Genomic DNA, 44245 nt, shown 5'->3' on the forward strand with positions numbered 1-44245 from the left:
CGCCCGGTTACATTCCGAACCCGGAAGCTAAGCCTTTCAGCGCCGATGGTACTGCAGGGGGGACCCTGTGGGAGAGTAGGACACCGCCGAACAATCTTTATGGACCCTCGGTCCTGGCCTAAGCGCTGGGACCGGGGGTCTTTTTTCGTTGTTCTTCGGTGCGCGTCCTCTCCGTCATGGCGAGAGACTCGCACTACAGCAGTACGATCCGACAGGAGTCACGTCGATGCCCAACTCGCCTGAAGACCGGCCCGAGCGTCCCGAACGCCGGGACTCGCGCCCGAACGGCGGCGGCGACCGCGGGGGTTACCGCAGCAGCGGTCCGCGGCGGGACGGTGACCGTCCCACCGGCGGCTTCCGTCGCGACGATCGACGTGACGACCGTCCGCGGGGCCCGCGTCGCGAAGACGACCGTGGCGGCTACCGCCCGCGCGACGACCGCCGCGACAGTGGTGGCCGTCCTCCGGCCGGCGGCGGCTACCGCCCCCGTGACGACCGTCCCAGGGACGACCGCCCGCGCCAGGACCGCCCCCGCGACGACCGCTCCGGCGGTGGCGGCGGTGGCTTCCGCCCGCGTGACGACCGGCCTCGTTTTGACCGCCCGCGCGAGGACCGTCCCGGCGGTGGTGGCGGTTTCCGTCGTGACGACCGTCCGCGTGACGACCGGCGCGACGACCGTCCCCGTGGCCCGCGCCGTGAGGACGACCGCGGCGGCTACCGCCCCCGCGACGACCGTCCCAGGGACGACCGGCCCCGTCAGGACCGGCCCGGCGGCGGTGGCGGTGGCTTCCGCCCGCGCGATGACCGGCCTCGTTTTGACCGCCCGCGCGAGGACCGTCCCGGCGGTGGCGGTGGTTTCCGTCGTGACGACCGTCCGCGTGACGACCGTCCGCGTGACGACCGGCGCGATGACCGTCCCCGTGGCCCGCGCCGTGAGGACGACCGTGGCGGCTACCGCCCCCGCGACGACCGTCCCAGGGACGACCGCCCGCGCCAGGACCGCCCCCGCGACGACCGCTCCGGCGGTGGCGGCGGTGGCTTCCGCCCGCGTGACGACCGGCCTCGTTTTGACCGCCCGCGCGAGGACCGTCCCCGTGACGACAGGCCCCGTGACGACCGCCCCCGCTTCGACAGGCCGCGTGACGACCGGCGCGACGACCGGTCCGGCGGTGGCTTCCGTCCCCGTGAGGACCGGCCGCGCTACGACCGCCCGCGTGACGACCGCCCCGGTGGCGGCGGTGGCGGGTTCCGCAGGGACGACAGGCCCCGTGACGACCGTCCCCGTTTCGACGGCCCGCGTGACGACCGCCCGCGCGGTCCGCGCCGCGACGACGACCGTCCCCGTTTCGACCGGCCCCGCGACGACCGCCGCGATGACCGCCGTGACGACCGTCCGCGTGGCCCGCGCCGGGACGACGACCGGGACCGTGGCGGCCAGGGGCGTCGCCCCGTGGTCGAGGGCCGCGGCCGGTTCGAGAACCGGGGCAGGGACGACCGCCGTGAGGAGCGGGAGCCCGTCCGCAGGCTGCCGATCCCTGACGAGGTCACCGGCCACGAGATCGACCCGAGCGTGCGCCAGGAGCTGATGAGCCTGCCGAAGACGCTCGCGGAGGACGTGGCGCGCAACCTCGTCATGGTGGCCCGGCTGCTGGACGAGGAGCCCGAGCAGGCGTACGCGTACTCGCGCGTCGCGCTGCGTCTTGCGTCCCGCGTCGCGGCCGTCAGGGAAGCGGCGGGCTTCGCGTCGTACGCCAGTGAGCGGTACGCCGAGGCGCTGGCCGAATTCCGGGCGACCCGGCGGATGACCGGCACCGTCGACCTGTGGCCGGTGATGGCGGACTGCGAGCGCGGTCTCGGCCGTCCGGAGCGCGCGCTGGAGATGGCGGGCGCCCCCGAGGTGCACAAGCTGGACAAGGCCGGCCAGGTCGAGATGCGCCTGGTCGCGGCCGGGGCCCGGCAGGACATGGGCCAGGACGAGGCCGCGGTGGTCACCCTCCAGAGCTCCGAGCTGGCGTCCAACGCCGTGCACCCGTGGACCGCCCGCCTGCGGTACGCCTACGCGGACGCGCTGCTGCGCGTCGGCCGTGAGCGCGAGGGCCGCGACTGGTTCGCGAAGGCGCTCGAAGCCGACCACAACGGCACCACCGACGCCTCCGACCGCCTCGCCCAGCTCGACGGCGTGGAATTCGTCGACGCCATCGACGAGGACGACGCGGCCGAGTCCGAGTCCGAGCCCCAGCGGCCGGACACGACGGACGAGGCGGCGGACGACGAGGACGACGCCGACGACACGGACGACGACGTTTCGGACGACGACGTCTCCGACGAGGACGTCTCCGACGAGGACGACGACGAGACCTCCGAGACCTCCGAGGAGCCCGCCGGCGGTACCGACGAGTCCGCGCCGGACGAGGACGACTCGGACGACGAGGACGACGACGAAGGCGCCCACGACGCAGAGGGCTCCGACGACGCCGAGAAGGCCGGGCAGAAGGCCGAGGCGGCCGACGGCGCCGCCCCGTCCTCCTTCCTCGACTCGCCGTTCCGCGAGCCCGCCGCCCACGGCGAGCCGAAGAGCGACGACGAGGACTGACACCCGCACGCGTCCCACGTGAAAGGGCGGCACCCGCACACCGCGGGTGCCGCCCTCTCGTATGCCCGGCTACGACCCGCCCGCGCCTCGACTCCGCCCCGCCTCCGCCCCGCCTCCGCCACGACCCGGACGAGGCGCCGGATCAGCCGAGTCCGACGCTGCGCATCACCAGTCCGCTCGCCGGTTTCGGGCCGAAGGACGTGGACTTGCGAGGCATGGTCACGCCCTGGCGGGCGAGGTCGCGGACGACGTCCTCGTGCACCGGGTGCATGAGGACGGCCGTGCCGTGCAGCCGTTCCGCGAGGCCGACGGCGGCGGCCGTGTCGTGGATGTAGCGGATGTCCTCGGGGGAGTCGGGGACTTTCCAGACGTCGTCGAGCAGCAGGCTGTGCAGGACGGCGGCGTCCAGGCGGCGCCATTGCGCGGGGCGGTCGGCCGGTACGCCGCGCTCGATGGCCGCCGGGTCGGGGCGGTCCAGCAGGTGGAAGCCGCCGTCGCCCGCGAGCAGGAAGGCGTTGCCGTCGTCCGCGGCCTGCGCCAGCGCGTCGAGCGCGCCGGCCAGCGAAGGACCGGGCAGCGGCCGTACGCGGAAGGTGGTGCGGGCGGCCTCCAGCGCGTCGGCCAGCGGCAGCCGGGGCAGGACGCGGTGGATGGCGCGTACCCGCAGCGGGTAGCGGGCGGTGTCGACCAGCAGGACGAGGCCGTAGTCCCAGGGGGTGCCGGGGCGGTGGGCCGCCTGGAGCAGCCGGTAGGTCGCCCAGCGGTGGTGGCCGTCGGCGATCAGGGCCTGGTGGGACGCGAGATCGGCCTCGACAGCCGCGTGGTCGGCGGGGTCGGGGAGCGCCCACAGCCGGTGCCGTACCCCGTCCTCGGTGACCGTGGCCAGCAGCGGCTCGGCGTCGGCGGCGGTGCGGTCGATGACGGCGGCCGTCGCGTCGCCCTGGCGGTAGGACAGCAGCAGCGGCTCCAGATTGGCGCCGGTCGCGCGCATCAGGGCCGCGCGGTCGGCGACCGGGCCGGGCATGACGTCCTCGTGCGGCAGGACGACGCCGTCCTCCGGCGGTGTGAGCCGCAGTGCGCCGATCACCCCGCGCTGGAGGTGGTCGCCGTCGCGCTGTTCGTAGACGTAGAGGGCGGGCAGCGGGTCGGCGGCGAGGACGCCCTCATCGAGCCAGGCGGTGAGGGTCCTGGCGGCCTTGCCGTGCCGGGCGGCCGGTGTCTCGGCCTCGGGGAGGATGAGCCGGACGACGTTGTGCGGGTCGGCCGTCTCCAACCGCCGCTGGCCGTCGGGGCGTACGACGACGTCGTACGGCGGTGAGGTCACCGCGGCCAGGCTGCCGACGCGCTGTCGTACGTAGCGGAGCCCGCGGAAGGGCTTCAGACGCAGGCCGTGCTCGCCGTTGAGTCCGGAGTTGGTCATCAGCGCATGCTATGTCCGGGGCGGCCATGAGGGATGATCGGGGTCATCGACGACACCCCGAGGAGCGAGCCCGTCATGACCCACCGGACCAGTCCGAACGGCACCGAAGGACCGCTGGACACGGCGTACGACACGGCGCTCCTCGACCTCGACGGGGTCGTGTACGCGGGCGGTGACGCCATCGCGCACGCGGTCGAGTCGCTGGCCGCGGCGAGCGGGCATGGGATGCGTCTCGCTTATGTGACGAACAACGCCTCGCGTACGCCGCAGGCCGTCGCGGAGCACCTCACAGACCTCGGGGTGCCCGCGGAGGCCGACGAGGTGATCACCTCGGCGCAGGCGGTGGCGCGGCTGATCGCCGATCAGGTGCCCGAGGGGGCGAAGGTGCTCGCGGTGGGCGGCGAGGGGCTGTTCGCGGCGCTGCGCGAGCGCGGGCTGCGGCCGGTGGAGTCGGCGGACGACGAGCCGGTGGCGGCCGTGCAGGGGTACGGGCCCGACCTGCGGTGGTCGCAGCTCGGGGAGATGGCGTACGCGGTGAACCGGGGCGTGCCGTGGTTCGCGTCCAACACGGATCTGACGATTCCGAGCGCGCGCGGGATCGCGCCGGGGAACGGCGCGGCGGTGGAGGTCGTACGGATCGCGACCGGCGGTGAGCCGCAGGTCGCGGGGAAGCCGCTGCCGCCGATGCACCGCGAGACGGTGATCAGGACGGGGGCGAAGCGGCCCCTGGTGGTGGGGGACCGGCTCGACACGGACATCGAGGGCGCGTACGCAGGCGAGGTGGATTCGCTGCTCGTGCTGACCGGGGTGACGGACGCGGCCCACCTGCTCGCCGCCGAGCCGCGCCACCGTCCCACGTATGTCGCCGCCGACCTGCGCGGGCTGCTGGCCGCGCAGCCGGAGGTCACGGCGGCCGACGGCGGCTTCCGCTGCGGGGGTTGGACCGCCTCCGCCGCCTCGGACGCGCTCGTGCTCGACGGTGACGGCGACGCGCTCGACGGACTGCGCGCGCTGTGCGCCGCGGCCTGGACGTCGGCGGGCGACGGCACGTGCGGCCTGGACGCGGACAAGGCACTGGCGCGGCTGGGTCTTTGAGCGTGGCTGGGCCTTTGAGCCCGGCTGGGATTTTGAGGCGGGCCGGTGCTCGGAGGCGGGCCGGCGCTCTGAGCCCGGTCAGGGCTCTGAGGCGGGCTCCATGATGCGGGCCCGGCCCGGCACTTGAGCCCGGCTGACCCGCGCGGGCGCGTCTGACCGCGCCGCACCCGCCCGCCTGACGCGGTGCGCCATGCGGTGCGCGCCATGCGGTGCGCGCCCCGTGGCGCGCGGCCGGGTCAGGCGTCCGCGTCCGCCGTGGCCTCGCTCTTCGCGCCCGCCTCGGCTTCGGCTCCCGCCTCGGCCTCGGCCTCGGCTTCGGCTTGCGCGACGGCCGCCGCCAGCAGGTCGTCCTCGGTGACGCCGTGCCGCCAGTAGCCGGTGAATTTGATCGCCTTGCGGTCGATGCCGCGGTCGTTGACCAGGTGGCGGCGGAGCGCGCGTGCCGAGGCGGCCTCGCCCGCGATCCAGGCGTAGGGGGTGCCGGAGGGCAGGTCCCCGGCGTCGCGGACGGCGGCCAGCAGCGCGGCGGTGCGGTCGGCGCCGGGGTGTTCCCGTACCAGCCAGGTGATGTCGGCGTCGGCGTCGGTGGTCAGCGGGATGCGGTCGTCGGGGTGGGCGACCTCGATCCAGACCTTGACGGGCATGCCCGCGGGCAGCCACTCCAGGATGCTCGCCACGGCGGGCAGCGCGGTCTCGTCGGCGGTCAGCAGCACCCAGTCGGTACCGGCGGGCGGCTGGAAGTCGACGCCGCCGTTGTCCTCGCCTGCCGGGGCGAGGATGCTCACCGGGTCGCCGGGCTTGACCTGTTGGGCCCAGCGGGAGGCGGGGCCGAGGTCGCCGTGCAGGGCGAAGTCGATGTCGATTTCCAGCGGGTCGCGGCGGACCGCGCGGATCGTGTACGTCCGCATGATGCCGCGGACGTCGGGGTCGAGGGCGCGCCAGTCGGCGTACCAGTCGGCGCCGAGCGGTTCCGGCAGCACCGGGCGGGTCTGGCCCCGCTGCGGCAGGAAGAGCTTGAAGCGCTGGTCCCGGCCGCCGCTCACGACGCCGGCCAGGTCGTCGCCGCCGAGCACGATCCGTACCAGCGTGGGCGACAGCCGCTCGGTGCGCAGGACGCGGGGGTGGAAGAAGAGGTAGGGCGCGGTGGACACGGCGTCAGCTCACCTTCTTCGCACCGGCGATGGCCTTGGTCAGCGCCTCGATCTGGGCGGCGCACTTGTCGTACGAGAAGATCGGCTCGCTCGGCCAGCCGATGACCTGTCCGGCCTTGACGGCGGCCAGTTGCGCCCAGGTGGGCTTGGCCGCCAGGTCCTTGGGCTGGAGGGTCGCGGTGCGGTTGTCGAGCATGATGATGTCGGGCTTGTACTTGTCGGCGTTCTCCCAGCTCAGCGTCTCGAAGAAGCCGCCTTCGACCTTGTCGGGGACGATGAAGTCGACGCCGAGGCTCTTGTAGTAGCTGAGGTCGGACGCGGAGGGCGGGGTCGAGACGTAGAAGGAGTCGGCGCTGCCGGAGGCGGCCATCACCTTGATGCCGCCGGACGCCTTGGCGGCGGCGCGCAGATCGGCGGACGCCTTCTCGAAGCGGGCCTTGGCGGCGGCGTTGGTGGTCGAGTTCATGTCCGCGCCCAGGGAGGCGGCGAGTTCGGCGTACCGCTGGAGCGGGGTGGTGATCGGGACGCCCTTGAGGCTGATGCCGACGCTGGGCGCGATGCCGAGGATCTTCTTGGCGCTCTCGTCCGGCACGTACCAGAGGGTCGGCGCCTCGTACATGTGGCTGATCAGCAGTTGGGGGGAGAGGGCCGCGTACTTCTCGATGTTGAACTCGCCCCAGGTGTTGCCGACCACGGTGAGCTTGCTGACGTCGAGGTCGCCCGCCTGGGCGTCGGCGCCGCCGCCCTTGACCGTGGTCGGGCCGAAGACGCCGACGCACTCGACGCCGTAGTCGTGCAGCGCGGCGGCGGCGCCGACGTAGGCGACCAGCTTGGCGGGGGTCTTGTCGAGCTTCACCGTGGTCTTGCGGTCGTCGGTGAAGGACCAGGGGCCCGCGGGGGTCTTGGCGCCGGAGTCCGCCGTGCCGCCGGAGTCGGCGCCCGAGTCCTTGGAGTCCTTGTCGGAGGAGCCGCCGCAAGCCGCGAGCAGGGCGCCGATACCGACGGAGCCGCCCACGGCGAGCACGCCGCGCCGCGACATTCCGGACATGGGTGAGAAACGAGGGGGATTCATCAAGACAGCCGCTCTGCTCGGAGTTGAGGTGGCCAGGTTAGGCTAACCTAATCACCGTGTTGGTCGATCGTCACTCCCCACCCGCTCCGGTCACCGGACAGCAGGTCGCCGGCCCACCGGCCGTCGAACGCCGCGGCAGCGTCGCGCGGGCGAACGCGAAACGCGCCGCCGGACTGCTCGCCGCCGTCGGCCTGCTGGTCGTCGTGGCCCTCGCGAGCATCGCCATCGGCGCCAAGGACATACCCGTCGACCAGGTCTGGCACGGGCTGTTCCACTACGCGGGCACCGACAACGACGTGGTGATCCGCAAACTGCGGCTGCCGCGTACGGTCCTCGGACTCCTCGTCGGCGCCGCGCTCGGCGTCGCGGGCGCGGCCATGCAGGCCCTCACCCGCAACCCGCTCGCCGACCCCGGACTGCTCGGCGTCAACGCGGGCGCCGCGGCGGCCGTCGTCTCCGCGATCAGCTTCTTCGGCGTGACCAGCATGAGCGGTTACGTGTGGTTCGCCCTCGGCGGCGCGGCCGTGGTCTCGGCGCTGGTCTACGTCATCGGTGGCAGCCGGTCCGCGACCCCGGTCCGCCTCGCCCTCGCGGGCACCGCCGTCACCGCCGTGCTCCAGGGCTGGACCACCGCCGTCGAACTCAGCGACAACGCGGCCCTGGACCGGATGCGCTTCTGGCAGGTCGGCTCGCTCGCCGCCGCCGACATGGCGACCGTCCGCTACGTGACCCCGTTCCTCCTGGCCGGCGCCGTACTCGCGTTCATCAGCGGCCGGCCGCTCAACGCCGTCGCGCTCGGCGACGACACCGCCCGCGGCCTCGGGGCCAAACTGACCCGCACCCGCGTGCTGGTGATGATCTCCATCACGCTGCTGTGCGGTGCGGCCACCGCCGCCTGCGGGCCCATCGTCTTCATCGGCCTGATGGTGCCGCACGTCGTACGCGGCATCACCGGACCCGACATGCGCTGGATCCTGCCCTACGCGGCCGTGCTGTCACCGGTGCTGCTGCTCGGCGCTGACGTGGTCGGACGGCTCATCACCCGCCCGGCCGAACTCCAGGTCGGCATCGTCACCGCGGTCCTCGGCGGACCGGTCTTCATCGCCCTCGTACGCCGCCGAAGGATGGCCGAACTGTGAGAGAACCCGTACTGCGCACCCGCGGCGGACTGTCCGTCCGGTTCGACCGGCGCGCGGCCGCCGTCTCCTGCGTCCTGCTGCTCGCGGCCCTCGCCGTCTCCGTCGTCCTGATCGGCACGGGCGACTACGCCATCGCCCCGCTCGACGTCGTCCGCACCCTGACCGGACACGGCACCGCCGCCCAGGAGTTCATCGTCCGCGACCTGCGGCTGCCGCGGGTGATCGTGGCGCTGCTCGTCGGCGCCGCGCTCGGCATGGCGGGCGCCGCCTTCCAGACCGTCTCCCGCAACCCGCTCGGCAGCCCCGACGTCATCGGCTTCGGCCAGGGCTCCGCCGCGGGCGCGCTGATCGTCATCGTGCTGCTCAAGGGCAGCGCCTACCAGGTCTCCATCGGCGCGGTCGCGGGCGGACTGCTCACCGGCATCGCCGTCTACGTGCTGGCCTGGAAGCGCGGGGTGCACGGCTACCGGCTGGTGCTGATCGGCATCGGCGCCTCGGCCGTACTGTCGGCCGTCAACAGCTATCTGCTGGTCAAGGCCGACTTCGTGGACGCCGCCCGCGCGATCGTCTGGATCACCGGCTCCCTCGACGGCCGCGACTGGAACCAGGTCTGGCCGCTGCTCGTCGCCTGCGGCGTCCTCATGCCCCTGCTGCTGTCCCAGGGACGCGCGCTGCGGATCAGCGAGATGGGCGACGACGCGGCGGCGGCGCTGGGCGTCCGCGTGGAACGCACCCGGCTGATCGTCGTACTCGGCGCCGTCCTGCTCACCGCGTCCGCCACCGCGGCGGCGGGCCCCATCGCCTTCATCGCGCTGACCGCGCCCCAACTGGCCCGGCGCCTGACCCGTTCGCCGGGTGTCTCGCTGCTGTCGTCCGCGCTGTTGGGCGCCGCGCTGCTCGTCGCCGCCGACCTGGCCGCCCAACGCGCCTTCGGCTCAGGCCAAGTGCCGGTCGGTGTCGCCACCGGCGTGCTCGGCGGCGGCTATCTGCTGTGGCTGCTGATCGCGGAGCGGAGGGCCGGACGGATATGAGGACGCGTACGGAACGCGAGGAGCGTACGGAGAACGCGCGGAGCGCGGTCGACCCGGAACGTACGCAGGGCGCGGCCGGCCCCGAGCGTACGGCGCTCACAGCGCGGCTGAGACCGCGCCGCGGCGGCCGACGGAAGCAGCCGCGGCCACCGGCAGACACCACCCGCCAGACCCCTTCGGCAGAACACGGAGCGTCCCGCATGACCCGCCTCGCCGCCGAGTCCGTCACTCTCGCGTACGACCAGCGGGTCATCGCGAAGGAGCTGTCGGTCGCCATACCCGACCAGTCCTTCACCGTCATCGTCGGACCGAACGCCTGCGGCAAGTCGACATTGCTGCGCGCGCTGTCGCGGCTGCTGAAGCCGGCCGCGGGCCAGGTCCTGCTGGACGGCCAGGCCATCGGCACGCTGCCCGCGAAGGCGGTCGCCAGGACGCTGGGGCTGCTCCCGCAGAGCTCGGTGGCGCCCGACGGGATCACCGTGTCGGGGCTGGTGTCGCGCGGCCGGTACCCGCACCAGGGGCTGCTGCGGCAGTGGTCGCCCGAGGACGAGCGAATCGTCGACGAATCGATGGCGGCGACCGGCGTCACCGCCCTGGCTGATCGCTATGTCGACGAACTGTCCGGCGGACAGCGCCAACGCGTCTGGATCGCCATGGCCCTCGCCCAGCAGACCCCGCTGCTGCTGCTCGACGAGCCGACCACCTTCCTCGACATCCAGCACCAGCTCGACGTGCTCGACCTCTGCGCGGAACTCCACGAACAGCGCGGCCGTACGCTCGTCGCCGTCCTGCACGACCTCAACCAGGCCGCGCGCTACGCCACTCACCTGATCGCCATGCGCGACGGCCGGATCGAGGCGCAGGGGCCGCCCGCCGAGATCATCACCGCGGAGCTGGTGGAGCGGGTCTTCGGGGTGCGCTGCCGGATCATCGAGGACCCGGAGAGCGGTACGCCGCTGGTGGTGCCCGCCGCGCGGCGGGCCGGTGCGGTGGCGGCCGGCGCGACCCTCACCGACGCCGAGCCGGGCCAGGACTCGGAACCGGCTCCCGGCGTCAAGTCCGGTACGGGTTCCGACCCCGTCGATTCCGTGCCCGGTTCCGGGTCTGGTTCCGTGCCGGGGGCCGGGTCTGATGCCGTGCCAGGCTCGGGGCCGGGTTCGGTGTCGGATTCCGGGTCAGGTGCCGCGCGTGGCTCCGCGTCGGAAGCCGGTTCCGTATCCGGATCCGGTGACTCCGCGCCCGGCCCGCTTACAGCAGAGACCGCAGACGCAGGACGTCCCGCAGGCCGGCCTGGAGCTTGACCCGGCCGCTGCCCCACGCCTTGGCGAAGTTCAACTCGCCGCCGACCAGGGCGACCAGGTCGTCGCCCGACATGGTCAGCCTGATCTGCGCCTTGTCGGCGGGCGTGCCCGGCACGGTCGTCACGTCCTCGATCCGGCCGCCGGACAGCCGCCCCACGAAGGTCACGTCCAGATCGGTGATCCGGCAGCTCAGGGAGCGGTCCATGGCGGCGGCTGAGCGCACGCCGCCCTCGGCGTCGGCGAGGTTCGCCGCCAGTCGGTCGAGCGCGCTGCGGCACTCCTCGATCGTCGCCATCGGTGCGGTGTCCTTCTGGATCGTGCCGGATCGTGCGCGGTCCGCGCGCACGTCCGGACGACGCTACCGCAGCACCGCGGGGCACCGTGCTCGGGCCGCGGTCGCGATACGCGGTAGCGTCGTGACCGGATACGTCAACGGCGAGGCGAGGAGTGTGAGCGATGCGGGACGCGCTGCGTACCTGTCTACAGATCGCGGGCGGCCTGACCGAGGCCACCCGGCGGCGCACGATCGACGCGGCGAGGGAGCTGCTCGACCAGACGGGAATAGACGTCGACGCCGTCCAGCGCAGGATCGGCTCCGCCATTCCGGCCGAAGTCCAGACCCTCGCCGACGAGCTGATGGCCTCGGGCCGGGCCAACCGTGACCTGCTCCTCGGACTCATCCGGGACGAAGTCGACAAGACGATGAGCCGGGTCGGCCGCCTCGCCGACGAAGTGACGAAGGTCGGTGTCGTCCTCGAAACGCTCGAACGGCGCATCGGGAACCTGGAGTCCACCGACGAGGACGCGGCCGACAGCGGTGCCGGGCAGGCCCGGCCCTCGGAGGCGGCTCCCCGGCGCGGCGCCGCCCCGCCGGTCCAGCACGTCAAGGTCGAGCCGGACGCGGCGCCCGCCGCCGCGCCCGCGAAGAAGGCGGCCCCGGCCGCGGCGACCGCTCCCAAGGGCACGGCGTCGACCGCGGTCCGCAAGGCGGCGGCGAAGAAGGCGCCTTCGGCGCGGAAGACGGCGGCCAAGAAGTCGGCGACTCCTTCTCCGGCCGCTCCGGCTTCCCCGGCCTCCCCGGCGGCGAAGAAGGCCGCCCCGACCCGGAAGACCGCCACCGCGGGTACGGGCCCGGCCGCCACGAAGACCGCGTCCGCCAAGAAGGCCGCGGCCAAGAAGACCGCGCCCGCGAAGAAGTCCGCCACCCGCAAGACCACTCCGGCCAGGCCCACTCCGGCCCAGGCGGCCCCTCCGGCGCCTGCGGCCCCCGCGACGCCGGAACAGCCGGAAGGCACCGCCCCGGCGAAGAAGGCGACGGCGAAGAAGGCGACACCCGAGAAGACGGTGGCCAAGAAGACGGCAGCCAAGAAGGCCCCCGCGGCGAAGAAGGCGTCCGCCGTCAAGAAGACCGCCGCGGTGAAGAAGTCGGCGACGGCCAGGACGGCCACGACGAAGAAGGCCGCGGCCAAGAAGGCGCCCGCCGCGAAGAAGGCCACGCCCGCGAAGAAGTCCGCACCGGGGCCTGAGGCGGGTAACGGCGGTGAGTGACCTCAATTTCGGGCCGTCCGGTGCCGCACCGGCACCGGACGGCGACGAGGCGCCGGACGCTGCACCGGCGCAGGACGCCGACGCGGCCGGACCGGCGGACGGGGCCGTTCACGCCCTCCCGGAGGCGGCCGGTCCCGTACCGCTCGGCGTGGTGCTGCGGGAGACGGGGAATGCCGACGTGGACGCGGCGGTTGCCCGGCTGTCGGACGCCGACGAACTGCCGACCGCGGGACACATAGAGGTGTACGAGGACGCGCACCGCGGATTGCGGGACGCACTCGCCGCGCTGGACGAGAACAGGAGCTGAACCGTACGTGGTGGCACGACGCCGACTCGACGCCGAGCTGGTGCGCCGGAGTCTCGCGCGCTCGCGGGAGCACGCAAGCCAGTTGATCGCCGCCGGGCGGGTGACCGTCGGCGGCGCGACCGCCACGAAGGCGGCCACGCAGGTGGAGACCAGCGCCGCCGTGGTGGTGGCGCGGGACGCCGACGAACCCGACTACGTGTCGCGCGGCGGCCACAAGCTGGCCGGCGCGCTCGCCGCGTTCCAGCCGCGCGGGCTGACCGTCGAGGGCCGCAGGGCGCTCGACGCGGGCGCGTCCACCGGCGGCTTCACCGATGTGCTGCTGCGGGCGGGCGCCGCCGAGGTCGTCGCGGTCGACGTCGGCTACGGCCAGCTGGCCTGGTCGTTGCAGAGCGACGACCGCGTCACCGTCAAGGACCGTACGAACGTCCGCGAGTTGACGCTCGACCACATCGACGGCACCCCCGTCGACCTGATCGTCGGCGACCTGTCGTTCATTCCGCTCGGTCTGGTGCTGCCCGCGCTCGTACGGTGCGCCGCGCCCGACGCCGATCTCGTACTGATGGTGAAGCCGCAGTTCGAGGTGGGTAGGGAACGACTGGGCAGCGGTGGCGTCGTCCGCAGCACCCAGCTGCGGGCCGAGAGCGTACGCAAGGTCGCCGCTCAGGGGGCGGAGCTGGGGCTCGGGGTGCTGGGCGTCACGGCCAGTCCGCTGCCCGGACCGTCCGGGAATGTGGAATATTTTCTGTGGCTGCGGGCCGGTGCGCCTCCTCTGGACCCGGCCGATGTCGACCGTGCTGTGGCGGAGGGGCCCCGTTGACCACCAAGACCGAATCCGGAACCGGATCCGAAGCCGGACGCGACGCGCAGTGCGGACCGGGCGGCGCCCGTACCGTCTTCCTGCTCGCCCACACCGGCCGCCCGGCCGCCATCCGCAGTGCGGAACGCGTGGTCAAGGGGCTGCTGAGGTGCGGGATCGGCGTACGGCTGCTCGCCGAGGAGGCCGCGGACCTGCCGCTGCCCGCCGAGGTCGAGCACGTCACGGAGCCGGGGCCCGAGTCCGTCGAGGGCTGCGAGCTGATCGTCGTACTCGGCGGCGACGGCACACTGCTGCGCGGCGCCGAATTCGCCCGCGCCTCCGGGGTCCCGCTGCTCGGCGTGAACCTCGGCCGGGTCGGCTTCCTCGCCGAGGCCGAGCGGGACGACCTCGACAAGGTCGTCGACCGCGTCGTCACCCGCGAGTACGAGGTCGAGGAGCGGATGACCCTCGACGTCCTGGTCCGCAACGACGGGCACATCGTGCACACCGACTGGGCGCTCAACGAGGCCTCGGTCGAGAAGGCGTCCCGCGAACGCCTCCTGGAGGTCGTCACCGAGGTCGACGGCCGCCCGGTCTCCCGCTTCGGCGGCGACGGCGTCGTCTGCGCCACCCCCACCGGCTCCACCGCCTACGCCTTCTCGGCCGGCGGGCCCGTCGTCTGGCCCGAGGTCGAAGCGCTCCTGATGGTGCCCATCAGCGCCCACGCCCTCTTCGCCAAGCCCCTGGTGACCTCGCCCCGCTCCGTCCTCGCCGTCGAGGTCCAGCCCAAGACGCCGCACGGCGTCCTGTGGTGCGACGGCCGCCGCACCGTCGAGCTTCTCGCCGGTGCCCGCGTCGAAGTCCGCCGGGGCGCCGTGCCCGTGCGGCTGGCCCGGCTCCACCACGCCTCCTTCACGGACCGTCTCGTCGCCAAATTCGCCCTCCCCGTCGCCGGATGGCGCGGCGCCCCCCAATAACCCGCCTGACGGCGGACCGTTCGCTACGCGCAGGCGGGCGCCCGTCGCGGGCGTGAGGACAGGGTGCTGCCCTTGCGCAGGGCCTGGTTCTTAGGGGCGCGGGGAACCGCGCGACCAGCCCCCACCGGGCCGTCGGCCCGAGAACAGCCGGTCTGCCCCGCTGGGGCCGGTGGTGCCCCGCCGGAGCGCTTCGGCGGGCCGCGCAGCCCCAGCCGCCCCTGAAAAGACCGGTGTGCCGCCCCGGCGAAGAAAGGCCCGGGGCCGCGCCCCGGAAGACGCTTGCCCACTCCGAGAGGGTGACACGTTCGGGGCCGAGCCACGGAGATGCGCACCGCCCCCCGCAGGGGACCGTCGCGCGGCGGGGCGCAAACCTCGTATGGTCGTACCCGTGTTGGAGGAAATGCGAATCCGGTCGCTCGGGGTCATCGAGGACGCCGTGGTGGAACTCTCACCCGGCTTCACCGCGGTGACCGGCGAGACCGGTGCGGGCAAGACCATGGTCGTGACCAGCCTCGGCCTGCTCCTGGGCGGCCGGGCCGATCCTGCGCTGGTACGCATCGGCGCGAAGGCGGCGTCCGTCGAGGGCCGGATAACGATGGCCCCCGGCAACCGGGCCTCCGTACGGGCGGAGGAAGCGGGCGCGGAGCTGGACGACGGCGCGCTGCTGATCAGCCGTACCGTCTCGGCGGAAGGCCGCTCACGGGCGTTCGTGGGCGGCCGTACCGTCCCGGTCGGGCTGCTCGGCGAGCTGGCGGACGACCTGGTGGCCGTGCATGGCCAGACCGACCAGCAGGGCCTGCTGCGCCCGGCGCGGCAGCGCGAGGCCCTGGACCGGTACGCGGGCGACGCCGTCGCGGCGCCGCTGGCGAAGTACGGGTCGGCCTACCGCAGGCTGCGGGAGGTCGCGGCGGAGCTGGACGAGCTGACGACGCGGGCCAGGGAGCGCGCGCAGGAAGCGGACCTGCTGCGGTTCGGCATCGAGGAAGTGGCGGCGGCCGAGCCGGTCGCGGGCGAGGACACCGAACTGGCCGCCGAGGCGGCCCGCCTCGGCCACGCCGAGGCGCTGGCGAGCGCGGCGGCCATCGCGCACGCGGCGCTCGCGGGGAACCCGGAGGACCCGGAGGGCGTGGACGCGGGCACCCTCGTCGCGGGGGCGCAGCGCGCGGTGGACGCGGTCAGCGCGCACGACCCGGAGCTGGCGGGCCTGGCGGCCCGGCTCGGCGAGATCGGCATCCTGCTCGGTGACGTCTCGGGCGAGCTGGCGGGATACGCCGACAATCTGGACGCCGACCCGCTGCGGCTCGCGGCCGTCGAGGAGCGCAGGTCCGTACTGGCGCATCTGACGCGCAAGTACGGCGTCGACATCGACGGCGTGCTGGCCTGGGCCGAGGAGAGCGCCGCGCGGCTCGGCGAACTCGAGGGCGACGACGAGCGGATCGAAGGACTCACCGCGGAGCGGGACGCGCTCCGCGCGGAGCTGGGCGCGCTCGCCCAGGACCTGACCGACGCGCGGGGCGAGGCGGCGGACCGTTTCGCCGCCGCCGTCACCGCGGAACTCGCCGAGCTGGCGATGCCGCACGCCCGTGTCGGCGTCGCGATCCGGCAGACCGAGACGGCCGAGCCGGACGCCGGGATCGAGGTGGGCGGCCGGGCCGTGGCCTTCGGCCCGACCGGCGCCGACGAGGTGGAGCTGCAACTGGCCCCGCACCCCGGCTCCCCGGCCCGGCCGATCGCCAAGGGCGCCTCGGGCGGTGAGCTGTCGCGCGTCATGCTCGCCGTCGAGGTGGTCTTCGCCGGGTCCGACCCGGTGCCGACGTACCTCTTCGACGAGGTGGACGCCGGAGTCGGCGGCAAGGCGGCCGTCGAGGTCGGCCGCCGCCTGGCGCGCCTGGCCCGCACCGCGCAGGTCGTGGTCGTCACCCACCTCCCGCAGGTCGCGGCCTTCGCCGACCGGCAGCTCCTGGTCGAGAAGACCAACGACGGGTCCGTCACCCGCAGCGGCGTCACCATCCTGGAGGGCGAGGCCCGGGTGAAGGAGCTCTCCCGCATGCTCGCCGGTCTCGAGGACTCCGAACTGGGCCGCGCCCACGCCGAGGAACTCCTCGCCGCGGCCAAGGCGGCCCGCTGACCCCCCGACACCCCGGCCCGCTGCCGCCAGCCGCGTCGCCGAGCCGCTGACCGCCCCGGTCGAACGTGCCCAAGGTCTCGCGGCGGTCCGGCGCAGGCCGGGGCTGCCGGGAGCGCCAGCCGTGTCGCCGAGCCCCGGCCGCTCCGCTCGGACGTGGACGGGGTCTCGCGGCGGTCCGAGGAGCGGGCCCGGACGCCGAGGTCCGGCTGCGCCGCCGGTCCTGGCGTGAGGTCGCGTGGCCGTCCGGAGGCAGGCCGGTGCCGCCGGGGGTGTCAGCCGTGGCGCTGAGGCCCGGCCGTCCCGGTCGGAGCTGCCCGAGGAGTGTGTCTGGGACCGCAGGTCCGGATGGCGACGTGCGGGTGCGCCGCCCGGGCGGGCGGGGGGCGCGTGGCCGCCAGTCGTTGAGGCGGCGGGCGGCGGGCGGCGGGAGGGTGAGGGTCGGTCGGGGGGGCGGCCTGTCGAAGGAGGCCGGGTGCGGCGAGGGCGGTACGGCACCTCGGCTGCGGAGGGCCCTTGGCGGTCCGGGACAGGGGCGGGGCCGGACGCGGCGCGTCGGTCGAGCGGGCCTGCGGGCCCCTGGTGGTCCGGGTCCGGAGGACATCGGCGCGGTCGGATAATGTGCCGCGCGCGGCGGGAGCGCGCGGAGACGGCTTTCCGGGGGCGTGGCGGGGAAGGCTGTGCGGGCCGGGTAATTGCGCAGCCGGGCGCGGCGGTTGGCCGCGAGCGGACGACGGCGACGACGTGGAGGCAGCGGGATGAGCAGGCGTGGCTGGAAGGGGCGGTCGGGACGGCTGTCCGTCGGCATGGCGGCGGCCGGTGCGACCCGCGCGGCCTACGCGGAGCTGCGCAGGCGGCCCCCGGTCGAGGCCCGGATGTGGCAGCGCAGCAACTACGCGGGGCGCGGTGTGGAGCTGTACGGCGGCCTGGCCGCCGCGGCCGGGGCCGCGACCGCCCTGGGCACCGCGCGCGGCCTGACCGTACGCTCCCGGATCGCGGCCGTCGGCGCCGCACTGGCCGCGGGCGCCTGCGGGGCCTACGACGACCAGGCCGGCTCGCCCGACGAACGCGGCTTCGGCGCGCATCTGAAGGCGCTGCGCGAGGGCCGGTTCACCTCGGGCGCCGTGAAACTCCTCGGCATCGGCGCGGCCGGGCTCGCCGCGGGCACCCTGCTCAAGGTGCGGCCCTTCGACCAACTGCTCGCGGGCGTCGTCATCGCGGGCACCGCGCACGCGGTGAACCTGGTGGACATCTCGCCCGGCCGCGCCGCGAAGGCGGTCATCGCCGTCGGCGTGCCCGGCCTGCTGCGCCGCGGCCCCGCGGGAGTGCTGGCCGCGGCCCCCGTGGGCGCCGCGGCGGCCGTACTCGGCGACGACCTCAGCGAGCGGACGATGCTCGGCGACGGCGGCGCCCACGCGCTCGGCGCGGCGCTGGGCGCGGCGATCGTCGTCGCCAACGGCAGGACCGGGCTGCTGCTGCACGCGGCGGCGCTCATCGCGATGACCGCCGCGGGCGACCGGATCTCCTCCCACGAGCGGTTGTGGAACGCGCCCGGAGTGCGGCACGTTGACTCCTGGGGCCGCGTGGCACACCCGTATGGGTGATCCCAAGGGCGGGTGAGCGGGCCTGAGCGCGACCGTGACCGGTGACCCGCGGGTGCGGCCTGGCATCCTGGAGGGGTTGCCCGTACCCGCCAACACCCGCCGTCCCGTGCCGAGTCAGGAGCAGTGCCCCGCGTGAGCAGCATGTCCACCCCCTTCCAGGGGCAGCTCCACGCCGTGCACGTCATGGGCACGACGTCGGGAGCGCACGTCAGCTCGCTGGCGGGCGGCCTCGTGGCGCGGGGTGTCGCGGTCACCGTCTGCGGGCCCCCCGCCGCCGAGGCCGACTACGCCTTCTCCGGCACCGGCGCCCGCTTCGTACCCCTCGACATCGGCCGCAGGGCCGCCGCCGCCACCGACGCGCCCGCCGTCGCCGCCCTGCGCGCCGTCTTCTCCGGCGCCGGAATCGTCCACGCGCACGGCCTGCGCGCCGGACTGCTGGCCGCGATCGCGCTCGGCGGCCGCAGCACCCCACTGGTCCTCACCTGGCACGGCGGCGCCCCCGCGGAACACGACGGCGCGGGCCGCGCCGCGCTGCTGCGCTGGCTGGAGCGCCGGGCGGTACGCGGCGCCACCGTCGTCCTCGGCGTCTGCGCCGAACTCGTCGACCGGGCCCGCCACCTCGGCGCCAAGGACGTCAGGCTGGCACCGGCCGCCGTACCGCGCCCGGTCGCCCCGCCGCCGCGCCTGCCCGGCGACGGCGAGCGGCACACCCACAAGACCCGCGCCGAATTCGGCGCGATCGACCGCCCGCTGCTGCTGGCCGTCGGCCGCCTCGAAGCCCACAAGGGCTACGACTTGCTGCTGGACGCAGCCGCCCACTGGACGGGTCTCGAACCGCCGCCGCTGGTCGCCGTCGCGGGCGAGGGCAGTAGGCGCGCGGCCCTGGAGAAGCGGATCGAGGCGGAACAGCTCCCGGTGGTCCTGCTCGGCCGCCGCGACGACGTGCCGGAACTGCTCGCCGCCGCCGACCTCGTCGTGCTGCCCAGCCGCTGGGAGGCCCGCCCGCTGATCGCCCAGGAAGCCCTGCACGCGGGCGTTCCCCTGATCGCCACCGCCGTCGGCGGCACCCCCGAACTCGTCGGCGACGCGGCCGTCCTCGTCCCCTACGGCGACGCGGCGGCCCTCGCCCGCGCCGTCGTCACCCTGCTCGCCGACCCCGGCCGCCGTACCGCCCTGTCCGTGGCGGGCCGCGCCCAGGCCGCCACCTGGCCCACCGAGGACGACACGGTGGCCCAGGTGCTCAGCGTCTACGACGAGCTGACGCAGGTCTGACGGACCGGGGTACGGGACCCGCTACGCGCGGAACGCCCCGGTGGCGGTGAGCCGCAGCGCCGTGTCGATCAGCGGCACATGGCTGAACGCCTGCGGGAAGTTGCCGACCTGGCGCTTGCGGCGCGGGTCCCACTCCTCGGCGAGCAGACCCAGGTCGTTGCGGAGCGCCAGCAGCTTCTCGAAGAGCTTGCGCGCCTCCTCGACCCGGCCGATCATCGCGAGGTCGTCGGCGAGCCAGAACGAGCAGGCGAGGAACGCCCCTTCGTCGCCGGGCAGGCCGTCCAGATTCTCCTCGCCGTCGGCGCCGCTGGAGACGGGGTAGCGCAGGACGAAGCCGTCCTCGGTCGACAGCTCCCGCTGAATCGCCTCGATGGTGCCGATGACCCGCTTGTCGTCCGGCGGCAGGAAGCCCATCTGCGGGATGAGCAGCAGCGAGGCGTCCAGCTCCTTGGAACCGTAGGACTGCGTGAAGGTGTTGCGCTCCCGGTCGAAGCCCTTCTCGCACACGTCGTAGTGGATGTCCTCGCGCAGCTCCTTGAGCCGCTCCAGCGGGCCGTCGACCTCGCCGGACTCGATGAGCTTGACGGTGCGGTCGACCGCGACCCAGGCCATCACCTTGGAGTGCACGAAGTGGCGGCGCGGGCCCCGGACTTCCCAGATGCCCTCGTCCGGCTCGTTCCAGTGCTTCTCCAGGTAGCGGATCAGCTTGAGCTGGAGGACGCTCGCGTAGTCGTTGCGGGCCAGGCCCGTCATGTGGCCCAGGTGCAGGGCCTCGGTGACCTCGCCGTACACGTCGAGCTGGAGCTGGTGGGCCGCGCCGTTGCCGATCCGCACGGGGGAGGAGCCCTCGTAACCGGGCAGCCAGTGCAGCTCGTTCTCGCCCAGCTCGCGCTCGCCCGCGATGCCGTACATGATCTGGAGGTTCTCGGGGTCGCCCGCCACCGCGCGCAGCAGCCACTCGCGCCAGGCGCGGGCCTCGTCGCGGTAGCCGGTGCGCAGCAGCGAGGACAGGGTGATCGCGGCGTCGCGCAGCCAGGTGAAGCGGTAGTCCCAGTTGCGGACCCCGCCGATGTCCTCGGGCAGCGAGGTGGTCGGCGCGGCGACGATCGCGCCGGTCGGCCCGTACGTCAGCGCCTTGAGCGTGATCAGCGAGCGCACCACCGCGTCCCGGTACGGGCCGGTGTACGTACACTGCTCGACCCACTCGCGCCAGAAGTCCTCGGTGGCGGTCAGCGACGCCTCGGGCTCCGGCAGCGAGGGCTGCGGCTTGTGCGACGGCTCCCAACTGATGGTGAACGCGATGCGGTCGCCGGGAGCGACGGTGAACTCGGAGTACGTCGTCAGATCCTGGCCGTAGGTGTCGACATCGGTGTCCAGCCACACGGAGTCGGGCCCGGCCACCGCGACCGTACGGTCGCCGACCTTGTGCACCCACGGCGTGATCTGCCCGTAGGAGAAACGCATCCGCAGGGCGGAGCGCATCGGGACGCGGCCGTGCACGCCCTCCACGATCCGGATGACCTGCGGTGCGCCGTCACGCGGCGGCATGAAGTCGATCACACGGACCGTGCCGCGCTCGGTGTCCCACTCGGACTCCAGCACCAGCGAGTCGCCCCGGTACCTGCGGCGCGTCGCGGCCGGCGGCTGGTCGTCCTTGCCGTGCGCGGGGCCGAGCCGCCAGAAGCCGTGCTGCTCGGTACCGAGCAGTCCGGCGAAGACGGCGGGCGAGTCGAACCGGGGGAGGCACAGCCAGTCGACCGTGCCGTCCCGGCAGACCAGTGCGGCGGTCTGCATATCACCGATGAGGGCGTAGTCCTCGATGAGCCCGGCCACGTGCAACTCCAGTCGAACGACAGGCGCCGCCCCCGCTGGGGACGGTCTTGCGGTCTGGGGATTTTGGACGAGCTCATGATCCGGGAACTGGGCGGGGATAGTGCCGTGCCGGTCGGCTCGTAGCAATGCGTCCGTGCAGGATACGTCGTCCGAGGAGGGCGTGCGCATGTCTCCGCGATCTTCGCTCCGCCGGTCGGGTGTACCGGCCCCGCGGCGGCTCCACGACGGCCCCGCGGCTGCGCTACAACGCCTTACTACGGCCTTACTACGGCCCTTCGACGGCCAGAAGAGCGCACGAAAGCTGCCCGAAGACCTCACGAAGACCTCACCAAGACCGCCGGGCGACCGCCCGATGGCCGTCCGGAGGCCGGGCGGAGGCCGGGCGGAGGCCGGGCGGTGGCGGCCCGGAGTGGTGAAAGTCATCGGTCGTGCCCGCCGGCCGCCGTGGCGCATCATTCGGCGGCCGGGGTCGCTGATACCCTGGTAGCCCGTGGGCCGGTGGGATGAACCACTGAACCGCCGCGACGGCGCTCCCAAGCACGAACGCCGTCCCGACCCTCACCTCGCGACCACGGGAGCCCCCTCTTGGCAGCTTTTCTGAAGAATGTGCCGAAATCCACGACGAAGCACATCTTCGTCACCGGTGGTGTGGCCTCCTCTCTCGGCAAGGGCCTGACGGCCTCCAGCCTCGGGGCGCTGCTCAAGGCACGGGGCCTGCGGGTCACCATGCAGAAGCTCGATCCTTATCTCAACGTGGATCCGGGCACCATGAACCCCTTCCAGCACGGCGAGGTCTTCGTCACGGACGACGGCGCCGAGACCGACCTCGACATCGGCCACTACGAGCGCTTCCTCGACGTCAATCTGGCGGGTTCCGCCAACGTCACCACCGGCCAGATCTACTCCACGGTGATCGCCAAGGAGCGGCGCGGCGAGTACCTCGGTGACACCGTGCAGGTGATCCCGCACATCACCAACGAGATCAAGTCCCGTATCCGCCGGATGGCCACCGACGACGTGGACGTCGTCATCACCGAGGTCGGCGGCACGGTCGGCGACATCGAGTCGCTGCCGTTCCTGGAGTCGGTCCGCCAGGTCAGGCACGAGGTCGGCCGGGACAACGTCTTCGTGGTGCACATCTCGCTGCTGCCGTACATCGGCCCCTCCGGCGAGCTGAAGACCAAGCCGACCCAGCACTCGGTGGCCGCGCTGCGCAACATCGGCATCCAGCCCGACGCGATCGTGCTGCGCGCGGACCGCCATGTGCCGGACGCCATCAAGCGGAAGATCTCGCTGATGTGCGACGTCGACGAGGACGCGGTGGTCGCCGCGATCGACGCGCCCTCCATCTACGACATCCCCAAGGTGCTGCACACCGAGGGCCTGGACGCGTACGTTGTCCGGCGGCTGGACCTGCCCTTCCGCGATGTGGACTGGGCCCAGTGGGACGACCTGCTCAAGCGGGTGCACGAGCCCGCCCACGAGGTGAAGGTCGCGCTGGTCGGCAAGTACATCGACCTGCCCGACGCCTATCTGTCGGTGACCGAGGCACTGCGCGCCGGCGGATTCGCCAACAACGCGAAGGTGCACGTCAAGTGGGTCACCTCCGACGACTGCCGGACCCCGGCGGGCGCGGCGGCGCAGCTCGGCGACGTGGACGCGATCTGCGTGCCCGGCGGCTTCGGCGACCGAGGCGTCGAGGGCAAGGTCACCGCGATCACCTTCGCCCGTGAGAACCGCGTCCCACTGCTCGGACTCTGCCTCGGCCTGCAATGCGTGGTCATCGAGGCCGCGCGCAACCTCGCCGGGATCGCCGACGCCAACTCCACCGAGTTCGACCCCGGCACCGGACACCCGGTCATCTCGACCATGGCCGAGCAGCTCGACATCGTGGACGGCAAGGGCGACCTCGGCGGCACGATGCGCCTGGGCACCTACCCGGCGAAGCTCGCCGAGGGCTCCATCGTCCGCGAGGTCTACGGCGACCAGCCGTACGTCGAGGAGCGGCACCGCCACCGCTACGAGGTGAACAACGCCTACCGCGCCGAGCTGGAGAAGGCGACCGGCATCGTCTTCTCGGGCACCTCGCCCGACAACAAGCTCGTCGAGTACGTCGAGTACCCGCGCGAGGTGCACCCGTACCTGGTCGCCACCCAGGCGCACCCCGAACTGAAGTCCCGCCCCACCCGGCCCCACCCGCTGTTCGCCGGGCTGGTCAAGGCGGCGGTCGCGCGCCAGCAGCAGGACGCGCAGGAGCGGCAGGGCTGAAGGCGGCGTTACGGGAGCGGGCCCGGCGCCCGCTCCCGGTCACTCGGTACGGTCACGGACTCGGAAGGCGCAGCATGCTGAAGGACACTCAGGAGGAGTGGCGGGTCACCGTGACCTCCACGCCGTTCACCGGCAAGAAGACGTCGGTACGCACGGACGAGGTGGTCATGCCCGACGGCACCACCGCCGTCCGCGACTACCAGGTCCACCCCGGCTCGGTGGCCGTCCTCGCCCTCGACGACGCCGACCGCGTCCTCGTACTGCGCCAGTACCGGCACCCGGTACGGCAGAAGCTCTGGGAGATCCCGGCCGGACTGCTCGACATCCCCGGTGAGAATCCGCTGCACGCGGCCCAGCGCGAGCTGTACGAGGAGGCGCACGTCAAGGCCGAGGACTGGCGGGTCCTCACCGACGTCTACACCAGCCCCGGCGGTACGGACGAGGCGGTACGGATCTTCCTCGCGCGCGGTGTCTCCGAGGCGGACGGCGAGCGCTTCGCGGTCGCCGAGGAGGAGGCCGACATGGAGCTGGCCCGCGTCCCGCTCGCCGACCTCGTCAGCGGGATCCTCGCGGGCGACCTGCACAACAACTGCCTGGTCGTGGGCGTCTTCGCGCTCCAGGCCGCGATGAACGGCGCCGGTCTCGACGCGCTGCGGCCCGCCGAGTCGCCGTGGCCCGCGCGGCCCTTCACACCCTGACCGTCCGCTCCACAGCTTCTTCACAGCTCCCTCATCGGTCTCGATGATCCGATGGAGTGATCATTTACGCGGTCGGCCGCGTCGGAGCCCCGGACCGGCCCGACCGCGTGAACTAGGCTCGTCGCCGTAGCCGCGTACCCGCGCATCCGCGCCCCGCGCGGACGACCCCACTGAGCCGGGAGCGTAGGCCGTGACGGATCAGGCGCTGAACCCCAACGGGACCCCTGCGGGAGCGGACGCCCCGGCGGCACCTGAACCGGACACGGCCGCCGCACCCGCCAAGGCGCGCGCCCGCCGCCGACGGCCGGCTTCCGCCGGCTCCCCGACGCGCAAGGGCCCGGCCCCCGAGGCCCCTTCTGCCGCCGTCGAGTCCGGGCCGGAGCAGCCGCCCGCGAAGGACGCCGAGCCGGAACCCGAGTCCGAGTCCGAGTCCGAGTCGGCACCGGACACTCCGGCCGTTCGTCCGGCGAAGGCCGAGCGCGCCGCCGCTGTCGCGCCGGGAACCGAGAACGGGTCCGGGGCGGACGCCGAGGCGGACCCCAAGCCTGATCCCACGCCTCATCGCAAGACCGACCCCAAGGCCGACCCCAACGCCGACCCCAAGGCCGGGACCGCGCCCGCCGCGCCTTCGGATGTCGGCGCGGGCGCTGCCCGCCCGGTGAGCCGGACCGGCGAGGTCACGGTGCGGGTCGGCGCCGCCGTATGGGCGGGAGCCCGGGGCGACGGTCAATTCGTGGGCCGGGAAAGGGAGTTGGCGGAGCTGCGCGGAGAGATCGGACGGCCGGGCCTCGGAAAGCAGGGGAAGGGGCGGGCGCGCGTGCTGCTCGTCGCCGGACGCCCCGGCGTCGGTCGGACCGCGCTCGCGCTGCGCCTGGCCGAAGACCTGGCCGACGACTACCCGGACGGCCAGGTCTTCCTGCGTATGACCTCCCCGGAAGGGGAGCCCGTACCCGCCGAGCAGGCCGTCCGCGCCCTCCGCCGAGCCCTCGCCCGTACTCCGGGAGCCGGCGGATCGGCCGCCCCCGTAACACCCGCCGCTCCCGCCCCGGCCGCCCCGTCCGGCGGCCCCGCCGCCACCTCGCGCAAGACGCTCCTCGTCCTGGACGACGTCCTGCGCGCCGATCAGCTCGACGGGCTGATTCCCGACGCGCCCGGCAGCCTTGTCGTCGTCACCTCGGACGGCCCGCTGCCCGGAGTGCCGGACGTGCGGCCGTGCACGCTGGGCGGGCTCGACACGCCCGCCGCCGTGGAACTGCTCGCGCACAGCATCGGCTCCACCCGGGTGACCTGCGACCCGCGCGCCGCCGAGGCCCTGGTGCAGGAGATCGGCGGGCACCCCACCGCGCTGCGGCTGGTCGCCGCCTGGCTCGCGGCCCGGCCGACGCTCTCCGTGGCGGACGCCGCGACCCGGCTGCGTACGGTCTCGGCCGACGCGCCCGCCGCGCCCTCGGCCGAAGCGGACGGGACGGCGCCCTCGCGCGCCACCGCGCAGGGCGAACTCGTCCGGTCCTTCCGGCTGGTCTACGAGGACGTGCCGCAGACCGCCGCGCGGATGCTGCGACTCCTGTCGCTGGCACCTGCGGGCATGGTCGACGCGCAGGTCGCCTCGGCGCTCGCGGGCTGTTCCGTGGCCGCCGCGCAGAGCACGCTCGACGACTTCGTCGGCGGCGCACTGCTGGCGCCGGGTCCGGTGACGGGCGACGAGCTGCCGCCGCAGTACCGCCTGCCCGGCTGCTTCGAGCCGCTGCTGCGCGGGCTGCTCGAATCCCGCGACCGCCCGGAGGAGGTCCGGCTGGCCCGGGCCAGGATGCTGGAGCGGACCGTACGGCTGCTGCTGTCGTGCGGCTCGGCGCTCGTGCGGATGCGGCTGCCGGACGACGGCCCGCGCAGCCTCAGCTTCGACTCGCCCGCGACGGCCGCCGAGTGGCTGCGGTCCCGGCTGCCCGCGCTGCTGGCCTCCGCGCGGGTCGCCGTCGCGGACGGCGATCTGGACACCCTGGCCAGACGGCTGATCGCCGCCCAGGTGCAGGCGCTCGCCGCCTTCCCCGGCGGGAACGCGATGGCGGCCGAGCAGTACGAACTGCACGGCCTGGTCCTGGACGTCGCCGAGCGGCGCGGCCTGGACCGGGAGAAGGCGGCGGCGCTGATCAATCTCGGCGACCTGGACGCGGCGGCGGGCCGTTCCGACCGGGCGCTCGACCGGTACCGCGCCGCACTGGGCGCGGCCCGCAAGTGCGACGACGCGGAGGCCGAGGGCCGGGTGCTGGAAGCCCTCGGCGGTACGTATCAGGAGCGGCACGACCCGCAGCGGGCCGCCGACTGGTACGGCAGGGCGCTCGCGCTGCGCCAGGAACGCGGCGAGACCTTCCACGAGGCCCGGCTGCACGGCCGGATCGGGGCGCTGTTCACCTACGACGGCCGGTACGGGCCCGCGCTGCGCGAATGGCGCGCCGCCGCCGGGGCGTACCGGCGGCTGGGCGACCTGGGCGCGCAGGCCCGCGCGCTGACCGAGGCCGCGCGGGTGCAGGAGTACGCGGGCTACCCGGAGGACGCGCTGCGGACCTGCCGCGACGCGCTGTACTGGGCGCGCAAGGCGGGGGAGCGGCGGCTGGAGGGCGCGATCCTGCTGCGGCTCGCCGACACGCTCGACCGGCTGGGCGATCCCAGCGGCGCCACGGTCCAGCGCGCCGCCGCGAACCGCCTGCTCAGCGAGGGCGAATCGGCGCCGAACTGACGATCCCCGCGCTGTATACCTACGAAACTGCCAATGGTCTCGGCCAAAGTGGTCACTTTGTAAGGCTGGACAGAGAGTCTTCCTTCACTAGACTGGCTTCCTGCCGCCCCAAAGCGGTCATTCTTCCCTGAGCGCAAGGACCGTGATCGACGTGAAGGTGGGCATCCCCCGCGAGGTCAAGAACAACGAGTTCCGCGTGGCCATCACCCCGGCAGGCGTGCACGAACTCGTCCGCAATGGACACCAGGTCTTCGTGGAGCAGGGCGCCGGCGACGGCTCGTCCATCCCCGACGAGGAGTACGTCTCGGCCGGTGCGGGCATCCTCGCCACCGCCGACGAGGTGTGGGCCACGGCCGATCTGCTGCTCAAGGTGAAGGAGCCGATCGCCGAGGAGTACCACCGGCTCCGCAAGGACCAGACGCTCTTCACCTACCTGCACCTCGCCGCCTCCCGCGCGTGCACGGACGCGCTGCTGGAGTCGGGCACCACCGCCATCGCGTACGAGACGGTGGAGACCGCGAACCGCCAGCTCCCGCTGCTCGCCCCGATGTCCGAGGTGGCCGGCCGGCTCGCCCCGCAGGTCGGCGCCTACCACCTGATGCGCTCGGCCGGCGGTCGCGGCGTCCTGCCCGGCGGCGTCCCCGGTGTCCAGTCCGGCAAGGCCGTCGTCATCGGCGCCGGTGTCTCCGGCTGGCACGCCACCACCATCGCGCTCGGACTCGGCTTCCACGTCACGCTGCTGGACAAGGACGTCAACAAACTGCGCGAGGCCGACAAGGTGTTCGGCAACCGCGTGCAGACCATCGCCTCCAACGCCTACGCGCTGGAGAAGGCCGTGCTCGACGCCGACCTCGTGATCGGCGCGGTGCTCATTCCGGGCGCGAAGGCGCCGAAGCTGGTCACCAACGAGCTGGTCTCGCGCATGAAGCCGGGATCTGTCCTTGTCGACATCGCGATCGACCAGGGCGGCTGCTTCGAGGACTCCCGCCCCACCACGCACGCCGAACCGACGTTCCCCGTGCACCAGTCGGTGTTCTACTGCGTCGCGAACATGCCCGGCGCGGTTCCCAACACCTCGACGTACGCGCTGACCAACGCGACGCTGCCGTACATCGTCGAACTGGCCAACCGCGGCTGGCGCGAGGCGCTGCGACGTGACGCGGCTCTCGCTCTCGGTCTCAACACGCATGAGGGACAAGTTGTTTACGGTCCGGTGGCCGAGGCGCACGGCCTCGACTCCACCGACCTGCACGCGCTGCTGGGCTGACCGGCGGCCACTGTGACCAGGCGCGTCAACATCGCGCCAACACCGCACCACCGGCCGGGTCTTGTGTGTCGAGGCCCGGCCGTTCATGTGCTTACGCCCTTGACAGCGGGGTGTTCGGTTGCCGACACATCGTGCCGTGTCCGGCGGATTGTGTTGCTGTGGACCACCGACACGCCATAGAGTCGCGAATCGTCGGCTGTAGTCACGCTGACCTGTCTAGAAGTTTCCTGGTCACCAAGGAGGTAAGACGACTTGTGAATGAGTCGACATTTGCTCCCGGGGGTGGTCAACCAGGAATGACCGTCGGTTCCGTCGCGGTCCGCACCTTCGAGTCCCGCCGGCCCGAGACGAACACAGAGACGCAACCTGCTTACGCCATGGCGCCTTTCAACGACAACGACCTGCAGGACGGTCAGTTCTACGACCCGGATGCCGAGTACGAACCGGATCCGGAGTACGCGGCCACCCTCGCCCCGGACGCGGCCCGGCAGCGCCGCGAACGCGTCGGCCCCACCGGCCGGCCCCTGCCGTACTTCCCGATCCCCAATCCGCTCACCAACCACGGCCCCGCGAAGATCGTCGCGATGTGCAACCAGAAGGGCGGGGTCGGCAAGACCACCTCGACCATCAACCTGGGCGCGGCGCTGGCCGAATACGGCCGCCGGGTGCTTCTTGTTGACTTCGACCCGCAGGGCGCGCTCTCGGTCGGCCTCGGGGTCAACCCGATGGAACTCGACATCACGGTCTACAACCTGCTGATGGAACGCGGACTGGCGGCCGACGAGTGCCTGCTGAAGACCGCGGTGCCCGGCATGGACCTGCTCCCCAGCAATATCGACCTGTCGGCAGCGGAAGTGCAGCTCGTCAGCGAGGTCGCCCGCGAGTCGTCGCTCCAGCGTGCCCTCAAGCCGCTGATGGCCGACTACGACTACATCGTCATCGACTGCCAGCCCTCGCTCGGCCTGCTGACGGTCAACGCGCTCACCGCGGCGCACTCGGTGATCGTTCCGCTGGAGTGCGAGTTCTTCGCACTGCGCGGGGTCGCGCTGCTCACCGAGACCATCGAGAAGGTCCGCGAGCGGCTCAACCCCGAGCTGGAGCTCGACGGCATCCTCGCCACCATGTACGACTCGCGCACCGTGCACAGCCGCGAGGTGCTGGCCCGGGTCGTCGAGGCGTTCGACGAGCACGTCTTCCACACCGTCATCGGCCGCACCGTGCGGTTCCCCGAGACGACCGTGGCGGGCGAGCCGATCACCACCTACGCGTCCAACTCCGTCGGCGCGGCCGCCTATCGCCAGCTCGCCAGGGAGGTGCTCGCCCGGTGCCACGCCGAGTGAGTCTGCCGGGCGCCGACGAGCTGTTCCGGACGACCGGAGGAGCGGCGCTCCAGGCCCCGCAGCCACGGCAGCACCCCGGCGGCCCCGGCCCCGGCGGCTCCGGTGGTTCCGGGAGCTCCGGCGGCTCCGGTGGTCCGGGCGAAGGACAGAACGGTACGCAGGCGGACGGCCGGCTGCGGTCCGTACCGGTGGCCGACCCGGCCGCCGGGAACGACGCGGCCGATCCCGCGGACGGCGACGAAGGGACACGACCCTCCGGCACCGCGGGACAGGGCGAGGACAACGCGGAACACGGCGGCCGGGACATCCCGACCTCACGCCGCCCGCTGACCGCCGAACGGGCCGGTATGCCGTCGCCCGCCGCCTCCTCCGGCACCATGACCGCGCCCGCGCCGCAGCCGCAGGCCGCACCGGTCCAGCCCCCGATCACCGCCCAGCCGCAGCCCCAGCAGGCGCGGCGCAAGGCCGCCCGGCAGAACCGCCGTCCCAGCGGGCGCGAGCGGCACGACGAGAAGATCACCGTCTATGTCTCCGCCGAGGAGCTGATGGATCTGGAACACGCCCGGCTGGTGCTGCGCGGTGAGCACGGGCTCGCCATCGACCGCGGCCGGATCGTCCGCGAGGCCGTCGCCGTGGTGCTGGCCGATCTGGAGTCGCGCGGCGACGCGAGCATCCTCGTACGCCGTCTGCGGGGCCGCTGACGCCCGACGGCGCGCGGTCGGGGAACGGGGCATGGCCTGCTGCGGCGAGTAGCCTGCACAGACCACTTCGTACCCTGGACCCCGATGCCGACCTCACCCGCCACTCCCCGCCGCAGCCTCGGGCTCGGCGCCGCCGCCGAGGCGGAACCGACGCCTGCCGTGACAGCGGAGCCGCCTGCCGCGGTGGCGGCACAGGCCGTGGAAGAGGCGGTGGAAGAGACCGGGCCCGCGGCACCGGTCGAAGCCGTTGAGGCCGAGCCGGCTCCGGCTCCGGCCGGAGGGGACCGTTTCACCGTACGGCTGGCGAATTTCGAGGGGCCGTTCGACCTGCTGCTCGGGCTGATCTCCAAGCACAAGATGGACGTCACGGAGGTGGCGCTGTCGAAGGTCACCAACGAGTTCATGACGTACATCCACGCCATGGGCCCGGACTGGGACCTCGACCAGACCACCGAGTTCCTGGTCGTCGCGGCCACCCTGCTGGACCTGAAGGCGGCCCGCCTGCTGCCGTCCGCCGAGGTCGAGGACGAGGCGGACCTCGCGCTGCTGGAAGCACGGGACCTGCTCTTCGCCCGGCTGCTCCAGTACCGGGCGTACAAGCGGATCGCGGCGATCTTCGCCGAGCGGCTGGACAACGAGGCGCTGCGCTACCCCCGTACCGTCGGCCTCGAACCGCAGCACGCGGAGTTGCTGCCCGAGGTCGTCCTCAGCATCGGCCCCGAGCGCTTCGCGCGGCTCGCGGTGAAGGCGATGCTGCCCAAGCCCAAGCCGCAGGTGTACGTCGACCACATCCACGCCCCGCTGGTGAGCGTCCGGGAACAGGGCGAGCGGGTGATCGCGCTGCTGCGGGAGCTCGGCGTGGCCAGTTTCGGGCAGTTGACCGAGGACGCGCCGGACACGCTGACGGTCGTGGCGCGCTTCCTCGCGCTCCTTGAGCTGTACCGGGAGAAGGCGGTCGCGCTGGACCAGGAGGAGGCCCTGGGGCTGCTCCAGGTCCGCTGGACGGGCGGGGAGCAGGACACGGCGGCGCCGCTGGTGACCGACGAGTTCGACCAGGAGGCGGCGGCTCCGGCGCGCAGGCCGGAACCGCGGCGGGAGCCGGAACCGGTGCCGGCGGCGGAGTCAGTGCCGGTGCGTGAGCCGCAGCACGAGCAGGGAGAGGCCGAGGAATGACGGACGTGTCGGATATCACCGGGGCCCTTGCCGCGGCCGGCGCGGCAGGCGATACGGCGGCGCCCGCGGGCCTGCTCGCCGCCGCGACCGCCGAGCTGGAGCTGAAGCCCGCCCTGGAGGCGGTGCTTATGGTCGTCGACGAACCGGCCACCGAGGAGCACCTGGCCAAGGTCCTGGAACGGCCGCGGCGGGCCGTCGGCAGGGCGCTGCGCGAGCTGTCCGACGACTACACCCGCGAGGGACGCGGCTTCGACCTGCGGCTGGTCGCCGGTGGCTGGCGCTTCTACACCCGGCCCGCCTTCGCGCCCGCCGTGGAGAAGTTCGTCCTCGACGGGCAGCACGCCCGGCTCACGCAGGCCGCGCTGGAGACGCTGGCGGTGGTCGCGTACCGGCAGCCGGTCAGCCGTTCGCGCGTCTCGGCGGTCCGCGGAGTCAACTGCGACGGCGTCATGCGCACCCTCCTCCAGCGGGGGCTGGTCGAGGAAGGTGGGACGGAACCCGAGACAGGTGCGATCCTGTACAGGACGACGAACTACTTCCTGGAACGTATGGGCCTGCGCAGCCTCGACGAGCTGCCCGAGCTAGCACCGTTCCTGCCGGAGGCGGAAGCGATCGAGGCGGAGTCCCAGGAGGGGCTTCCGTCGTTCGATCCGGACGCGCCGGACGACACCTCGACAACGGACACTTGATGCGAAGCAGCGACAGGAACAGCGGCGGCAACCGGAACCCGCGGGGCGGCGGAGGCGACAGGCCCCGTGACGCCGACCGGCGTGGCGGTGCCGACCGGCGCGGCGACGGCCGCTCGGGCGACGGGCGCTCGGGGGACGCGCGCCGCGGTGAGGGCCAGAGCCAGCGGCCCAAGGGCACGCCGCGTCCCGAGGAGCGCCGCTACGACGTGGGCAGCACCGGCCAGTCGGGTGCGAACAAGCCCGGCGGAATGCCGCGTACCAAGCCCGGCAGCAACAAGCCGACCGGCAACCGCGGCCGCAAGCCGGTGCCGGCCCGGCCGCGCGAGCTGGACGCGCAGATCGAGGAGCGCAACCGGGAGCGGCACAGCAAGCCGCAGATCAAGACGCCCAAGACCTTCCCCGGCGCCGAGCAGGAGGGCGAGCGCCTGCAGAAGGTGCTCGCGCGGGCCGGAATGGGTTCGCGCCGGGCGTGCGAGGAGCTGATCGAACAGCACCGCGTCGAGGTCAACGGGCGGATCGTCACCGAGCAGGGCCTGCGGGTCGACGTGGACCACGACGAGGTGAAGGTCGACGGGCTGACCGTCGCCACCCAGTCGTATCTCTTCTTCGCGCTCAACAAGCCGGCCGGTGTCGTCTCCACCATGGAGGACCCCGACGGCCGCCAGTGCCTCGGCGACTACGTCACCAACCGCGAGACCCGGCTCTTCCACGTCGGTCGGCTCGACACCGAGACCGAGGGCCTGATCCTGCTCACCAACCACGGCGAGCTGGCCCACCGGCTGACCCACCCGCGCTACGGCGTGCAGAAGACCTATCTCGCCGCGATCCAGGGGCCGCTCCCGCGCGACCTCGGCAAGCAGCTCAAGAGCGGTATCGAGCTGGAGGACGGCTGGGCCCGCGCGGACCACTTCCGCGTGGTCCAGAACACCGGCAAGAACTACCTCGTCGAGGTCACCCTCCACGAGGGCCGCAAGCACATCGTCCGCCGCATGCTCTCCGAAGCGGGCTTCCCCGTCGACAAACTGGTCCGCACCAGCTTCGGCCCCATCCCCCTCGGCGACCAGAAGTCCGGCTGGCTCCGCCGCCTGACCAACACCGAGGTCGGCATGCTGATGCACGAGGTCGAGCTCTAACCCCCACCGCCGGACGCCGAACCGCCGGAAAGCCCTGGTCACCCGGGGCTCCGGCGGCTTGGATGACCGTATGACCATCCTGTCTTCCAAGCGCCCCGCGACCGGCGCGATGATCGGCCTCGCGCTCGGTGACGCCCTCGGCTTCCCGACCGAGTTCAACACGGTCGCGCAGATCGAGGCGAAGTGCGGGCCGTGGCGGGGGATGGAGCTGTTCACCCCCGCCGTGGTGTCCGACGACACGCAGATGACGCTGGCCTTCGGGCGCGCTCTGCGCAGGGCGGCGGGGCGCGGTCCGTTGGCGCCGTCGCGGCTGCTCCGGCCGCTGCGCGAGGAGTACGTCGAGTGGTGGCGGTCGCCGGAGAACAACCGGGCGCCCGGCCACACGTGCATGGTGGCGTGCCGGCGGCTCAGCGATCAGGACCGGCGCTGGCAGGACGCGACCGAGATCGGGTCGAAGGGGTGCGGCGCCAACATGAGGGTCGCCCCCGCGGGGCTCGTGCCGGGGCTCGACGAGCGGACCCGCGCGGGCATCGCGCAGTTCCAGGCGGCGCTCACGCACGGGCATCCGACCGGGCTCGCGGCCTCGGACCTGACCGCGTACGCCGTCCGGCTGCTGGCGCAGGGCACCCGGCCCGCCGAACTGCCCGGCCTGCTGCGGGAGTACGCGGCGGCCAACCGGTCGCGGTACCACGAGGCGTGGCTGGGCGACCTGTGGACGTACGCGCAGGACCCCACGCCCGCGCGGTTCATCGAGCGCGGCTGGGACGAGTGCGCGCTGGCGCTCGACCGGCTCGGGGAGGCGCTGCGGGCACCCGACCGGGAGGCCGATCCGTGCCTGGCGACCGGGGAGGGGTGGGTCGCAGAGGAGGCGTTCGCGACCGGGCTGCTGTGCTTCCTGCTCTTTCCCGACGAGCCGGTCACCGCCTTGCGCCGGGCCGCGTGCAGTTCAGGTGACTCGGACTCGATCGCCTGTCTGACGGGCGCCTTCGCGGGGGCGTGGCTCGGGGCGGACGCCTGGCCCGCTGAGTGGGCCGGACGGATCGAGTACGGGCATGAGCTACGCGGGCTTGGGGGGGAGTGGGAATGTGGCTGAGGTGCGGCGGACGCGGGTGAGGAAGGCTTCTATGCGGGGGCGGTCGGGGTCGGGGGGGAGGGGGGAGCGGGCGGCGGCGGTGTCGGTCTCTTCGTGGAGCGTGCGCATCCAGGCGCGGACCTCGTCCCAGCTCAGTTCGCCGCGCTTGACGGACAGCAGGCGCTCGCGCTGGTCGCCGACGTCGATGGTGAGGCGGCCGGTGCGCAGCAGGTCGCGGCAGGACATCAGGAGCCGCAGCAGGTGCATGGCGTGCTTCCAGCGCGGCTGGCCGTGGGTGCGGATGTCCGCTTCGAGGCGGCCGAGCTGCTGGGCGGCGTAGCCGCGGAAGGTGGCGTCGGCGCGGCGGGAGAGGAACGCGTCGCGCAGGTCGAGGAGTTCGAGCCCGGTCGGGTCGGCGTACTCCACCAGCGGTGAGTGCAGGCATTCGAGCAGATTGGGGTTGGCGCGCAGCGCGAGCGAGCAGAATCGCTCCAGCTCCCAGGAGAACTGTTCGTGCCGCGGTCCTGTGACATGCGTCGGCGGCTTGTCGAAACGCCAGAACAATTCGGTGGGCGCCACGTACACACCGCGCCGGTCGGTGTCACTGCCGTCGGTGGCCAGACCGAAGGCGCGCGAGCCCATGACGCAGGCATAGACCGTGTGGTCCCGGACAAGGTCGTGCCCCAGCGGATCGCGCATGAGGGCGATTATCGCCATGAAGTCCGACCAAGCGCCGGAGTTTCCACTGCTTCGTGCGGTGATCACGTTGCGGACGGTGAGGGCGGGGCCCACGGTACCGCTGCGGCGGGGGAGATCCCGAGGGCCGTAGCGGGACTACGACCAGGCCGTCAGCCCGAGCGGACGGCCGTACGAATCCCGTACGACCTCCAGCATGCCGGTCACCGCGGGCCGGTCGATGGGGCCGTAGACGTGCGGGAAGGCCGTGCCCTCCGGAACGCCGGGCGGCGGCGCCGGATCGGCCGCCTCCCAGCGGACCTCGGCGCGCAGCGCGGCCTCCTCGATCAGCAGCACCATCAGCGGCCCCGCCACCTCCCGGTAGAAGGCGTCGGCCACCGCGAGGGTCACGGCCTCGTCGGGCGAGCAGTGCACAAAACCCTCCTCGTCCAGGGAGGCGGGGGCGTACGGGCGCTCGGGCGCGTGCAGCCAGTCGTCCAGCGGCACCAAGTGGAAGAGCATGGGGAAGTTCTACCTGGTCCGGGCGGGTGAGGCGGTGGCAAGTGGCGGCGGAGACGGGTTTGCGGGACATTGTCCGTGTTCGGTACCGGGCGACGTGACGCGCGCCGACGGCCCGACTCCTGAAAGGGACGAGACCATGGCGGGAAACGACCTCGGAAGCCTTCTCGGCACTCTGCTCAGCGGCGCGAAGGGCGGCTCCTCCGCCGGCGGCGCGGGCGGCCTCCTCGGTTCGCTGCTGGGCCAGCTCGGCGGCAAGGGCGCGGCCGGTGGCACCGGCGCCGCCGCGGCCAACGGCGCATCGGGCAACCCCCTCGAAGGGCTGCTGGGCATGCTCAACAAGTCCGGCCTCGGCGAGCAGGCCAGGTCGTGGGTGGGCCTGGGCGACAACAAGCCCGTCACCGGCGACCAGATCGCCCAGGCGCTTCCCGACGACGCCCTCCAGAAGGCGGCGCAGGATGCGGGCGTCTCCCCGCGGGAGGCCGCCGACCACCTCGCGGGCAGCCTCCCCGAGGCGGTGGACAAGCTGACGCCCGAGGGCGAGGTCCCGCAGGGGGAGTCCCTCCAGGACGTCATCAGCAGGCAGCTCAGCAAGCTCGGCGGCCTCGGCAAGTAATGTCCCCGCCCCCGAGGCGGTCCGGCTCGCGTACCCAGCCGCCCCGGGGGCCTTGCCCGTACGTCCTCGCCGCGCGTACGCCCGCGCCGCGCGTACGCCCGCGCCGCGCGTACGCCCGCGCCGCGCGTACGCCCGCGCCGCGCGTACGCCCGCGCCGCCCGTACGCCCGTGGCGCCCGTACGTCCGTGGCGCCCGTACGCCCGCGGCGCGCGTCTCGCAGTGCGGGCGGCCGTCTCGCGCCCCGCCCCCGGTGACTACCCTGGTCGGCAGGTACGTGAGCAGCCGAGGGAGCAGTGACGTGGCGGTACGAACGGTCCGCGGGAGCGGCCGACCCGAGCGGGACGCCTCCGGGAGCGTCGCCCAGTGAGGACCGCCCTGGTCGTCGGCAGCGGTCTGATGGGCACCTCCGCCGCCCTCGCGCTCACCGCGCGCGGTGTGGACGTCCACCTCACCGACCACGACCCGGGCACCGCGCGCACCGCGGCCTCGCTCGGCGCGGGCACCACGGGGGAGCCCGAGGGCCCGGTCGACCTCGTGATCGTCGCCGTGCCGCCCGCCCACGTCGCGGCCACCCTCGCCGACGCGCTGACCCGCGGCCTCGGCCGCGGCTACCTCGACATCGCCAGCGTCAAGGGCGGCCCGCGCCGCGACCTGGAGGCGCTGGGCTGCGACCTCACCCACTACATCGGCACCCACCCCATGGCGGGCCGCGAGCGCTCCGGGCCGCTGGCCGCGACCGCCGACCTCTTCGAGGGCCGCCCCTGGGTGCTCACCCCGACCCCGGCCACCGACACCGAGGTGCTCAACCTCGCCCTCGAACTGGTCGCGCTGTGCCGCGCCGTCCCCGTCGTCATGGACGCCGACGCCCACGACCGGGCCGTCGCCCTGGTCTCGCACACCCCGCAGCTCGTCTCCAGCATGGTCGCGGCCCGCCTGGAGCACGCCGAGGACACCGCCGTACGCCTGTGCGGCCAGGGCATCCTCGACGTCACGCGCATCGCGGGCTCCGAGCCCGGCATGTGGATGGACATCCTGGCCGCCAACCCCGGACCGGTCGCCGACGTCCTCGCCGACGTCGCCGTCGACCTGACCGAGACGGTCGCGGCGCTGCGCGCCCTCCAGTCCGCCGACGAGGACAAGCGGCGCGGCGGCGCGGCGGGCATCGAGGACATCCTGCGGCGCGGCAACGCGGGCCGCGCCAAGGTCCCCGGCAAGCACGGCACGGCGCCCAAGGCGTACGAGATCGTGGCCGTCCTCATCGGCGACCAGCCGGGCGAGCTGGCCCGCCTCTTCGCCGACGCGGGCGCGGCGGGCGTCAACATCGAGGACGTCCGCATCGAACACTCCACCGGACAGCAGGCCGGTCTGGTGCACCTCATGGTCGAGCCGCGCACCGCGCCCGCCCTGACCGTGGCACTGCGCGAACGCGGCTGGTCGATCCGGCAGTAGACGTATGGCGCGGGCCGGGCGGTGGCACGGTCGGGGCGCGGCCGGGCTCCGGCGGTACGGATCGGACGCGTGCCGGACGGGTCAGCCGCAGGACCGTACGCGGGCACAGGGCGCACATGGCTCACCCGGCACACCCGGGCGCGAGCGTGACGGGCACCCGGCCCGGCACCCCGGCCCCGTGCCCGTCCCGGCAGGGAAAACCCGTGGCGTTCCGGCGCGCGGGCGGCCGGTAACCTTGGGGGAATGGCATCCGGCCCCTCGGCCGGCCCGCCCGCCCCCCGCTCCGCGCACGAGGAAGGCCACCCGCTGTGGAAAATCCGGTGATCGTCGCCATCGACGGCCCTTCCGGTACCGGCAAGTCCAGCACGTCCAGGGCGGTCGCGGCGAAGCTGGGGCTGAGCTACCTCGACACCGGGGCGCAGTACCGCGCGATCACCTGGTGGATGCTGAGCAACGGCATCGACGTCAACGACCCGGTGGCCGTCGCCGACTGCGCGGGCAAGCCCGCCATCGTCGCGGGCCACGACCCGGCGGCCCCCGGCATCACCGTGGACGGCGTGGACGCCTCGGGCCCGATCCGCACCCAGGAGGTCACCGCCGCGGTCAGCGCCGTCAGCGCGGTCCCCGAGGTACGGGCCAGGATGGTCGAGTTGCAGCGCGCCGCCGCCACCGCGTCCCCCGGCGGCATCGTGGTCGAGGGCCGGGACATCGGCACGACCGTCTTCCCTGACGCCACCGTCAAGATCTTCCTCACCGCGTCCGCCGAGGCCCGCGCCGCCCGCCGCAGCGGTGAGCTGAACGGCGCGCTGAGCGTCGCGGACACCCGGGCCGCGCTCATCAAGCGGGACGCGGCCGACTCGGGCCGCAAGACCTCCCCGCTGGCCAAGGCCGCCGACGCGGTCGAGGTCGACACCACCGACCTCACCCTCGACCAGGTCATCGAGTGCATCGTCACTCTGGTCGAGGAGAAGCGGGCGCCCAGGTGACCGCAGAGCAGGGCACGGCGCCGGGACCGCGCGGAGCGGCCGTCGGACGCCGGATCGGCATCGTCTTGATGAACGGCCTGTGGCGGCCCCGGGTGCTCGGCGCCTGGCGGGTACCGGCGCACGGCCCGGTCATCCTGGCGGGCAACCACTCGCACAACATCGACGGCCCGATGCTGATCGGCATCTCGCCGCGCCCGCTCCACTTCCTGGTGAAGAAGGAAGCCTTCGTCGGGCCGCTCGACCCGTTCCTGCGCTCCATCGGGCAGCTCAAGGTCGACCGCGAGACCGCCGACCGTACGGCGATAACCGCCGCGCTCGGCGTCCTGGAGCGCGGCGGGATGCTCGGCATCTTCCCCGAGGGCACCCGGGGCGACGGCGACTTCGCCGAGCTGCGCTCGGGTCTGGCGTACTTCGCGGTGCGCTCCGGCGCGCCCGTCGTGCCGGTCGCCGTCCTCGGCAGCACCGCCAAGGGCCGGGCGGTCCCGGCGCTGCCGCCGCTGCGCTCGCGGATCGACGTCGTCTTCGGGGAGCCCTTCGAGGCGGGCGACGGCAGCGGGCGCCGCACCCGCAGCGCGATGGACGCCGCCACGCTGCGCATCCAGGAGCGGCTCACCGCCCACCTGGCGCACGCCAAGCAAGCCACCGGCCGCTGACCGCGCAGACGGAAAACGCGCAGGCCGAACCGCACCGGCTGCACCACACTGGTTACCGCAGCCGCCACAGTTGATCGACGGAGATACCTCATGGACCACGCAGACGAGCAGACCGAGCACGGCGGGACCGGCGCGCTCGGCGACGCCGAATACGCCGAGTTCATGGAGCTTGCCGCCGAGGAGGGCTTCGACCTCGAAGAGGTGGCCGACGACCTGGCCGAGGCCGGGCACGGCCCGCTGCCGGTGCTCGCCGTGGTCGGCCGTCCCAACGTCGGCAAGTCGACACTGGTCAACCGGATCATCGGCCGCCGCGAGGCGGTCGTGGAGGACAAGCCGGGCGTCACCCGCGACCGCGTCACGTACGAGGCGAACTGGAACGGCCGCCGCTTCAAGATCGTGGACACCGGCGGCTGGGAGCAGGACGTCCTCGGCATCGACGCCTCCGTGGCGGCGCAGGCCGAGTTCGCCATCGAGGCGTCCGACGCGGTGGTCTTCGTCGTGGACTCCACCGTCGGCGCCACCGACACCGACGCGGCGGTCGTACGGCTGCTGCGCCGCGCGGGCAAGCCGGTCGTGCTGGCCGCCAACAAGGTCGACGGACCGTCCGGCGAGGCCGACGCGGCCGCGCTGTGGAACCTCGGCCTCGGCGAGCCCTACCCGGTCTCCTCGCTGCACGGCCGGGGCACCGGCGATCTGCTCGACGCCATCATCGAGGTGCTGCCCGAGGCGCCCGCGCTGACCTTCGGCGACGTCGTCGGCGGCCCGCGCCGGATCGCGCTCATCGGCCGCCCGAACGTCGGCAAGTCGTCCCTGCTGAACAAGGTGGCCAACGAGGACCGGGTGGTCGTCAACGAGGTCGCGGGCACCACCCGCGACCCGGTGGACGAGCTGATCCAGCTCGGCGGTGTCACCTGGAAGTTCATCGACACCGCGGGCATCCGCCGCCGCGTCCACCTCACCGAGGGCGCGGACTACTACGCCTCGCTGCGTACGGCGGCGGCGCTGGAGAAGGCCGAGGTCGCGGTCATCCTGGTGGACGCCAGTGAGACGCTGGCCGAGCAGGACACCCGGATCATCACCATGGCCGTCGAGGCGGGCCGCGCGGTCGTGATCGCGTACAACAAGTGGGACCTGCTGGACGAGGAGCGGCGCTACTACCTGGAGCGCGAGATCGAGAAGGACCTCGTGCAGGTGCAGTGGGCGCCGCGGGTCAACGTCTCGGCGCGCACCGGGCGGCACATGGAGCGGCTGGTCCCGGCGATCGAGACGGCCATCGCGGGCTGGGAGACCCGGGTGCCGACCGGCCGCCTCAACGCGTTCCTGGGCGAGCTGGTCGCCGCGCACCCGCACCCGATCCGCGGCGGAAAGCAGCCCCGCATCCTGTTCGGGACGCAGGCGGGCATCAAGCCGCCGCGGTTCGTGCTGTTCGCCTCGGGTTTCCTGGAGGCGGGCTACCGGCGCTTCATCGAGCGTCGGCTGCGCGAGGAGTTCGGCTTCGCCGGTACGCCGATCCAGGTGTCGGTGCGGGTCCGCGAGAAGCGCGGGCGCAAGAAGTAGCGGCGCGCACGGGCCCCCGCGAGCCGGGGGCTCCCGGGGTCAGAGCCCGGGCATCCGATTGTCGGGACGACCCGGCGGCAGCGCCGCCGGGCCGTTGCCGCGGTGCCTGCCGGGGGCGTACGCCGGCTGCTCCGCGTGCCAGGTGGTGAAGCCGTTGAACTGCAACGCCTCCTCGCCGGTCCGGTCGCCGGGCAGCGTGCGGAAGAGCCGCTGGTACTCCGAGTAGAGCGCGTCGTAGATGGGTGTTTCTGTGGCACCGCCCCCGGTCGCGTCCAGCGCGCTGCGCATGGACGGGATGTAGCGCTGGAAAGGGGCCCGGGAGGAGGTGTCAAAGGTGTGCACGTATGTGCCAACGAGCCGGTGTTGTCCGGGATGCGGGCCAGTCGGTTGAATTGCAGATCTTTGACCCGGGCGGCAGTGGGCGCACGGAAGGGGCGCGCACGGTGTCCCGTACACGCCCCTCGTTTCCGGTGAGACGGGTGGCTCAGGTCCCCGACAGCGGCATCGTCGCGGCCACCAGCAGGCCCCGCGAGCACGCCCTGGCCAGGGCGTCCCGCATCAGGTCCTCGCGCGGCTGACGGCCGATGGAACCGGCCGGGGCGGCGTAGACGTACACCTCGTTGGTCCGGTTGACGGCGTTCCGCCAGCCGTCGCTGACCTGGAGCGGCTGGTGCGCCTGCCACCACGCGGTGCCGGGGGTGCCGCCCGCGCCGGGCTGGAGCACGGCGTGCAGCCGCCCGGTGGCCAGCAGCACCGACCAGCCCGACAGCGGCGACGGCGGCACCTCCAGGTCGAGCTGCGGCATGAAGCCCTGCTCGATCAGGAGCGGCAGGAAGTCGTCGCCCGCGCCGGTGGCGCCGACCCGTGCGACCGGCCCGGTGGGCTCGATCACGAGCGCCGGGCGCAGCGTCTCCTCGACGATGATCAGACCGCAGGTGATGCCGAGCACCGCCTGCCGGGGCGCGGTCTCCACGGGCGGCGCGTCGGCCTGGCCGCCGATCGAGGGCCCCGCCGCCGTCTCGGGGCCGCCGATGCTGCGGACGGCGCCCTGCAACTGCTCCTCGGTGACCGGGACGACCTGCGAGGGGATGCAGGCGGCGTGCGCGAAGGCGAGGACCGCCGTCTCGTCGCCCACGAAGAGCACGGTGCTGGTCCGCTCCTGCCCGGTGTCCCCGGGGGTGCGACAGGACGTGCAGTCGTACGTGCCAGGAGCGTTGGCGCCGTTGAGGAGCCGCTGGGTCTCCTCGTCGCCGATCTCGGCTCGTACCTCGTCACTCACGTCGAGCATGGGCGGCACGGGAGTCTCCTTGAAGTGCGGTGGTGCGGTCACGAATCCGGCCGGAACGCCGGACCTGTCCCGGCGCATAGTGACAACGGATGATCTGTGGTGGGAGTCACGCTTTGCGGGGGGATGTATTCCGTTACCGGTCGCCGAGGGTGAGATTCCCGGCGAATCGCTCACGCAGCGTCGAACGGCCGTGTGGGTGACGAAAGTTGGGCCTGTGAGGCTACTCACGGAGCGCGCCGTTTAGATCCTCATTTACGACGATACGTACGCGCCAATCACCCGTAAACCTCGTCTTCTTACCGCCGGTAACCCTCAACTGGCCTGCGGTGGACGGCAATTGTTTGGTGCGAGGGGGTGCGGCTGCCTAGATTCGCCCGCCGTGTGCAAATCGCACCGCCCGGGTTCGGACGGGCGCCGCATCCGTGGGGGAGCGGCGCCCGTCGTGACGCAGCAGGGGGGACACCCGGGTCCGTGGAGAGGGAATCCATGGTCTTGAACTGCAAGTACCGGCACACCGCGCTCCTGACCGGCGTCGCCGCACTGGCGCCGCTGGGCGTGCTGGCCGCCGCGGGAGAGGCGTCGGCGGCCGACAACGGGGTGTGGGACCGTATCGCGCAGTGCGAGAGCGGCGGGAACTGGCACATCAACACCCACAACGGCTACTACGGCGGACTCCAGTTCGCCCCCGGCACCTGGCGGTCCTACGGCGGCACCGCGTACGCGCCGACCGCGGACCTCGCCAGCCGCGAGCAGCAGATCGCCATAGCGACAAAGCTCCAGCGCGCCAGCGGCTGGGGCGCCTGGCCCGTCTGCTCGCGCCGCGCGGGAGCCTACGGGGACGCGCCGTCCGCGGGCACGCCGTCCGCGAAGTCGACGGGCAAGTCCCTCGACAAGCCCGTCAGGAAGACCGTCAAGCCCGCCGCCGAGCCGAAGAAGCGGGAACCGGCGAAGGTCGTACGGCGGACCATGCCGCGCTACGAGTCGGCCGCCGAGGGCCGGGCCGACCGCAACGCGACACGCACCGCCCTGATCGCCGTCGTGCGCGGCCCGGCGGAGCGGGGTCAGGGCCCGGTCGTTCCGGCGTGGTGGCCGCACTGGTGACGGACCGTCCGCCGGAGGGGCGGTTCGGGCGCCCGCCCGGCCGGGGCGCCCCGGGACCGCGCTCGTTCAGTGCCGGAGCGTCGTAAGGCCGCCGTAAACCGGACCCGCCGCATTCCCCCGTGTGCCCCACCCCGTTGTGGTCCGACCGGGTGGGGTACACGCGACGTACGGACGCGATGCCCCCGATCCGGGGTGCGGCCGTGCTTAGCGTGGCCCGATGAGCGATCAGTCGTCTTATCGTCATATCGTCTCCCCGCGTGCCTCGGTGCGCGTCGCCGTGGCCGTCGCACGCGCCGCCGCCACGCTGGCCGCGCTCGGTGCGGCCGTGCTGCTGCCGGTGGCCGCCGCGCCACCCGCGACGGCCGCCCAGGGCGCGCCGGCCGTCCCACCGCCCGTGGAGCGGCCGGGACAGCCGCAGCAGCCCGAGCGGTCCGGCGGGTCCCCGCAGTCGGTGCCGTCGGTACAGGCGGCCATCGCCTTCCAGGCCGCGCGGGCCGCCGCCGGGTCCCCGACCGTCTGGGACCGGATCGCCATGTGCGAGAGCAGCGGGAATTGGCACATCAACACCGGCAACAGCTACTACGGCGGACTCCAGTTCTGGCAGCCCACCTGGGAGCTGTTCGGCGGTCGCGCCTATGCCCGGCGCGCCGACCTCGCCACCCCCGCCGAGCAGATCTCGGTCGCGGAGGAAGTGCTGAAGGTGCAGGGCTGGAACGCCTGGCCGGTCTGCGCGCGGCGCAACGGCTTCACCGGCCACCGCCACATCGTGCACACCGTCAAGAGCGGCGAGACCTTGTCGGCCATTGCCCGTTCCTATGGAACCCAAGGGGGCTGGCAGTACCTCTACCAGCTCAACAAGGACCTCATCGGCCCCGACCCCGACCGGCTGATCGCGGGAACCGTCCTCACCGTCAACTGACGCGGCGGCCCACCCGAGTCAACCCCGTTCACCCGTTCGTGGGGGGTTCGGCAAAGGGGGGCGGTACGGGTTCTCTGGTCTGGCGCGAGGGGTGAACGACCCAAGTTCCGGAGGGGAACAGAAAAACAGGGAAGGCTACCCGC

At 73.3% G+C, this 44245-nt stretch carries 37 protein-coding genes, 1 rRNA gene and 2 pseudogenes; 30 read left to right on the plus strand and 10 right to left on the minus strand.

Annotated features, from left to right (window positions below; genetic code table 11):
* Positions 1-92: ribosomal RNA gene (gene rrf, locus ACZ4EF_RS18465) — 5S ribosomal RNA — on the plus strand; the annotation flags it as partial.
* A 101-nt stretch (positions 93-193) separates the two neighbouring features.
* Here the strand turns inward: rrf and ACZ4EF_RS18470 are convergent.
* Positions 194-1555 (minus strand): hypothetical protein, encoded by a 1362-nt coding sequence (locus ACZ4EF_RS18470; RefSeq protein WP_467505399.1) that lies wholly within the window; start codon positions 1553-1555, stop codon positions 194-196.
* Between ACZ4EF_RS18470 and ACZ4EF_RS18475 the strand changes: the two are divergent.
* Positions 1526-2353 (plus strand): annotated as a pseudogene (locus ACZ4EF_RS18475) (hypothetical protein); the annotation flags it as partial. The gene ACZ4EF_RS18470 and the pseudogene ACZ4EF_RS18475 overlap by 30 nt on opposite strands.
* A gap of 382 nt (positions 2354-2735) precedes the next feature.
* On the opposite strand, the gene ACZ4EF_RS18480 reads toward ACZ4EF_RS18475, so the two are convergent.
* On the minus strand, positions 2736-4013 hold the full coding sequence (locus ACZ4EF_RS18480; protein WP_467505401.1) for a DUF1015 domain-containing protein: 1278 nt from the start codon (positions 4011-4013) through the stop codon (positions 2736-2738).
* Positions 4014-4088: 75 nt separating this feature from the next.
* Here ACZ4EF_RS18480 and ACZ4EF_RS18485 point away from each other — a divergent pair, with 75 nt between their 5' ends.
* Entirely contained in the window at positions 4089-5108 is a 1020-nt protein-coding gene (locus tag ACZ4EF_RS18485; RefSeq protein ID WP_391161361.1) for an HAD-IIA family hydrolase, read from the plus strand.
* Positions 5109-5344: 236 nt separating this feature from the next.
* Here ACZ4EF_RS18485 and ACZ4EF_RS18490 read toward each other — a convergent pair whose 3' ends face one another.
* Entirely contained in the window at positions 5345-6259 is a 915-nt protein-coding gene (locus ACZ4EF_RS18490; RefSeq protein WP_467505404.1) for a siderophore-interacting protein, read from the minus strand.
* A gap of 4 nt (positions 6260-6263) precedes the next feature.
* Entirely contained in the window at positions 6264-7307 is a 1044-nt protein-coding gene (locus tag ACZ4EF_RS18495) for an ABC transporter substrate-binding protein (protein WP_391048636.1), read from the minus strand.
* 197 nt (positions 7308-7504) lie between these two features.
* Between ACZ4EF_RS18495 and ACZ4EF_RS18500 the strand changes: the two genes are divergently transcribed.
* The 3 genes and pseudogenes from ACZ4EF_RS18500 to ACZ4EF_RS18510 form a co-directional block, all read left to right on the plus strand.
* Positions 7505-8470, plus strand: coding sequence for a FecCD family ABC transporter permease (locus ACZ4EF_RS18500; protein WP_355333618.1), 966 nt, complete (start codon positions 7505-7507; stop codon positions 8468-8470).
* A complete protein-coding gene (locus ACZ4EF_RS18505) occupies positions 8467-9501 on the plus strand; it encodes a FecCD family ABC transporter permease (RefSeq protein WP_467505406.1) in 1035 nt (344 codons plus the stop codon). Before ACZ4EF_RS18500 ends, ACZ4EF_RS18505 begins: the two co-directional genes overlap by 4 nt.
* A gap of 200 nt (positions 9502-9701) precedes the next feature.
* A pseudogene (locus ACZ4EF_RS18510) lies at positions 9702-10499 on the plus strand (ABC transporter ATP-binding protein); the annotation flags it as partial.
* 250 nt (positions 10500-10749) lie between these two features.
* Here the strand turns inward: ACZ4EF_RS18510 and ACZ4EF_RS18515 are convergent.
* Positions 10750-11097, minus strand: coding sequence for an SCP2 sterol-binding domain-containing protein (locus ACZ4EF_RS18515; protein WP_355333615.1), 348 nt, complete (start codon positions 11095-11097; stop codon positions 10750-10752).
* Positions 11098-11258: 161 nt separating this feature from the next.
* Between ACZ4EF_RS18515 and ACZ4EF_RS18520 the strand changes: the two genes are divergently transcribed.
* The 7 genes from ACZ4EF_RS18520 (at position 11259) to ACZ4EF_RS18550 (ending at position 19431) form a co-directional block, all read left to right on the plus strand.
* Entirely contained in the window at positions 11259-12350 is a 1092-nt protein-coding gene (locus tag ACZ4EF_RS18520; protein ID WP_467505408.1) for a histone, read from the plus strand.
* On the plus strand, positions 12343-12657 hold the full coding sequence (locus tag ACZ4EF_RS18525; protein ID WP_467505410.1) for a hypothetical protein: 315 nt from the start codon (positions 12343-12345) through the stop codon (positions 12655-12657). The genes ACZ4EF_RS18520 and ACZ4EF_RS18525 overlap by 8 nt, the downstream gene beginning before the upstream one ends.
* A gap of 10 nt (positions 12658-12667) precedes the next feature.
* Positions 12668-13474, plus strand: coding sequence for a TlyA family RNA methyltransferase (locus ACZ4EF_RS18530; RefSeq protein WP_391048624.1), 807 nt, complete (start codon positions 12668-12670; stop codon positions 13472-13474).
* Positions 13471-14430 carry an NAD kinase gene (locus tag ACZ4EF_RS18535; RefSeq protein ID WP_355333527.1) on the plus strand — a complete coding sequence of 320 codons (960 nt, stop codon included), beginning with the start codon at positions 13471-13473 and terminating at the stop codon, positions 14428-14430. The genes ACZ4EF_RS18530 and ACZ4EF_RS18535 overlap by 4 nt, the downstream gene beginning before the upstream one ends.
* A 376-nt stretch (positions 14431-14806) precedes the next feature.
* Positions 14807-16558: a DNA repair protein RecN gene (gene recN, locus ACZ4EF_RS18540; protein WP_391048619.1), complete on the plus strand. Its 1752-nt coding sequence runs from the start codon at positions 14807-14809 to the stop codon at positions 16556-16558.
* 755 nt (positions 16559-17313) lie between these two features.
* Positions 17314-18159, plus strand: coding sequence for a hypothetical protein (locus tag ACZ4EF_RS18545; RefSeq protein WP_355333523.1), 846 nt, complete (start codon positions 17314-17316; stop codon positions 18157-18159).
* A gap of 141 nt (positions 18160-18300) precedes the next feature.
* The gene (locus tag ACZ4EF_RS18550; RefSeq protein ID WP_355333613.1) at positions 18301-19431 is read left to right on the plus strand and encodes a glycosyltransferase family 4 protein; all 1131 of its coding nucleotides are present in this window, start codon (positions 18301-18303) and stop codon (positions 19429-19431) included.
* Between the two features lie 21 nt (positions 19432-19452).
* On the opposite strand, the gene ACZ4EF_RS18555 is transcribed toward ACZ4EF_RS18550, so the two are convergent.
* Positions 19453-21270, minus strand: a complete 1818-nt coding sequence (locus ACZ4EF_RS18555; protein WP_391048613.1) for a glycoside hydrolase family 15 protein — start codon at positions 21268-21270, stop codon at positions 19453-19455.
* Between the two features lie 600 nt (positions 21271-21870).
* Here ACZ4EF_RS18555 and ACZ4EF_RS18560 point away from each other — a divergent pair.
* The 10 genes from ACZ4EF_RS18560 to ACZ4EF_RS18605 all read left to right on the plus strand — a co-directional run bounded on the left by ACZ4EF_RS18560 (position 21871) and on the right by ACZ4EF_RS18605 (position 34360).
* Positions 21871-23532, plus strand: coding sequence for a CTP synthase (locus ACZ4EF_RS18560; protein ID WP_467505587.1), 1662 nt, complete (start codon positions 21871-21873; stop codon positions 23530-23532).
* 74 nt (positions 23533-23606) lie between these two features.
* Entirely contained in the window at positions 23607-24230 is a 624-nt protein-coding gene (locus ACZ4EF_RS18565) for an NUDIX hydrolase (RefSeq protein WP_355333518.1), read from the plus strand.
* 190 nt (positions 24231-24420) lie between these two features.
* Complete coding sequence (locus ACZ4EF_RS18570; RefSeq protein ID WP_467505414.1) at positions 24421-26964, plus strand: tetratricopeptide repeat protein; 2544 nt, start codon at positions 24421-24423, stop codon at positions 26962-26964.
* A 151-nt stretch (positions 26965-27115) separates the two neighbouring features.
* On the plus strand, positions 27116-28231 hold the full coding sequence (gene ald, locus ACZ4EF_RS18575) for an alanine dehydrogenase (protein ID WP_355333609.1): 1116 nt from the start codon (positions 27116-27118) through the stop codon (positions 28229-28231).
* A gap of 377 nt (positions 28232-28608) precedes the next feature.
* Positions 28609-29571, plus strand: coding sequence for a ParA family protein (locus tag ACZ4EF_RS18580; protein WP_355333513.1), 963 nt, complete (start codon positions 28609-28611; stop codon positions 29569-29571).
* A complete protein-coding gene (locus ACZ4EF_RS18585) occupies positions 29556-30272 on the plus strand; it encodes a hypothetical protein (RefSeq protein ID WP_355333511.1) in 717 nt (238 codons plus the stop codon). Before ACZ4EF_RS18580 ends, ACZ4EF_RS18585 begins: the two co-directional genes overlap by 16 nt.
* Before the next feature lie 84 nt (positions 30273-30356).
* Positions 30357-31445 (plus strand): segregation and condensation protein A, encoded by a 1089-nt coding sequence (locus ACZ4EF_RS18590; protein WP_467505416.1) that lies wholly within the window; start codon positions 30357-30359, stop codon positions 31443-31445.
* The gene (gene scpB, locus ACZ4EF_RS18595) at positions 31442-32134 is read left to right on the plus strand and encodes an SMC-Scp complex subunit ScpB (protein ID WP_355333506.1); all 693 of its coding nucleotides are present in this window, start codon (positions 31442-31444) and stop codon (positions 32132-32134) included. Before ACZ4EF_RS18590 ends, scpB begins: the two co-directional genes overlap by 4 nt.
* On the plus strand, positions 32134-33267 hold the full coding sequence (locus tag ACZ4EF_RS18600) for a pseudouridine synthase (RefSeq protein ID WP_188285806.1): 1134 nt from the start codon (positions 32134-32136) through the stop codon (positions 33265-33267). The genes scpB and ACZ4EF_RS18600 overlap by 1 nt, the downstream gene beginning before the upstream one ends.
* Before the next feature lie 70 nt (positions 33268-33337).
* Positions 33338-34360, plus strand: coding sequence for an ADP-ribosylglycohydrolase family protein (locus ACZ4EF_RS18605; protein ID WP_467505419.1), 1023 nt, complete (start codon positions 33338-33340; stop codon positions 34358-34360).
* Here the strand turns inward: ACZ4EF_RS18605 and ACZ4EF_RS18610 are convergent.
* Positions 34325-35038, minus strand: a complete 714-nt coding sequence (locus tag ACZ4EF_RS18610) for a nucleotidyltransferase domain-containing protein (protein ID WP_391048599.1) — start codon at positions 35036-35038, stop codon at positions 34325-34327. The two genes, ACZ4EF_RS18605 and ACZ4EF_RS18610, sit on opposite strands and share 36 nt — an antisense overlap.
* Positions 35039-35173: 135 nt before the next feature.
* A complete protein-coding gene (locus ACZ4EF_RS18615; RefSeq protein ID WP_391048597.1) occupies positions 35174-35536 on the minus strand; it encodes a DUF952 domain-containing protein in 363 nt (120 codons plus the stop codon).
* A 136-nt stretch (positions 35537-35672) separates the two neighbouring features.
* Here ACZ4EF_RS18615 and ACZ4EF_RS18620 point away from each other — a divergent pair, with 136 nt between their 5' ends.
* The 5 genes from ACZ4EF_RS18620 to der all read left to right on the plus strand — a co-directional run bounded on the left by ACZ4EF_RS18620 (position 35673) and on the right by der (position 40794).
* Complete coding sequence (locus tag ACZ4EF_RS18620; protein WP_467505421.1) at positions 35673-36149, plus strand: YidB family protein; 477 nt, start codon at positions 35673-35675, stop codon at positions 36147-36149.
* A 363-nt stretch (positions 36150-36512) separates the two neighbouring features.
* Positions 36513-37598, plus strand: a complete 1086-nt coding sequence (locus tag ACZ4EF_RS18625) for a prephenate dehydrogenase (RefSeq protein ID WP_355333494.1) — start codon at positions 36513-36515, stop codon at positions 37596-37598.
* Between the two features lie 308 nt (positions 37599-37906).
* The gene (gene cmk / locus ACZ4EF_RS18630) at positions 37907-38584 is read left to right on the plus strand and encodes a (d)CMP kinase (protein ID WP_355333492.1); all 678 of its coding nucleotides are present in this window, start codon (positions 37907-37909) and stop codon (positions 38582-38584) included.
* The gene (locus ACZ4EF_RS18635; RefSeq protein WP_391048590.1) at positions 38542-39237 is read left to right on the plus strand and encodes a lysophospholipid acyltransferase family protein; all 696 of its coding nucleotides are present in this window, start codon (positions 38542-38544) and stop codon (positions 39235-39237) included. The genes cmk and ACZ4EF_RS18635 overlap by 43 nt, the downstream gene beginning before the upstream one ends.
* A gap of 90 nt (positions 39238-39327) precedes the next feature.
* A complete protein-coding gene (gene der, locus ACZ4EF_RS18640; protein ID WP_401725229.1) occupies positions 39328-40794 on the plus strand; it encodes a ribosome biogenesis GTPase Der in 1467 nt (488 codons plus the stop codon).
* Between the two features lie 39 nt (positions 40795-40833).
* Here the strand turns inward: der and ACZ4EF_RS18645 are convergent, their stop codons facing one another.
* Entirely contained in the window at positions 40834-41082 is a 249-nt protein-coding gene (locus ACZ4EF_RS18645; protein WP_355333486.1) for a hypothetical protein, read from the minus strand.
* Positions 41083-41278: 196 nt separating this feature from the next.
* Positions 41279-42091 carry a hypothetical protein gene (locus ACZ4EF_RS18650; protein WP_355333484.1) on the minus strand — a complete coding sequence of 271 codons (813 nt, stop codon included), beginning with the start codon at positions 42089-42091 and terminating at the stop codon, positions 41279-41281.
* 477 nt (positions 42092-42568) lie between these two features.
* On the opposite strand from ACZ4EF_RS18650, the gene ACZ4EF_RS18655 reads away from it, so the two are divergent.
* Together ACZ4EF_RS18655 and ACZ4EF_RS18660 are read left to right on the plus strand one after the other, a co-directional pair.
* Positions 42569-43183 carry a transglycosylase family protein gene (locus ACZ4EF_RS18655; RefSeq protein ID WP_355333481.1) on the plus strand — a complete coding sequence of 205 codons (615 nt, stop codon included), beginning with the start codon at positions 42569-42571 and terminating at the stop codon, positions 43181-43183.
* A gap of 217 nt (positions 43184-43400) precedes the next feature.
* Complete coding sequence (locus ACZ4EF_RS18660) at positions 43401-44102, plus strand: transglycosylase family protein (RefSeq protein WP_355333479.1); 702 nt, start codon at positions 43401-43403, stop codon at positions 44100-44102.
* Positions 44103-44245: the final 143 nt, after the last annotated feature.

Source organism: Streptomyces sp. NPDC025721, assembly GCF_055558595.1.

Coding starts and splice junctions, on each gene's coding strand:
- ACZ4EF_RS18485 (WP_391161361.1), top strand. CDS start 4,089: ATGACCCACCGGACCAGTCCGAACGGCACCGAAGGACCGCTGGACACG.
- ACZ4EF_RS18660 (WP_355333479.1), top strand. CDS start 43,401: ATGAGCGATCAGTCGTCTTATCGTCATATCGTCTCCCCGCGTGCCTCG.
- ACZ4EF_RS18550 (WP_355333613.1), top strand. CDS start 18,301: ATGTCCACCCCCTTCCAGGGGCAGCTCCACGCCGTGCACGTCATGGGC.
- scpB (WP_355333506.1), top strand. CDS start 31,442: ATGACGGACGTGTCGGATATCACCGGGGCCCTTGCCGCGGCCGGCGCG.
- ACZ4EF_RS18605 (WP_467505419.1), top strand. CDS start 33,338: ATGACCATCCTGTCTTCCAAGCGCCCCGCGACCGGCGCGATGATCGGC.
- ACZ4EF_RS18480 (WP_467505401.1), bottom strand. CDS start 4,013: ATGACCAACTCCGGACTCAACGGCGAGCACGGCCTGCGTCTGAAGCCC.
- ACZ4EF_RS18610 (WP_391048599.1), bottom strand. CDS start 35,038: ATGCGCGATCCGCTGGGGCACGACCTTGTCCGGGACCACACGGTCTAT.
- ACZ4EF_RS18655 (WP_355333481.1), top strand. CDS start 42,569: ATGGTCTTGAACTGCAAGTACCGGCACACCGCGCTCCTGACCGGCGTC.
- ACZ4EF_RS18545 (WP_355333523.1), top strand. CDS start 17,314: ATGAGCAGGCGTGGCTGGAAGGGGCGGTCGGGACGGCTGTCCGTCGGC.
- ACZ4EF_RS18645 (WP_355333486.1), bottom strand. CDS start 41,082: ATGCGCAGCGCGCTGGACGCGACCGGGGGCGGTGCCACAGAAACACCC.
- ACZ4EF_RS18590 (WP_467505416.1), top strand. CDS start 30,357: ATGCCGACCTCACCCGCCACTCCCCGCCGCAGCCTCGGGCTCGGCGCC.
- ACZ4EF_RS18580 (WP_355333513.1), top strand. CDS start 28,609: ATGGCGCCTTTCAACGACAACGACCTGCAGGACGGTCAGTTCTACGAC.
- ACZ4EF_RS18565 (WP_355333518.1), top strand. CDS start 23,607: ATGCTGAAGGACACTCAGGAGGAGTGGCGGGTCACCGTGACCTCCACG.
- ACZ4EF_RS18515 (WP_355333615.1), bottom strand. CDS start 11,097: ATGGCGACGATCGAGGAGTGCCGCAGCGCGCTCGACCGACTGGCGGCG.
- ACZ4EF_RS18495 (WP_391048636.1), bottom strand. CDS start 7,307: ATGTCCGGAATGTCGCGGCGCGGCGTGCTCGCCGTGGGCGGCTCCGTC.
- ACZ4EF_RS18520 (WP_467505408.1), top strand. CDS start 11,259: ATGCGGGACGCGCTGCGTACCTGTCTACAGATCGCGGGCGGCCTGACC.
- der (WP_401725229.1), top strand. CDS start 39,328: ATGGACCACGCAGACGAGCAGACCGAGCACGGCGGGACCGGCGCGCTC.
- ACZ4EF_RS18600 (WP_188285806.1), top strand. CDS start 32,134: ATGCGAAGCAGCGACAGGAACAGCGGCGGCAACCGGAACCCGCGGGGC.
- ACZ4EF_RS18615 (WP_391048597.1), bottom strand. CDS start 35,536: ATGCTCTTCCACTTGGTGCCGCTGGACGACTGGCTGCACGCGCCCGAG.
- ACZ4EF_RS18620 (WP_467505421.1), top strand. CDS start 35,673: ATGGCGGGAAACGACCTCGGAAGCCTTCTCGGCACTCTGCTCAGCGGC.
- recN (WP_391048619.1), top strand. CDS start 14,807: ATGGTCGTACCCGTGTTGGAGGAAATGCGAATCCGGTCGCTCGGGGTC.